Here is a 57,671-nt window from a genome sequence, read left to right as displayed (position 1 = left end):
CGTCGCGGGCGGTTTTGGCGCGCGCGACATCCCGATCGAAGAGTTCCTGCAAGCGCGCGAACGGCAAGCCGGAACATTGGTGCTATCGGTCTCCTGCACCCGGCCGGCGAGCAGCGACGCGTTCCGCTATCGCAAGATCGCCCGCATCAAGCCGAAAGGCGGCTCGGTCATCACGCTTGCCGCGCATCTGCCGATCAGCGGCGGACGGATCGCGGGCGCCCGGATCGCGCTCGGATCGATGGCGCCGACCCAGATCCGCGCCCGTGCCGCCGAGCGCGCGCTGGAGGGCCGCTCGCTGGACACTGCAACCATCGCGGCCGCCGCATCCGCGGCGACTGAGGGAACATCGCCATCCGACAACGCGCTCGGCAGCGCCTGGTACCGCCGCGAGATCGTCGGCGTCCATCTGCGCCGCCTGCTGTCAAGCCAGGATTAGACAGGGAATAGTTCGTCATGTCCAAGATACCCCTGCAATTTCGTCACAACGGCCGCGATGTCGCGATCTTCGTCGACGGCGGCACCAATCTTCTGGTCGCGCTGCGCGAGCTGATCGGCGACATGACGCCGAAATTCGGCTGCGGCCAGGGCGGCTGCGGCACGTGCAGTGTGCTGATCGATGGCGAGCTTCATCTCTCCTGCCTGACGCTGGCGGAGACGGTGGCCGGCCGTTCGATCGAGACGCTCGACGGCATGAAGCAGGGCCCGAACCTGCACCCGCTGCAGCGGGCCTTCGCCGACCATTTCGCGGCCCAGTGCGGCTATTGCACCCCGGGCATGCTGATGGCCGCCAAGGCGCTGCTCGACCGCAATCCCTCGCCGAGCCGCGACGAGGTCATTGAGGCCATCTCCGGCAACATCTGCCGCTGCACCGGCTATGAGCCGATCATCAATGCCATCCTTGCCGCCGCGAGCGGCCGGGTCAGCGCCTGAGGTAGATCATGCTGGAACTGCGCAAGGACATCTTCGCCGACGAGCGCGACGATAACCTCAAGGAAATCGGCAAGGGCACCCAGCGTCAGGATATGCTCGGTCATGTCACGGGCACGTCGAGCTACTTCAACGATCACAAGCTGCAAGGCATGCTGCACCTGAAGGTCGTACGCTCGACGCAGGCCCATGCAAGGATCCGTCGCATCGATACCACCGAGGCCGAACGTTCGGCCGGCGTACGCCGCATCATCCGCGGCACTGATGTGCCGGTTAATCTGAACACGCTTCTCAGCCTGATCAACTTCGGCAAGGATGACGAGCCGTCGCTGGCTGTCGACAAGGTCCGCTACAAGGGCGAGCCGATCCTCGCCATCGTCGCCGACAGCGAGCGTGAGGCGTTCGAGGCGATCGCGAAGGTCAAGGTCGATTACGAGCCACTCCCGGCTGTGTTCGATGTCGAGGACGCGCTGAAGCCCGGCGCGCCCGTGGTCAACGAGACCTATCCGAAGAACGCCTTCATCTATCACGACGTCTACGACCACCAGCGCCTGCGCTTCGGCGATGCCGACGCGGCGCTCGCGAGCGCCGACCACGTGCTGGAGCAGCGCTACCAGATGTCGCCGATCGAGCACGCCCCCACTGAGACCAACGGCGCGATTGCGGCGCCCGACACCAATGGCCGCTACGTCGTCTACACCTCGACCCAGGCGCTGTTCTTCTCGGTGGACACCTGCGCCAAGATTTTGGACGTGCCCTCCAACACGTTCCACTTCATCGGCGGCACCGTCGGCGGCGGCTTCGGCGGCAAGGTCGACACCTTGACTGAGCCGCTCGCGATCCTCGGCGCCATGCTGACGGGACGGCCCGTCCGCTACGTATTCGGGCGCGAGGAGGAGATGCAGTACGGTCCGCCGCGCGGCGCCGAACGCATCTACATCAAGGACGGCGTGATGCGCGACGGCCGCGTCGTCGCCCGCAAGATCCGCGCCTATTTCGACAGCGGCGCCTATACGCGGCTGTCGAGCTATGCCGCGGTGAAATGCGCCGCCCACCTGCCCGGCCCCTACACCATCCCGAACGTCTATGGCGACGTCTATTGCGTCTTCACCAATCGGACGCCCGCGACCGCCATGCGCGGCTTCGGCGTCACCGCGATGGACTTTGCGATCGAATGCCAGATGGACAAGCTCGCAAACCTCGTCGGCATGGACCCGATGGAGTTTCGCATTCTTAACGCCTATCGCGACGGCGACATGAAGGCGCACCGGCGCGAGGCCAAGAACACCGCGCTGATCGAATGCGTTCAGGTCGCGGCCGAGAAGGCCAAATGGCCGATCCGCGACGAGTTCAAGCGCGCCTCCTCGCGCAAGGACGGCGGCGGCAGCCGCGCCGCGATCCCGCCGACACCGACGGAGTCGCGCGTGCGTCCGGCTGCGCCTGCGCAGCAGCGCACGAGCTATGACCGCGCGCCGGTGACCGCGACGCGGGAGCCGCCGCGCGATCCGCCCCCGCCGGCACCGCCGCCTCCCCCACCGCGCCCGGCCGCGCCATCGCATGGCGCAACACGGTTCTCGTCGGTGTTCGGCACCAGGAGACGCTGACATGACCAGGCATCGCGGACGCGGCATGGCGTCGATCAATTATCCCATCGGCATGAACCTTGGCGGCGACCCGAGCCAGGCCCTGGTTCACTCCAATCCCAGCGGCAAATTCACAGTGGCGCTGTCGTCGATCGACCTCGGCCAGGGCATGAAGTCGGTGACGCGGCAGATCTGCGCCGAGACGCTGGGCGTGCCGGTCGAGGACGTCTATGTCGACACGGCGGATTCCGACACCGGCCCGCACTGCATGGGCTCGTTCGCCTCGCGCGGCACCCACCGGGTCGGCAACGCCGTAATGGCTGCGGCGCGAGAGGCCCGCGGCGTGATGATGGAGGCGGCGGCCGAGGAGCTTGAGGTCAATGCCGCCGATCTCGAAACTGACGGCCGCGGCAATATCCACGTCAAGGGCGCGCCGCATCGCTCGATCTCGACCAAGGATGTCGCGATTGCCGCGCAGTTCAAGCAGGGCAAGACGATTTCGGGCCGCGGCATTTTTCTCGTTCCCCTTTCCGAAGTTAATCCGGAGACCGGCGAGATGTCGCCGGCAACTTGTTACGCCCATGCCTGCCTCGTCGCCGAGGTCGAGGTCGACGACGAGACCGGCGATGTCGCGATGGTTCGGATGGATTCCGCCTATGAACTCGGTCGCGCGCTGAACCCGCGTCTGGTCGAGCAGCAGCTGGTCGGCGGCGCCTGGATGGGCGTCAGCCACGCGCTCTACGAGACCCCGGAGCCCTATTATCCCGATCCCGTTCACGGCCCCCGCGACTTCGTCGAATATCTGATGCCCGGCCCCGGCGACATCTGCCCGCACGATATCGCGGTGCTGGAACGCCCCGCTCCCGACGGTCCGTTCGGCGCCAAGGGCCCCGGCGAGATGTGCGCCAATCCGGTGCTGCCGGCCGTCGCGAATGCGATCTTCAACGCCGTCGGCGTGCGCATCGACGACCTGCCGATCACGCCCGAAAAGGTGCTGCGCGCGATCAAGGCCCAGGGCGGCGCGCGGCCGCAGGCGCGGCGTTAGAGGATCGGCCGTGGCGGTTCGCAGCAACATCGTCGGCATCGACAGCCCCGAGGCGCTGGAGAGAGCGCTTCGGGCAGCCTATTACCTCGCCGACGAAGGCCTTGCGACATCAGCCTATCTCGGCCTCGCGCTCGGCAAGCCCCTGCTGCTCGAAGGCGCGCCGGGCGTCGGCAAGACGGAGGCGGCAAAAGCGATCGCTGCCGTGCTCGGCCGCCGCCTGATCCGCCTGCAATGCTACGAGGGCATCGACGCCTCTGCCGCGCTCTATGAGTGGAATTATCCGCGCCAAATGCTCGCGATCCGCCAGGCCGGCGACGAGAGCATCGACATCTATGGCGAGACCTTCCTGATCGAGCGGCCGATGCTCGCCGCGCTCCGCGCGCCCGATTCCACCGTGCTCCTGATCGACGAAATCGACCGCGCCGACCAGGAGTTCGAGGCGTTCCTGCTCGAATTCCTCTCCGACTTCCAGATCTCGATTCCAGAGCGCGGCACGGTTCGCGCGGCCGAACGCCCCGTGGTCGTGCTGACGTCGAACCGGACGCGCGATTTGCATGAGGCTCTGCGCCGGCGCTGCGTCTATCACTGGATCGACTATCCGACCGCCGAGCGCGAGGCGCGGATCATCATGATGCGCGCGTCCAGCGTCGCCGAGGCCACCGCCCGCGCGGTCGTCGCAGCCGTGGAGAAGTTGCGGCGCGAACCCCTCAGCAAAGCCCCCGGCATTGCCGAGGCGGTCGACTGGGCCGAGGCCGCGACGCTGCTGCACAAGGGCGGCGCGCGTTGGCCGGATGCATTCAAGCGCTCGATCGGCGTGGCGCTGAAGGACGAAGAGGATCTGCATTTCATCTCGCCGCGGCTCGATGCCATGCTCGCGGAGGCAACCGCATGAGCGCCGAACCGCAGCTCCCGCGCGCCGCGCGCATCTTCGTCGCCTTCGTCCCGCTGCTGCGCGCGAACGGCTTTGCCGTCGCACCCGAGCAAACCACGACGTTCCTCGCCGCGATCGAACTGCTCGGCCCGCGCACCATCGAGCACATCAGGCAAGCCGCCCTGGCGACGCTGGCTCCGCCGCCCGAACGCCGGGCGACCTTCGACCGGCTGTTCGATCTCCACTTCCGCGGCAGCGAGGCCATCGCGCGAGACGACGAAGGCGAGGACGACGAGACAGTCCGCCTCCAGGAGGAGGGCCGCGGCGACGAGGAGCCCCTGCTCTCCGACGGGGCCAATGAGTCCGGTCTCACCACGACCCGAAGCGAGGCGCTGGTCGAACGTCGCTTTGGGGCGACATCGAGCACGGACGCATTGCGCCGCCTGACGCGGGAGGCACCGCGACGCCTGCCGCGTCGGCGCGGCCATCGCCGCATGCGCGCCCGCCGCGGGCCGTTCACCGATCTCCGCCGCACTTTACGCGACTCTGTCCGCAGCGACGGCGAGATCCTGCGGCTCGGCCATATGAAGCGGCGCCAGCGCCCGCGCAAGATGCTGTTGCTGATCGACGTCTCCGGCTCGATGAAGAGCCGCACCGAGGAGAACATGAAGCTCGCGCATGCGCTGGTGCAGGCGGCCCCCAGTGTCGAGGTCTTCACCTTCGGAACGCGGCTGACCCGCATCACCCGCCCGTTGCGGCTGAAGCGCCGCGAGCAGGCCATGAACGCCGCCGCGCATCTGGTCAGCGACTGGGACGGCGGCACCCGCATCGGCGACGCGCTGCAAGCGTTCCTCGCCGTGCCCCGCTTCGGCGGCTATGCGCGCGGTGCCGCGGTGGTGATCGTCTCCGATGGACTCGAGCGCGGCGAGACCGATGCACTTCGCGACGCCGTCGCGAAATTGTCGCGGCGGGCCTGGCGCTTGAGCTGGCTGACGCCGCTGGCGACAAGCCCCGGCTTCCGCCCGCAGACCGAGGCACTCGTCGCCATCGAGCGCTTCGTCGACGACCTCGTGGATGGCGGTTCGAGCGCGTCGATCGTCGCGCATATTCTGGCGTTGGGACGAAGGAGAGCGGCGTGACCGATATTGTCGACGGCCATCATCACATCTGGCGGCAGGCCGACCTGCCCTGGCTGATCGGCCCTATGCAGCCGCGCATCTTCGGACCTTACGAGCCGATCCGGCGCGACTACCCGATCCAGGAATATCTCGACGACCTCAAGGGTACCGGCGTCACGCGTTCGGTCTATGTGCAAACCAACTGGGCCAACGACCGCTTCGAGGACGAGGCCGCGTGGGTGCAGCAGACTGCGGACGAACACGGCTGGCCGCACGCGATCGTCGCCTATGCCAATTTCGCCGTGGACGACGTGCGTCCGCAGCTCGATCGCCTGAAGCGCTACAAGCTGGTGCGCGGCGTGCGCATGCAGCTGCACTGGCACGAGAACCCGCTCTACCGCTTTGCAGCCCACGCCGATCTCTGCGCCGATCCGATGATCAGCCGCAACGTCGCGCGCCTCGCCGACTATGGCTGGAGCTTCGACCTGCAGGTGTTCACCCCGCAGATGCCGAACGCCGCAGCGCTGGCCGAAGCCTGTCCCGACGTGACCTTCATCCTCCAGCATGCCGGCATGCTGGAGGATCTCTCGCCCGCCGGCCGCGCCGCCTGGCGCGGCGGCATGGCCCGGCTCGCGGCCTGTCCGAACGTGGTCTCAAAGCTCTCCGGGCTTGGCACCTTCATCCATCGCAACGATCCCGCGCACATCGCCGCCGTGCTCACCGACACCGTCGCGATCTTCGGCGCCGAGCGCTGCCTGTTCGGCTCCAATTTCCCCATCGAGAAATTGTGGACCAGCTATCGCGAGGTCGTCGGCGCCTTTCGCACGGCGGCGGCGCCGTTCAGCGCGGAGCAGCAGGACGCCATCTTCAGGACGACGGCGACACGCGTCTACCGGCTTTGACAGACAAGAAACAGATGAGGGAGGGCAACGAATGGCGCTGGAGATCAAGATCCTGGACTATGGCGATATCGAGCTAGAATCGAGCTTTCTGGTTCTCGGCCGCGACTGCGGTCGCACCCGCCGCGTCCTCACCCTCGGCTTCCTGATCCTCGGGGGGAAATATCCGGTCGTGGTCGACACCGGCTACCGCTCCAACCAGATCATGGAGACGCTGGGCATGCGCGGGCTGCAATACCACGAGAACATGATCGAGAACCAGCTCGCGCGCCACGGCGTACGCATGGGCGACGTCCGTTTCGTCTGCCACACCCATCTCCACATCGACCACGCCGGCAAGGACGATCTGTTCCCGATGAACACGACCGTCGTGCTCAACCGCAAGGAGCTCGAATATTCCGTCTCCGGCCTGATGCATCCGCAATATCCCGCGCCTGACATCAAGCACCTGATCGACCGCCTGCACACTAAGAGCGCGCTGCGCTTCCTCGACCTCGAGATCACCGGCCCGATCGAGCTGATGCCCGGCGTCTATTGCGACGCCGCCAATGCGCATACGGAGGGCTCGATGAACGTCATCGTCGAGACAGCCGATGGAATCGCCACCATCTGCGGCGACGTGATCTACGATTTCAACGACCAGATCGTGACGCCCTTCAACGAGATCCACGATTGGGAGCCGCGCACGACGGGCAACCACGGCACCAGTAAGCGCGCCGAGAAGGCCTCGATCAAGAAGCTCCTCAGCAATTCGCGCTATCTGCTGCCGGTGCACGACCGTCCCGCCAAGATCGAGGGCGGCAACGTCGTCGGGCGCCTGCACGATCAGGTCCCCGGACCGATCGTGCAGTCCTTGCCCGCACGCAACTGGTTCCCGGCTTGAGATGATCTTGGGGATCGACCGATGACGCACGTTACCTTGCGAAGCGAATTCGAAACCCTGATCGACCCCTATGCGCCGGTCGCGCAGGTCGGCACCGGCTTTGACTTCACGGAGGGGCCGATCTGGCACCCGGTCGATCACTATCTGCTGTTCTCGGACATGCCGGGTGACGTGCGCCGGCGCTGGGATGCGCGGCGCGGCGTGGCCGAGGTCAAGCGTCCGTCGAACAAGTGCAACGGCATGACCTATGATGCCGAGCTCAATCTGATCGTCTGCGAGCACGCGACCTCGTCGCTGATCCGCGAACGGCCGGACGGGCGGCGCGAGGTGCTGGCTTCGCACTTCCAGGGCCAGGAGCTGAACAGCCCGAACGACGTCTGCGTGCACTCTTCCGGCGCGATCTATTTCTCCGACCCCTGGTATGGCCGTATGCCGGTCTATGGCGTCGAGCGCCCGCATCAGCTCGGCTTCCAGGGCGTCTATCGCCTCGTGCCCGGCGGTGAGCCGAAGCTCGTGGTCGAGCGCAATTTGTTCGACCAGCCGAACGGGCTGTGCTTCTCGCCGGACGAGAAGCTGCTCTATGTCAACGACACCGTGCAGGCGCTGATCCGCGTCTTCGACGTCAATGCCGACGGCTCGCTGTCGAATGCGCGGGTGTTCGCAAGCGGCATCCGCTCCGAGCTCGAAGCCGGCCTGCCCGACGGCATGAAGTGCGATCAGCACGGCAATGTTTGGGTCACCGCGCCCGGCGGGGTCTGGGTCTATTCGCCGCGCGGCGAACTGCTCGGCAAGGTTCGGGTGCCCGAGATGGTCGCCAACCTCGCCTGGGGCGGGCCGGATTTCCGCACGCTTTATCTGACCTCGACACATTCGGTCTATGCCATTCCGACCAAGGTCGGCCCGCGGCACGAACCTTACATGAGCGGCCGGCGAAGCGGCGGCGGCGCGACGCCAAGCGCCTCGCCGGCGGCGCCTATCCTTGCTGATGGCGACATGCGGCTCGATCCGCAGCGCTGTGCCATGATCATCCAGGACCTCCAGAACGACGTCGTCATGGACGGCGGCGCGTTCGCCGACTCCGGTGCGCCGGGACATGCGAAGCAGCAGCATGTCGTCGAGAATGTCCGCCGTCTCGCGGAGACCGCGCGGGCCCGCGGCGTCGCCATCATCCACGTCTGGTTCGTCGTCGAGCCGGGCGCGCCCGGTGTCACGCTGAACGCTCCGCTGTTCGAAGGCCTGGTCGATAGCAAGGCGATGGTGCGCGGAAGCTGGGGCGCCGCGCCCGTCTCCGGCCTCGAGCCGCGGCCAGGCGATTTCGTCGTCGAGAAGATGCGGATGAGCGCTTGGGAGGGCACGCGGCTGGAGACAATCCTCAAGGCGACCGGGCGCGACATGATCATCAACACCGGCGCCTGGACCAACATGTCGGTCGAGCACACCGCCCGCACCGGGGCGGACAAGGGCTACTTCATGATTGTTCCCGAAGATTGCTGCTCGACCATGAACGCCGACTGGCACAACGCGTCGATCAATTTCGCCATGCAGAACGTCGCGATCGTCACGAGGGCAGACACCGTTATCAAAGCGCTGGGATGAGCGGTGGCGAAGATTTTGCACCTCTCCTGCTCACCGCGCCCTGACTCCGAGTCGACCGCCGGCGCGCGCGTCTTTCTTGACGGCTTTCGCCAGGCCCGGCCGGACTGGGACCTCGATGTCGTGGACCTCTGGCGGGAGCGGATGCCGGAATTCTCAGGCCCCATCGCCGAGGCCAAATATGCACGGATGAACGGGCAAGCCTTCAACGACACGCAACGCGACAGCTTTGCGGAGGCCGAGCGCATGGCGCTGCGGTTTTCGTTGGCCGATCGCGTGTTGATCTCGACGCCGATGTGGAACTTCAGCATTCCCTACAAGCTCAAGCAGTGGTTCGACATCATCGTCCAGCCCGGGCTGACGTTCCGGTTCGACCCGTCACAGGGCTATCTGCCACTGCTCAAGGACCGGCCGACGCTGGTGATTCTCGCCAGCGGCAGCGACTTTGCCACCGGCATGAACCGCGGCCGCATCGACATGGCAACGCCCTACCTGCGCGACATCCTGCGCTTCATCGGTATCGACAATGTCCGTTTCGTGCCGATCGGGCCAACCACTGGGCCGCGGCAGCCGATCGACGCTGCGCGGGACAGGGCCCATCGACGTCTCGCCGCAATGGCAGCGAATTTCTGAGCACCCGCAACGCCGAACTCGTCTAGAGACTCCCGATTTGCGCTGAGCCTTGCGCATCCCCTGATCGGGCCTGACGATAGACGTGCCCTGGCTCCGCCCACAGGAAGCCATTCGAGAAGGGCACACCAGGATAGGCCGCAGCAAGCCGGCGGTTGCCGCCATCGGCATCGTCACGACCGTCCAAGACGTCGCGAAAGATCCTAGCGATCTCGACCATGTCGCAATCCTGCGGCGACAGGCGCAACGCGCCGACGTTGCTCTCGTGCAAGAGGCCGGCTTCGCCCAGCAGATTGACGCAGGTATGCGACAGCGTCTGCACGCCGTTGATGGTCAGGAAGTCCTGCTGCTCCAGCGTGTTCAAGAGCAAACCGTCCGGGTCCTTTTCACAGACGAAGCGGCAATTGTCCTTGGTAAGCTTGTGAAGGCGCGCATGATAGCAACGCGCGGAGATGGCCAGCGGCACCCTGCCGAACGCAAACACCTCGGTCGTGATGTCGGGAACAGCCTTCGCGATCGTCGCCACCGAGGCCAGCGGCAATTCCGGCGGCAGGCAAATGCGCCTCGCACCGCGCGCGGCGTGAAAGGCCGCGCTCGCCTCGTTGTAGATGTTGACGAAGGGCCCGATGGCGTGCGGTCGGCCTGCGAGCGCCCTGAGACAGGTCAGATCATTGACCTCGACCAGCACGCCTTCGGCCACCGCGAGCTCTTCGGTCTGGCGGCGCTCGCGCCGCAGCGAGACCAGGATCAGCGAACCCAGCAGCACCTGCTTGCCTGCGCTCTGCAGCCGCTCGACCACGGCCGGGACGTGGTCTGCGAAGAACGGCGATCGCTTCGAGCAAACGATCTCGCCGACGGACACGGCGTCGACCGGCGCTTCGTCAGCGATCCGGAAATAGAAGTCGCGCCAGCGTTCCGGCGCCCAATTGTACAGAACTGGACCGAGGCTGAGTTGCATCTTCCGGACCTCACATAGTCGACAAGTTTAGCGCCAGGTCTTGCGATAGGCGCCGAGCGTGGAGGCCTGTCCTTCGGTGAACGGCTTCAGGCTCGCGACGTCCGCCTCACTGCCGCTCTCGAGCGCGGCGAGCGCATGACGGAAATGGCGCACCACGCTCTCGACGTAGGCACGGCCGCGTTGGCGGCCCTCGATCTTGAGCGCGGTCACGCCGGCATCGCGCATGCCCTTGAGCAGCGCCGTGGCATCCAGGCTGACGGGGTCCTCGAAAATATAGCCGGCGCCCTGCGCGGTCGAGAAGCGCCCCTTGCACAGGGTCGGATAGCCCGCGGGCTCGCTCACGGCGAACCGGTTGATGGTGAAACCGCCGAGACTGGACTTCGTCCCCTCCGTAGTCTGTTCGTAAGTCACATGGCTCGGCGGCGAGCAGACGCCCTGCATGTTCGGCGACTTGCCGGTCGCATAGGACGACAGCGAGCAGCGCCCTTCGGCCATGACGCAGAGGCCACCGAACACGAAGACCTCGGTCTCGCAGACCGACTCCCGGGTGATCTCGGCGATTTCAGGCACGCTCAGGACGCGCGGCAGCACGACGCGCCGCGCCCCGAAATTTTCGGCGTAGAAGGCGATGGCATCGGGATTGGCGGCCGCGGCCTGCACCGAAACGTGCAAGCGCTGGTTCGGATGGCGCCGCGCCGTGTAATCCATCAAGCCGATATCGGCGAGGATCAGCGCATCGGCCCCCGCGCTCGCCGCATCGTCCACCGCGCGATGCCAGATATCGACGGCTGAGGCACGCGGGAAAGTGTTGATGGCCACCAGGACCCTTGCGCCGCGGCCATGCGCCAGTGCGATGCTCTTGCGCATTTCGTCGCGGCTGAAATTCAACCCCGGAAAATTGCGCGCATTGGTCTCGTCGTTGAAGCCGCAATAGATTGCATCGGCGCCGGCATCGATGGCGCTCTTCAGCGCCGCCGGCGTGCCGGCAGGACAGATCAGCTCCATCATCTCGATTGCCCGCCATGGCCCGAGGAACCGATCACGCGGCCACGGGCGGCCTCGAAGGCGCGCCTCGCCGGCGCGCCCAGAGGGCCAAACAGAGAGGACGCCTCGGCGGCGAGATCGAGCTGGGCGTCGTCGATCGCATTGCGTAGCGCCAGCACCGCCTCGACATCGCCCTCGACCACGAGCTCACGCGAGAACATTAGGGCATCGCCATCGACCCTGCCTTCGAGCAGAGCCAGCAGATTGGCGAGCGAGGCCGAGATCCGCGCATCCAGGCTTCGCGGCAAGTCGCGCACCACCGACAGGCGCGGCGGCCTGGCTTCGACCACGAAGGCGAACGGCAGATCGATCGGCTTGATACCGAACCGCGCGCGCGCGTGATCACCGAGCCGGTCGAATATTGCGGGGTTGCGCCGATGGATCCGCTGCAGGACGCCGGCGAGAACGAGCTGCAGCGGCAGCAGAGGCAGGGGACGCATGGCCAATGCGACAAGGGGCGGAATCGTCGGCAACGGGCCGGGCGATGCGGCGGACGGATCATTCATGGCCACACATCTGGACGGATTGCACGCCGCTGTATTTGACCGGGAACAATGAAGACCGAAAACAACCCGGCTAGCTCTCATTTTTTGGGAGCTTGTCCAGTTGCAACGTGATGTGCCGCGCTTTCGCGACTTGTCCGACTTCCTGCGCTTCATCGAAAGCCGGGGGCAGTTGCGACGCATTCGCGAGAAGATCTCCGTCGTCCACGAGATCACCGAGATCCACCGGCGTGTGCTCGAGGCACACGGACCTGCATTATTGTTCGAGCAGCCCGTCAAGGCCGACGGCAGCGCGTCGGAGATGCCGCTCCTCACCAATTTGTTTGGAACGGTCGAGCGGATCGCATGGGGAATGGGCATCACGCCCGACCGTCTCGGAGAGCTCGGCGAGCTGATGGCCGAGCTCCGCGCGCCGCGGCCGCCGCACGGCATCAGGGATGCCCTCGACAAGCTCCCGCTCGCGCGCGCCGCGCTGGCGACGCGCCCGCGCACACGCGCGGCGGCGCCGGTGCAGGACTGCGTCACGATGGGGCCCGACGTCGATCTTGCAAAATTGCCGGTCCAGATCTGCTGGCCCGGCGAGCCGGCGCCGCTGATCACCTGGCCACTCGTGATCACCGTGCCGACGGAATCCGCGACGGCGGACCAGGAGGAGAATGTCGGCGTCTACCGCATGCAGGTGCTCGGCCGCGACCGCGCCATCGTCCGCTGGCTCGCGCATCGCGGCGGCGCCAGGCATCACCAGCAATGGAAGGCGATCGGGCGCGACATGCCGGTCGCGATCGTCATCGGCGCCGATCCCGCCACGATCCTTGCCGCAGTGCTGCCGCTGCCCGAGACGCTGTCCGAGCTGCGCTTCTCCGGCATCCTGCGCGGCGAACGGCCCGACCTCGCGCCATGCCTCACGGTCCCGCTCGCGATACCGGCCGAGGCCGAAATCGTCATCGAGGGTTTTGTTTCCGCGACCGAAACCGCGCCCGAGGGGCCCTATGGCGATCACACCGGGTACTATAATTCCGTCGAACAGTTCCCCGTGATGCGCGTGACGGCGGTCACCAGCCGACGTCAGCCTGTGTACCTCTCGACCTTCACGGGCCGGCCGCCGGACGAGCCGTCTCGGATCGGCGAGGCGCTCAACCAGCTCTTCGTGCCGCTGATCCGGCAGCAATTCCCCGAGGTGACCGACTGCTGGCTGCCGCCGGAGGCCTGCTCCTACCGCATCGCGATTGCGGCCATCAAAAAGCGCTATCCCGGGCAGGCACGGCGGCTGATGCTGGGCCTGTGGTCGATGCTGCCGCAGTTCAGCTACACGAAACTGCTGATCATCGTCGACGATGACATCGACATCCGCGACTGGCGCGCCGTGATGTGGGCGGTCTCGACGCGTAGCGACTCCTCGCGCGATCTCGTGACGCTCACCGACACGCCGATCGACTATCTCGATTTCGCCTCGCCGAAATCAGGGCTCGGCGGCAAGCTCGGCATCGACGCCACCACCAAAATTCCCCCGGAGACGGATCGGGAATGGGGCGTTCCGCTGGCCATGGATCCCGCCGTGGTCGCGCGTGTCGATGCGATGTGGTCGAGCCTCAGCCTGTCAGGCATGCCGGCGCGCGCTCCGGTCCTCACATGAGCAGGCGGCAAGGCATCATCGTCGGCATCAGCGGCGCCTCGGGTGCTTCGATCGGGATGCGCATCGTCGAGCTGCTGGCCGATGCTCCAAACTACGCAGTTCATCTCGTGGTTTCGCCCGCGGCTGAGCGTACGCTGAGCGAGGAAGTGGGGCGCGATGCGCTCGCGCGGCTGCGCGCCCTCGCCTTCCGCCATCATCTTCATTCCGATATCGGCGCCGCGATCGCCAGCGGCTCGTATCCGGTCGCGGGCATGATCGTGGCGCCGTGCTCGATCCGTACGCTCTCGGCCATCGCCTGGGGGCAGCTCGACAACCTTCTGACGCGCGCGGCCGACGTGCAGCTCAAGGAACGGCGCCGGCTGGTGTTGCTGGTCCGCGAGAGCCCGCTGCATCTCGGCCATCTCAGAGCGATGCTGCAAGCGACCGAGATCGGCGCGATCATCGCCCCGCCGATGCCGGCCTTCTATCTGAAACCACAATCGCTGGATGAGGTGATCGACCAGATCGCCGCCCGGGCGATCAACCTGCTCGACCTAGCAAAGCTTCGAATACCGGCAAGGATCTGGTCCGGCCCGGGCGCCGAAGGCGTCTAGCCGGCCGCCTCGCCGGATCAGTTCACCTCGGCAAAGCCGAGCGACGCCTTGACGTCCGGCGCGATCATCCAGGGCTGCCAGGGCGGCTCGAACGTCATGGTGACGTCGACCGATTCCACGCCAGGAACCAGGCACGCGCTGTTGGCGACGCCCTCCTTGAGAAATGATGCGGCGGGACAACCCGGTGTCGTCGCCGTCATGGTGATGTGCGCCGCGCCGTCGTCGATCGACACATCATAGACGAAGCCGAGATCGACGATGTTGTGCCCGAGCTCCGGATCGATCACGACCTTCAGCGCCTGCCTTATCTGAGCCACGAGATCGTCGTCGTTGATCGTCATGCGCAAACCCTCACTGTCAGTTGATATGTGTCCTTCTGCGGCGTGAAGCCGCCGCGCCACTGATGGCCGCGCTTGGTCAGCTCCCGAAACAGGAAGACCGGCTCACGACTGAGCAAGGCGCAGAGCGTCTGCCCGGGCGCGAGCCGCTCCATTGCAGCCAGAATCCGGACCATCGGCTCCGGCGGATCGAGGTCTCGGTTGTCGAGATGAACCACGGGCTCCGGCCAATCGCCACCACTCGCCGCCGCGAGCGCCGGTTCAGCCGCATCGGGCGAGCCGTCGTCCGGCAGAAACCGGATCTCCCATTCGCCGCCTTCGAGCTCGGCCTCCCGATGCGCAAAGCCCTTGCTCGCCATGACGTCGAACAGGGGAACCGGTTTGAAGGGGGCATAGAGCCGCAGCCCCTCCCCGGGCGCGAGCCGCTCGAGCGCGGCCATGATGATCGAGAACGGCTCGCCGCCTGCACGCAGGATCGGCCGGACATCGACGTCGATGAATTGGGTCATTGCAGTCTCCTTTCAGTTTCGCGAGACCAACAGATGGGGCACGGCTGCTCCCGTCGGCAGGCGCAGCGGCTCCGCCACGTCCGCAAGCCGCCTTGCCCTGATGAGCTCCTCGCCCAGGCCGAGCGTCGCAAGCGTCACGACCGCGACGGCGACGCGGAAGCCGAGTGCCACGTCGACCAGGAGCATCAAGGTTGCCGCCCAGCTTCCGGCAAAGAACAGCACGAACCATTTCAACGCGCGGCGCTCGTCAACGAGATCCTGCACGCGGGGCGTCGGCACTCTGCCCATCACCGGACCGTAGGTCTCGAGCCAGGTCAGGAACGGGACGATCTTGTAGAGATTGGCGAGCACGAGGCCGGTGAGCCAGCCGAACGCGACGAGAAAGGCGAGTGCTCCGACATGCGCCAGGAGAGAACCGGTCGCAACAAACGCGGCGCCGAGGATTGCGACCGCAACCAAGCTCGCCAGCGCAACGAGGCTCATGCGCGTATTGAGCTCGAGCGCGCGACGCTTGCGGGCTCTGTAGAGGCCGAGCACGTCGCGGCCGTAGGCGATTAGCGACAGCAGCGCCGCAGCTCCCGCCAGCAGAAGCGCCAAATTCACCCCGGTCGCGCGCCAGAGTGCAAGCACGCCGCCGACGGCTCCGACGGCCAGCGCCGCAATGCCGGCAAGCCAGGCAAGCCGCGCCAGCCTCGCATCGCCGTCGGGCGCGAGCATGAACATCGCCAGCAGGCGATAGCTGACGCCCATGGCCGTGAAGGTCAGCCATCCGCCAAGCCCCGCAATCGCATGGATCGGAACGCCCGACACCAGCAGGTCCGACCATTGCGCGCCGATAGCGGTTCCGGAAAGCACCAGAGAGAACATGCCGCCGAATGCCGCCGTGAAACAGATGCAGGCAAGCCCGGCTGCAACGAACCGCGCAGGCCCCGGCAGCGGACGGGCCGACCAGAGCGTCATGCCGAGATTGGCAACGACCAACGCGAAACCGGCAATCAGCAGGCTCGCGCCGACAGGCAGCAGCCGGGGCGACCCGTTGAAGTGCCCGCCAAGCGTCAAGAAGCCCGCGAGCAGGATAGTCAGCCCAAACGTCAGCAGCGCGAGAGCCGGCAGTGTCCATCGCTCCGCATAAAGCGGCCTTGCGACCAGCACCGGCACGAACTGGAACAGCGCACCACACAGGACCGTGCTCAACCAGCCGATGCTAACCATGTGCACGATGACGAGCGTGTCCGGGCCACCGATGTCGTGGTTCGGAAAGCCGAACCCGGCGACAACAAGCACTTCCGCAAGCAGCAGCCATACGATTGCGACCGCGAAGTAGCTGATGGCCCATTTACAGAGACTGGTTCCAATCACGGCTTGCTTCCCATCGCGTGCAACACGAAACCCCGTGTCAGCACCCGAAAAGGTAAGCGGTTGCAGTCACCACCACTTTGTCGAGGCGCAAACTCCGGCGCCTTTCGCGACTATCGACATCAGCATCTGTTCAGGGCAAGACCAACTTCTTGCGGATCGCATAGCGGACGAGCTCAGCGGTGGACGACATCCTGAGCTTGCGCATGGCCGAGGCGCGATGGGTCTCGACGGTCTTCACACTCAGTTTCAGGATGGAGCTGATCGACCTGTTGGTATGCCCCTCCGCGATCAGCTGGACCACGCTCTGCTCGCGTGACGTCAGCAGCATGTCGGCCCGATTCTCCTTGTTGCCCTGGTAGTCGTGCAGCAGCCTCTCCAGCAGGATGCTGGTGAAGTAGGGCCTGCCGTCGAGCAGGGCCTCGATGGCGGAAATGAGGTGCTTGCGTGCGTCCGACTTGAACAGAAAGCCGCGCACCCCGGCCAGAATGGCTTCGGTCAGAAGCTCTTCGCTCTCGTGCATCGTCAGGATCAGGACCTGCGCGCCAAGGTGGAGTGCCTTGAGGCGGCGACTGACCTCCAACCCGTTCATGACCGGCATGGAATAATCGACGATCACGATGTCCGGCCTGGTCTCGAGCGCCAGCGCGACCGCCTGCTCGCCATCAGTCGCCACGCCGCTCACGATCCAGCTGGAATGCGCTTCGATGATTGCACGCAGCCCGGAACGCACAACTTCATGATCATCCGCAATCAAGATGCGTTTCACCGTGTCGTTCCCGTTGGCCGACCCTTGCGCTTCCGGGCCGATACCGGCAGCAAACCGGCAGCACAGTCGAACGATCATAGGGAGCGTGGCTGGAATCGTTATCCCACAAAACCCTGATATCTCCCGGCGAAGGTACCGACGCCCGTATTGCTCGCCAATATAGCCGTTTCAAGCCTCGACCAGCCCGGTCCGAACGGCGTACCGGACCAGCCCCGCCGTCGAGTTCACCTCCAGCTTGCGCATCGCTGCTGCCCGATGGGCCTCGGTGGTCTTGACGCTGAGGTCGAGGATCGCACTGATGCCCTTGTTGCTGTATCCTTCCGCGACCAGCTTGACGACCAGTTGCTCGCGGGCCGTGAGTTCGTGATGCCGCTCGCCGTTGGTCCGCGGCGCATGGTCGAGTTCGGTCTTCCGGGGCCAGAATGGCCGGTGCAGCAACAAGGCTTCGACAGCTGCGACAAGCAGCTTGTTGGCGTCGGACTTCACCAGGAATGCACGCGCCCCCGCCTCGAATGCTTGCTGGGCAAGCAAGCCCGAATTGTGCACCGTGAAGATCAGCACTTCGGTCTGCAGCGGATACTCTCTGATCCGCCGCGCCACCTCGACGCCGGTCATGCGGGGCATCGAAAAGTCGACGATGGCGACATGGGGCCGGCTTTCGATCGCGGCTGCTACCGCCATGCCGCCGTCATTCACCTCGGCGACCACCTCCCAATCCACCCGTTGCTCGAGCACCGCCCGCAAGCCTGACCGTACCGCCTCATGATCGTCCGCGATGAGAATTCGCTTCATGGCAGAGCACTCCGAATCCGCATCGGCGATGGGCCGTGACCCCAGCCCGCCGCCCCGCGGTTAGTGTTTTTTCGCTGATTGTGCGCCTGCGCGGGCCCTTGCATTTGTCGTGGCCCCGCGGCGATTGGCCCTGTTCGCCGAGGGAGCATAGGGAAATACTGCACACAGCACCGTGCCGGCCTGCCGGGGCGCGCGACTGGATTGGATGTCGAGCGTACCTCCGATCTCGTGCAGCCGCGCTTGCATCGCCGGAATTCCGACACCAACAGAGGCCGCGCTCCTGCCGAAACCCGGCGGGAGCCCACGTCCATTGTCGCTGAGCGTCAGGTGAAACCGGCCGTCCGCGGTATCGATGACGATGGCCACCTCCGTCGCGTTCGCATGACGGAAGACGTTCGTCAGCGCTTCCTGGACGACCCGCAGCAACGTTCGTTTCGTCTCGTAAGGCAACCGATCCACATCCGGCACGATGTTGACACTCGCGCGCAACGACGTGCGCGCCGCAAATCCCTCCGCGTACCGCTCGATCGCAGCCTTCAGGCCCTCACCGGCGAGGTTCCGGGGATGCAGCAGATAGGCAAAGGCGCGGATTTCCCGGAGGGCTTCATCGATCGATGCATCGATTTCGTCGCAGAGCCGCTCGGCCAAGTCCGGTTCGCCGATGCTGCTTCGGATCCGCATGAGACCGAGACTCGCGGCAATCAGGTGCTGGCAGGTCGAATCGTGGAGATCGGACGCTATCCGCTGCTGGATGCCTTCCTGGATCGATACCAAAGCGAGATTCACGTCGAGCCCGTTGCCCTGTCCGACCCCGCTCTCGAACGCGCGGCTGCGCAGGGCGCGGTGGCTGCCGATCAAGCGAACCGCACCACCACACGAAGATTGAACGACCGGAGTTACTACCGTTTCGACGTTCCGGGGCGAGCCGCCGAACGCGAGACGCTGCCGGATCCTGATTTCCGCTCCTTCCGCAACGCACGCCCCCAGCGCCTGGCAGACGATTCTAGCGTCGTCCGCATTCATGCAATCGAACACATCCATGTCGTAAACGTCTTCCGGCGAGAGACCGAGCCGGGACCCGAACTCCGGATTGATCGCCTCATAGACGAAGCGCCCTTCAGGAGACGGACGCACGACGAAGAGGAGATCAGCCGAAAACGTCCAATAGAGCGCTTCGATCGATTGTTCCGAACCTGTCCGCAGCCAGTTCCCGAGGCCGGTTCGATGCGACTCGCTGGCGGGGGAGACATGTACCTTCACGATACGCACTCACTCTTCTCCGGCGACATCGCGACGCTGACAACAGCATCGCCTGTGTCCGCTCGCCTGTTCGGGGACTTCTCCCCTCGCCGGCTCGCGGACGCGCCTTGGAGCCGATCCGACTATATACCCTGGAACCGACCCACAACAAGAGGTAGCATTTCCATGGGATTTAAATCTTGAATCCGCGACACGCCGTCTGCCCTGCCCGACAAAGCGGTTCGTGCCCTGCGCAAGCGCTCGAATTTGGCGCAACAGAGATTAAAAATGCGGGATTCCGAGCAGCGGAGTTCCGAGACAGCGAACTCCCGCGCCGATAGGCGGCTATGCCTACCAACGTAGCGAGGCGCTAGCGGCTGCCGCCACCATTTGCGCCGGACTTCCTCCTGCGTTCCGTCCTTGCTTTCGGAGTCGTCGGAGGCGGTGCAATCTGCAGGGGATGCGATGGCAACGTCAGACGGTTTGTCGCAGCATCGTCCCGAAGCGCATCGGTATCAAGACGCTGGCTTCGATCCACAGCGTCACGCGGATCGGCGGCGGCAACGGATGCCGCCGCGATGCCCACAACAATACCGATCAACAGCGACAAGCTTCTTGCGTGCATCGATCGGATACCTCTCAGAATGCGAAATCCAGTCGAGGGCCAATGCGAACGTCCCTGTATCGTCGTAGCGGCACGTTCGACGTTCGCGCCTCGTACAGCACGGTCGTCGTGAGCGACAGATTGCTCGCAAAATTATACTTCAGACCGACGTCTGCCGAATAGAGCTGATCGCGCCGCCCGCTATTGAGCCCATCGGTGAACCAGTAAGCCTCGAACAGTGGCGTGCTGACAATCGACCATTTGGAATCGAGCTTGACCTCGATACCGAGCACAGCGTCGAAGCGCCAGCGGCGCGCCTCCGCCAGGTCGGAAAATCGATAGGTCAGGAGCAGCAATGGTGAAAACGTCGCGTTGTTGAAGCGGAAGTCGCGGGCAACCGAGCCCATCACATCGTTCGAGGTGAAGGCGAGGTCGCGGTAGATACCGTCAAAATCGTAGCGATGCTCGTAAATGGCGGAGAAACGCCAGCCGTCCCAATTTTGGGTCAGGCGCCCGCCCATCCGCGCGACGGCAAAGTTGCCGTCCTTCTCCCGCGAAAACGCTTCATATTGCCCCCGCGCATAGAGCCGGTACGACAGGTCATTGCTGAGGTTCCCGTCCAGCCGGACGCTCACGTCGGGCACGTAGTAAACATCCGACTTGCGGTTGTCCCGGGTAAACAGGGCGTTGTCGGTGAAGGTGGGCGCTATGGAACCCACGACACTCCAGGATGGTGCGGAGGTGTAAGGTACAGGGGCCGCGATCGTCTTGAACTCGGTGACATCAAGGTCGGCTGCGCCTGCCGTGCTTGCGCCGAGCAGACCAAAGATCGGCAGAAGAATCCTGGACCTTCGCATGGCGTCCCTCGATGGCTGTCGCGTGCATCGGGATTCGCGTCAGGCTGTGACACGATTGTGGCGTGTTAATGTTATTCGACTAAATCACGGGTTGATCAGATCGATCATCGTTTCGTAAGAGGCCGCAGTGACCGCTGATGCGGGCTTAATAGTCGACCGCGTCCCTGGTGATCGGACAGGTCATGCAATGACCGCCGCCGCGACCACGTCCGAGTTCCGCACCAACGATGGTAATGACCTCGATGCCCTCCTTGCGCAGCAGCGTGTTGGTGTAGGTGTTGCGGTCATAGGCAAACACGACGCCGGGAGATGCGCAGACGAGATTGGCACCGCTATCCCACTGGGTGCGCTCGCGCATATAGGCATTTCCGCCCGTCTCCACCACGCGCAGCTTCTTCAGCCCAAGCGCCTCTGCCACGACCTCGACGAAGGGCTTTTCATCCTTCCGCAGTTCGATGCCTGCGGAGCCGTCGGCCGGACGGTAGGAAAATGCCGCGATATTGTTGACGATGTCCGGATAAAGCAGCACGCAATCGCGATCGGCGAATGTGAAGACCGTATCCAGATGCATCGCCGCTCGAAGCTTGGGCATGGCAGCCACGATCACGCGCTCGGCCGCCTTCTTCTTGAACAAGGCGGCAGCGAGCTGGCTGATGGCCTGCCGCGAGGTGCGCTCGCTCAATCCGATCAGCACGTTGCCTTTTCCGATCGGCATCACGTCGCCGCCCTCGAGCGTCGCAAGGCCGTGATCCTGTGTCGGATCGCCCCACCAGACATTGACCTTGCCGGCGAAATCCGGATGGAACTTATAGATCGCTGCGGCGAGGATAGGCTCTTCGTGGCGCGCCGGCCAGAACAGCGAATTCAGCGTAACGCCCCCGTAGATCCAGCAGGTCGTATCGCGCGTGTACAGGGTGTTGGGAAGGGGCGGCAGAAGATACTCGGTCATGCCGGCCGCTTCCCGGATGAGCCTGAGCGTCTCGCCGCCGCGGGCTTCCGGAAAGTCCTGGGTCGACAATCCGCCGATCAGCGTCTCCGCCAGCTCGCGCGGCTTGAGGCTTTCCAAATAGCCGCGCAGCTCGTCGATCAGGCCGAGGCCAACCTGATTGGGGATCACCTGGTTGTCGAGAATCCACTTCCTCGCCTCCGGAATGGCGACCGTGTCCGCGAGGAGATTGTGCATCTCGACGACTTCGATACCGCGGTCGCGCATCTTCTGCACGAAATCGAAATGATCGCGCTTGGCATTGTCGACCCATAGGACGTCGTCGAACAGCAAGGTGTCGCAGTTCGTCGGCGTCAGACGTTGATGAGCCCGCCCCGGCGAACAGACCAGCACCTTGCGCAGCTGGCCGACTTCCGAATGAACACCGAAGGGAATCCCTGCATCCGATGTCTGCTTTGTCATGAGGCCTATCTCCGGAACTGCTCCGCTCAGATCGTGATGTAGCCGGTGGCCAGGCCATGAATGCCGATGACCGCGCCGATCGCAACGACAATGAAGATGATCCACTCGACGAAGGTGAAGACTCTCGCCTTCTGCTCGAGGCGTGCCCACAAATACAGTGCCGTGCCGGGCGCGTAGAGGATGGCCGACAGCAGCAGATATTTCATTCCGGCCGCATAGATCAGGAAGAGCGTGTAGATCAGCGCAATTCCGGTAAAGACCAGCCCGCTTCGACGCTGGTCCGGGCGCTTCTCATAGGTCTCGCCCCGCTTGACCAGCAGGAGCCCGTAGGCGGCGACCAGGAAAAACGGGATCAAATTCATGACGCTCGTCAGATTGAGCATCAGCGAGAAAGCGTCCCGCGACCAGTAGGTGCTGATGACGAAGAGCTGGACGACGATGTTGGTCAGCCACAGCGCCGCCGCCGGGACCTTGTTCTCGTTCTCGGTGCCGAACAGGGCCGGCATATCCCTGGTGCGGCCCGCGGCCGAAAGAACTTCGGTGCAGATCAAGCTCCAGGCGAGATAAGCCCCGAGCACCGAAACCAGAAGTCCGATGCTGACGAAGACCGCGCCCCAATGCCCCACGACGGCCTCCAGCACCGCCGCCATGGACGGCTGTCGCATCTCGGCGATGTCGGTGCGCGGCAGCACGGCGTAGGGCAGCATGGTGACGAGCACCATCAGGCTGGTCACCATCACAAAGCCGATGATCGTCGCCGCGCCGACATGGGATCGCTCCTTGGCATAGCGGGAATAGACGCTGGCGCCCTCGATCCCGAGGAACACGAACACCGTGACTAGCATGGTCGCGCGGATCTGCTCGAAGAGCCCCTTGTCCGGCATGCCCTCGCCGCCCCAGAAATTGTCGCTGAACTGGTCGGCCTTGAAGGCGAAGAGCAGGATGACGATAAAGACCAGGATCGGCACGATCTTGGCGATGGTCACGATGGTGTTGATCGCGGCGGCCTGCTGCACGCCACGCAGGATCATGAAGTGGAAAAGCCAGATCCCGATCGAGGCAACGATGATCGCGATGACGGTATTGCCGTCACCAAACACGGGAAAGAACGCGCCCAAGGTCGACTTGATCAGGACCCAATACGACACGTTGCCAATGCAGCTTCCCATCCAATAGCCAAGCGCCGACAGGAAGCCGGGATAATCGCCGAAACCTGCTTTCGCATAGGCGTAGACACCAGCATCGAGTTCAGGCTTTCGCTCCGCCAACGACTGAAACACGCGCGCCAGCGTGTACATGCCACCGCCGGCGATGCACCAGGCGAAGATGGCGCCGAATGGACCGGTTGCGATGCCGAATGTGCGCGGCAGCGAGAAGATGCCGGAACCGACCATGGAGCCGACCACCATGGCCGTCAGAGCAAACAGCGAAAGTTTCTGGATCGACGGCGTCGCACTCATGTGAAGGGCCTCGAACCGCGAACGATAGTCGGCGCTGCGGCCGCTTCGCTCGTTGGGACCCGGACGATGCGCCGTGGAGCGCGCATGGCCAATCAGGTGATCACCTAGTCGAGGTCCGGGATTACCCTCACTGCCCACGCTCTCAGGCCGCGAACGAAGAGCCGGAAGCTTCGGCCTGCTCCTTTCCGCCGAACCAGGCCACATACAGTGTCGGCAGGAAGACCAGGGTCAGACCGGTCGCAACCAGCAGTCCGCCCATGATCGCAAAGGCCATTGGCCCCCAGAACACCGTCGGAGCAATCGGGATCATGCCGAGAACGGTGGAGACGGCCGTCAGCATGATTGGACGAAAGCGGGAACTGCTGGCATCCACCGCGGCCTGCCAGGGTCCCTTCCCCAGTGAACGCTCCGCCTCGATCTGGCCGATCAGGATGACTGCGTTCTTGCTGATCATGCCGAGCAGAGCAAGCACACCGAGAATGGCGACGAAGCCCAACGGCCGGCCCGACAACAGCAGCGCTGCGACGACGCCGATCAGACCGAGCGGTGCAACGCTGACGACCATCAACAATCGCGGAAAGCTCTGCAGCTGGGCCATCAGGACCGTGAACATGACGAACAGCATCACGGGCACCACCGCCATGACGGAGGCCTGCGAATTCCGGCTTTCCTCCACCGTGCCACCGACCACGACGCGGTACGAAGCCGGCAGCGCCGTCTTCAGCTTTGCCATGGCCGCGGCCTGCCTGTTGACGACCGTCTCCGGCAGCACACGGTCGGCAATGGCGGCCCGAACCGTGAGCGTGGGCACGCGATCTCGTCGCCAGATCAGCGGAAACTCCTGATCATACTCGAACGATGCAAACTGGCTCAATGGAACGGTCCGCCCGCCCGCGATCGGCATTTGCAACGTACGCAAGCTCGCCAGCGAGACGCGCTGTTCATCGGTTGCGCGGACCACCACATCGACCAGGTAGATATCGTCCCGCACCTGCGTGACCGGCGTGCCGGATATCACGGTGTTCAGAACCGTGGAAATCGTCTGCGAACTGAGTCCGAGAAGGCGGGCCTCGTCCTGGTTGACGCGAATCCGCACCTGGCGATCGGGCTCCATCCAGTCGAAATTCACGCTCTTGGCGGCCGGATCGGCCCCGACGATCCGTGCGACCTCGAGCGCGATGTCGCGCACCCGCTCGACGTCGGGACCACTGACGCGATACTGCAGCGGCCATCCGACCGGGGGACCGAGGCCGAGCGGAGACACCGACGAGATCGCATTCGGAAACTCATCGGCAAGGAATCGTTCCAGCTTGCCATGCAGCCGCTCACGCGCCCCAATGTCTCTGGCGACGACGACCGCCTGCGTGAAGGAGTCGTTCGGCAATTCGACGCTGAGCGGCAGATAGAACCGGATCGCACCGCGCCCGACATTGGTGCTCCAATGCGCGACATCGGGATCGCCCGTCAGCATCTTGTCCAGACGCTTTGCCGCGGTTTCGCTGGCAAAAATCGATGCATTTTGCGGCAGGCTGAGATCGACCAGCAGTTCCGGCCGATCGGAGGACGGAAAGAACTGTTGCGGAATGAGCGGCATCGCGAGCACGGAGGCGACGAACAGCGCGGCCGTCCCACCGAGGGTCAGCCATTTGGCGCGGATCGCCGATATCAGTAAGCGTCGATACAGCCGGAACACCCGTCCGGGAGCCGCAGCACCCTTCTGCTTGGGCGGGACAAGGATCGCAACGCCGAGCAGCGGCGCGAAAATCACCGCGACGAACCAGGACGCCAACAGCGCGATCGCGACCACTGCGAACAGCGAGAACGTGTATTCGCTCGCGGCACTTGCAGCAAAGCCGACCGGAATGAAGCCCGCGATCGTCACGAGCGTCCCCGCAAGCATGGCAAGCGCGTGGGTCCTGAAGGCGTAACTCGCGGCCTCGACCTTGCTGTCGCCCAATGCCAGGCGAATGAGCGTGGCATCCGTCGTCGTCATGGCATCATCGACCAGCAGGGCAAGCGCAATGATCAGGGCGCCGAGCGATATGCGCTGCATGTCGATCTGAAGGACCGCCATGACCGGAAACACGATCGCAAGCGTGAGCGGGATCGCCAGCGCAATGATCAGGCCCGGACGAACGCCGAGGCTGATGAAGCTCACAACCAGAATGATGGCGATCGCCTGCAACAACGAGGTCATGAACTCGCCGACCGCCTTGCCCACGACGACGGCTTGGTCGGCCACCAGGCTCGGCTCGATCCCGATCGGCAAATCGGCGGTGATCCGCGCCATCGCCTCCTTGACGTTCCTGCCGAGCGCGAGGATGTCGCCGCCGTCGCGCATGGCAATGGCAAGCCCGATCGCCGGGCGGCCATTGATCCGGAACAGCGGCTGGGGTGGATCGGCATAGCCCCGCCGCACTCTCGCAAGGTCGCTCAGGCGCAGCATGCGACCGCCGGCTGCGAAGTTGATATCGGCAATGTCCTGCTCGGACAGGAAGCTGCCCGACACCCGCAGCGATATCCGCTCGGTGCCGGTCTGAAGCGTTCCCGCCGGCATCACGATGTTCTGCGCCCGCAACGCCGCGATCAGAGCCGTCCGATCAACGCCGAGATTTGCAAGTTCCTGCTTGGAGAACTCGACGAAGATCACTTCCTCCTGTGCGCCCAGCAGCTCGATCTTCGCGACATCCGGTACAGCCAGGAGCTGCGAACGGATCGCCTCGACCCGGTCACGCAGCTCGCGTTGCGCGAAGCCATCGCTGGTAAAGCCGTAGACGATGCCAAAGGTGTCGCCGAAATCGTCGTCGAAGAACGGCCCGACGACACCAGCAGGCAGCGTATGGCGAATGTCGCCGATCGACTTCCGTACGTGGTACCAAGTATCGGAGACATCCCGCGCATTGGTGCTTCCCCTGAGGTTCACGAAGATGGTCGTGAGGCCTGGCCGGGTGAAGCTGCGCAGGAAATCCAAATGCGGGGTCTCCTGCAATTGGCGCTCGAGGCGCTCCGTCAGCTGCTTCATCGTCTCGTCGGCCGTCGCACCTGGCCAGACGGCATGAACGACCATGGTCCGGATCGTGAAAGCCGGATCCTCGTTCCGGCCCAGCCGGAAATATGACAGGACGCCGGCGGCTACCGCTATCAGCATGAGGTAGACGACCAGCGAGCGTCGCCCCAATGCCCATTCCGAAAGGTTGAATCCGCTCATCGCCCCGACCCGAGCACGCGCACCTTCTGGCCTGGATGAAGTGCCTGAACGCCTGCAGTGACGACGATCTCGCCGGCATCAAGCCCTTGTGCGACGATCACCTGCGCCTGGTCGAACCGCAGCACGTCGACGTTCCGCGCTGAGACCGTATTAGCTGAGGGATCGAGGACCCAGACGGCCGGCTGTTGATTCATCCTGGTCAGCGCGGTTGCGGGAATGCCGATCATTGGGCCGGAGCTCGCCTCGGCGCGCCCGACCACGGTCGCCCCGAGCCGCATCGCAGCCGGCGGATCGGTAAGGCCCACCTTGACCTCGAAGGTCCGCGTGACCGGGTTGGCCTGGGCGGCGACCTGCCGGACGCGCCCTTGCGCCGTCACTGCCGGATCGTCCGTGAGCGCGACCGTTACCTGCAGATCGGCAGGCGCCGCTCTCACCAGTTGGGCGGGCACATCGAAGACCGCATCGCGACCGTCCTGGCGAGCGATCTTCGCGATCGTCTGCCCGGCCTGAACGACCTCGCCGGCGGCGGGGCCGGTTTCGGTGACCTTGCCCGGCGCATCGGCCCGCAGCTCGGTAAAGCCGACTTGATCGTGGGCGGCGCTCAACTGGGCTTCGGCCATATCGAGCTGCGATTGGGCGGTCTGCTGCGCCTGCGTCGCGGCTTCGAAGTTGGCGCGGGTGGTCCAGCCCTGCGCCAGCAGCGTCTGCTGACGCTCGAAATGATTGCGGGCCTGAGTGAGCTGGCCTTGCGCAGCAGCAAGTGCCGCCTGCGCCTGGCGTAGCGCGTTCGCTTCATTCTGCGATTCCAGTTGCGCCAGAAGTTGGCCGGCCTGGACGCGATCACCAAGCCGGGTGTTGTTCGAAAGCAGTCGCCCCCCGATTCGAAATGCAATGCTTACCTCGTCCTCCGCCTCGATACGCCCCGCAAACGTGAACGGCGTCAGCAGCTCGCGCTTCTCGACCGTGGTCGTGCGAACCGGACGTGGCGCCGGGGGCGTACCCTCCACCGGGTCCCTTTCACAGGCGGCAACCAGCAGCGTGGTGACCGCTGCGACAAGCGCGATGTTCAGCGGCCGCATCGGCATGACATGATCATCGGTCAACTGCTCCGCTGACGATCTTGTCGATAGATCATCTCCCTTCCATCGGTAAATCTACTGAGCGATCACCGATGCAATCGTGGTCCGGAGAACCTTCCAGCAGCAGTCAGAAGATTCCCAGGGCAACGTCAGGCAATCACCCGATACCGGGGACGCCGCAAGCGGTGCATTAAGGCTGCACCTGCTCCCGCCGCGGCGCGTTCGCCAAAGCAGCAGGTGGCAAGGGAACCGGCCGCTCAGGCTCCGAATGATTCACACGACGACAGGAGATCGACATGAGAAAGCTGGCTTTGCTGTCCGCGGCCATCTTCATTGCGCTCAGCGCGATGGGTTCGACGACGCCCGTACAAGCGCAGGATCTGGCATGGTGCTCGAAGATCAAGGGAATGCTCAACTGCATGTATGAGACCCGCTCCCAATGCCGCGCATCGGTGAGCGGACGGCAGGGCACCTGCGTGCAAAATCGCCGCCGCTGACGGCATCGTTCAGTCCGATATCGGCCCGGGCGGCGTAAGATGATGCGCTGTTGGTTGTCGTACGCCACCCGGATTTCGGCATGAATGGCGCAACTGTGCCCGCCCCATCGGGACATTCCTCCGCCAACGTCCGGGGTTTCCTCCAATCGCGGCGGGCATTCTTGCGCGGTAGCATCGACTGCTCCGGTTCGCATTTGGATCAACGGGAGGTGTCAATGTCCGATCTTGTCGCGATCGTGTATCCGTCGGAAGCAAAGGCAGAAGAAGTCCGCCAGCAGCTATTCAAGCTGCAGAAGGAGTATCTGATCACAATCAGCGACGCCGTGATTGCCGTGAAGACGGACGCGGGCGGCATCAAGCTCAATCAACTCGTCAATACCACTGCCATGGGCGCAATGACGGGAAGCTTCTGGGGCCTTCTCATCGGTGTCCTGTTCCTGAACCCAATCCTCGGAGTCGCGGTTGGCGCCGCGTCCGGCGCGCTCGGCGGCGCGCTCTCGGACTTCGGCATCGACGACGCCTTCATGAAGAGCCTGTCGACCAGCCTCCAGCCCGGCAACGCGGCCTTGTTCGTCCTGATCAAGCACATGACGGCGGACAAGGTGATCAACGAGATCAAGAGCGCCGGCGGCGTTGTGCTCAAGACGTCACTCGACGAGACCAAGGAAAAGCTCCTCCGCGATGCGCTGACGAGTGCGGTGGAGCGGCCGGCGGCCTGATGCCGCCGTTCCTCCCTGTCTCAGCGCCGGCCGCCCGCAAGCCGCAGCAGCATCATGAAGAGGTTGATGAAATTCAGATAGAGCGACAGCGCCGCGATGACCGACTTGCGACCCGCAGAGGTATGGTCATCCGCGCTGTCGTACATCGCCTTGATCCGCTGCGTGTCGTAGGCCGTAAGCCCGGCAAATACGCCGACGCCAACGATCGAGATCAGCCAATCGAGCGCGCTCGAGGACAGAAAGATGTTGATCAGGCTTGCGATGATGACGCCGATCAACCCCATGAACAGGAACGTGCCCAGCCCGGAGAGATCGCGTCGCGTCGTATACCCGAAGGCGCTGAGCGCTCCGAAACTCGCGGCCGCAATGAAGAAGACCCGGGCAATCGACGAGTTCGTGTAGATGTGGAACAGCGTCGAGAGCGATACGCCGACCAAGGCGGCATAGAGGAAGAACAGCAGCCGTGCCGTTGACACGGACAGCGTATTGATGCGCGAGCCGATGAAGAAAACCAGCCCCAGTGGCGCCAGAATGAAGACCCACATCAATGGGCTCTGCAGCAGCGCCGGGCCTGTGAGCTGATAAGTCAGCCAGGCCACGACGGCGGTCAAGCCGACGCCCGCGGCCATGTGAGCGTAGATGCGCAGCATGTATTGATGCAGGCCAGCGTCCACCGCAAATGCGCCGCCAGCCGTCTCCGCCGCAGTCAGATTTTGATCGAAATTTGACACATCCGCCTCCTCTGGACTTCGCCGAGGGAGGCGACATTAATCCTCGGGCATCCGGAACGGCATCGGACAATCACCCGAATGCCGCCCGTGGAAATTACCCTTCTCTGTCGCAACTGCGGGCATCGCTGGGATGCTGCACATGACCGATGCGAGAGCTTGGAACTACGTCTAAGCCCTTTGGCGTACGCTCCTTACAGCTTTGTCACTTGGAAGCCGGGTGGGTCGCGATCTAACCCAATGCCATGCGCTTCTTCTTTCACATCGCCGACAGATACGGCCTCTTTCCCGACGGGATCGGACAGGACTGCCGAGATCAGGATGCAGCCATCCTGCACGCCAGACGCCTCGCCGCCGAGCTCGCCAAGGCCGGTGAATTCTGCCGCGGCAGCGTCGTGCTTGTGGCCAGCCCGCTGCAGACGGCTTGCGGCGCCCCGGGCGGCGGCTGATTTTTCTGCCCTCACCACCTACAGAGAATCCCTGATGTGCGCATGCGGCAGACACTTCTAAGGTCGTCCGCAGGGGGCGGTCGGCAGATGCGACCACCGCCGCGCTGCGGATTGGGAGACCATTCTCCGTCATGGCGTCTTCGTCGAACGAGGCCAATCAAGAGCTTTCGCGCAACGCGTTGATCGCGCTTGTGATTGGATCGATGGTGGGATCCGGCATCTTCGCCCTGCCGGCGGCGTTCGGGCGTGCCACCGGCGCCTTCGGTGCGATCATCGCATGGATCATCGCAGGAACGGGCATGCTCATGCTCGCGCTCGTATTCCAGTCGCTGTCGCAGCGCAAACCGGAGCTGGATGCCGGCATTTACGCCTACGCCAAAGCCGGATTTGGCGACTACATCGGATTCGCGTCGGCGGCGGGCTACTGGATCGGCTGCTGTCTTGCCGACGTCGCCTGTCTCATTCTGATCAAGGCCACACTCGGGCAGTTTTTTCCGATCTTTGGCGACGGCACGACGCCGACGGCCATTGCATCGGCGACACTGCTTTTGTGGAGTGTGCACTTTCTCGTGCTGCGGGGCATCAGGGGCGCGGCCAGGCTCAACACGATTGCAACCTTCGCAAAGATCGTTCCGATACTCCTGTTCATCGTCGTGGCGGCGTTCGCGCTCGATCGCGAGCTGTTGGTGCAGAATTTCTGGGGAACGGAGCCGCCGAATCTCGGACAGGTGCTGAGCCAGGTGCGCTCTACGATGCTGCTCACCGTATTCGTGTTCGTCGGCGTCGAAGGCGCGAGCGTCTATTCGCGCTACGCCAGGAATCGCGCCGACATCGGCATTGCGACGGTGGTGGGCTTTCTGAGCGTTCTCTGCCTGCTCGTCCTGGTGACGCTGCTGTCCTACGGCGTGTTGCCGCGGAACGAGCTGGCGGGTCTTTCGACGCCGTCGATGGCAGGCGTGATGGAATCAATGGTCGGGCGCTGGGGCAGCGTGTTCATCAGCCTGGCCCTGTTGATCTCGATCCTCGGCAACTATCTGTCCTGGTCGCTGCTCGCCGCGGAGATCCTGCATTCGGCGGCGATGCACCACACGATGCCGTCCTTTCTCGCGCGTGAGAATGCGAACAAGGTGCCTGTCGGTGCGCTCTGGCTGACCAACTGCGTGATCCAGGCGTTTCTGCTCGTCAGCTGGTTCGCCGAATATGCCTTCACGCTCGCATTGAAGATGACGAGTGCGATGACGCTGATTCCCTACGTTCTCGTCGCGGCCTATGGCCTCAAGCTCGCATCGACCGGCGAGACCTATTACGCCGGCGAGCGCGCCCGCACGACCGATTGGATTCGCGCTGCCGTTGCGACATTCTACGCCGCCGCGATGATCTACGCCGGCGGACCGAAGTTTCTTCTGTTGTCCTCGATCCTCTACGCGCCCGGAACCTTGCTGTTCCTGATGGCCAAACGCGAGCGCAAGGAAAGCACATTCACGAGAACCGAAGCCATCCTGTTTGCGGCGGTCGCGATCGCGGCGGGCGGCGGAGTCTATGGGCTCGCCGTCGGTGCCCTTTCGATCTGACCCGGCGTCTTTGATTGTAGGGAGGCGAACATGAACATGACGATCACGCGTTGCACCTTGCTCCTTGCCGGGTTGCTGGCCGTCGCGGCGCCGCCCACCGTCACGCTCGCGCAATCGAAGGACGACAGCGCGGCGATGACAAAGGAGACCGGCACCGCCACATCCAAAAAGGAGGCGCCCCCGAACACCAACACCAATCCGACAAAGCACCGGTACTGGCGTCATCGCGGCGGCAGACACCCGCACTATGGCAGCCGCCGCCTTCGCACCTGAGACATCGTAGTGGCCCCTTCAATGGATCAACCTGACAGCGATTCCGGCATGCGTTGCGAAAAATACCGAGAGCTCCCTCGGCACGAGACCGCTGCCGACGAGCCCGGGGAGGCCGGACGGCCAAGTCTGCTGGCCGTCGGTCTCACCCTGCTCGCCGCCGGCGTCGCTTTATTCCTGATCTGGCAAATGGTCTCCAGCCTTCTGATTGTCTTTGCCGGGGTGTTGTTCGCCGCCTTTCTGGACGCCTTGGCGCGAGCGCTGGCGCCGGTCCTTCCACTCAAACGAGCCTGGCGGTTGACGCTCGTTGTCCTGCTTCTGTCCGCGCTCTCTTGTTTCGGCCTCGCCTGGGGCGCGCGCAAGCTGCCGGAACAGACGCGCCTGCTTCTGAAAGTGATGGATGCGCAGGTTGATCTGCTCCAAGAGCACCTGCTGTCGTATGGCGTGGACCTGCTCGGCCCGGAATGGGGCCGCGACTTTGCACAATGGCTGTTCGCCGATCAGGGCCGGTTCTTCAGCCACGCTCAGTTTCTGCTCGGCGGAGCATCGAGCCTTTTGACCGCCGTGCTGGTGATCCTGTTCCTCGGCATTCTGTTCGCTTTCGATCCCACCGGCCACCGCGAAAGCGTGATCGCGCTGGTCAGGCATTCCCATCGCGCCCGTGCGCGCGCCGTGATGGACGAGATGGGCAACGTCATGCGGCTGTGGTTCGTCGGACAATTGATCCGCATCATGCTGATGACGTTGTGCGTGTGGCTCGCGCTCTATCTCATCGGGCTGCCCGGTCCCTTCGTGCTTGGACTTCAGGCCGGTCTATCGAACTTCATTCCCTATCTCGGGCCGATCGTTGCCGCGATCCCGATCGCGCTCGTCGCGATGCCGCTCGGCGCATCGCTCCTGATCTGGGCGGTCGCCGTGTACACCATCATCCAGTCGATCGAAGGCTACGTGATCGGCCCACTGATCCAGCGCCAGGCGGTCGAGACCCCGCCGGCGTGGACACTGGTTGCGATCGTCCTTCTCGGCGCTCAGTTCGGCGTCATGGGCGTCGCGGTCGCGATGCCGCTGGTTGCGATCGGTCGGGTTGCGATCGTCAGGTTCTATGTCGAGGACTATCTGGGTGGCGATCCCAAGCCACGATCGATTGCGAGTGAGCAGCCATGAGCGAGTTCGAAGCGCATTCGAATGATGCCCCGGCGCGTTCGACAACGGCCCGTTTCCTGTGGCAGCAACTTCCCTATGTCGTCGCGCTGCTGCTCGCCATCGTCGGCGTTGCCTACACAAACGTCTCGCACCAGCCGTTGACCGGCTATTGGGAGTTCCTGGCGCTCGCCATCGGCGTGGTCTGCGTTGTCACCAAGTGGCCGGAGATCGAGGGCAAGGAGGGCCAGATCCGGCTGATCTGGACGCAGGCCCTGCACTGGATCGCGGTCCTGATCACGATGAACATCATGCTGGTCTCCGGCGTGCAGCAATTGCTTCCGACCCCTGCAACGGGGCTCGTCCTGCTGACGTTGCTCGCGCTCGGCACGTTCCTTGCGGGCCTGAGCCTGCTGTCGTTACAGATCGCCTTCCTTGGCCTTGCGATGGGCGCCGCCGTTCCGGCGATATCCTGGCTGAAGCAATCCATCTTCTTCTTCCTGCTCGGGACGGTGCTGCTGATTGGCCTCGCCATCTCGTTCTGGTGGCGCCAGGACGGCAGCCCTTCGCAGAGCGCCAGGGACATCACGAGCCAACGGGAGGATTGAATGCAAGGGTTGCGATATCTTGCCGCCATCGGCGCGTCCGTCGTTCTTTGCGCCGTCACCTCGCCCGCGCAAGCCGAGAGATTCAGGGTCGGCAGGCTCCTGTGCTTCTCGGAGCCACGCGTCGGACTGGTGCTTGGATCGACGCAGGCGCTGCGTTGCGTGTTCAACGCGCTGCGCCCGCCCCGGCAGTACGTCTACGAGGGACGGATACGGCGCGTCGGCGTTGATATCGGCGTGACCAGCGCCGGCGCGCTATCCTGGGCCGTCTTCGCCAGGAACTCCCGGATAGGCCCCGGCACGTTGCGCGGCAGTTACGTCGGCGCGAGCGGCAATCTTGCATTCGGTCCCGGCCTCGGCGCCAACGTCCTGGTCGGCGGCTCGCGGAGGAGCGTGATGCTGCAGCCGATCTCGGTCGAACGCTCGATCGGGCTCAATCTCGCGGCTGGCGTGACTCATCTGACATTGGGACCGCGAGGCGGGCTCTGATCCCGCCGCCTCGGTCCCGCGGTTCGGTCTGCTCTTGATGCCGGTTCGTGCAGGGAGAGGGTGAGAACATTCCCGCCCCGCTGCTCAGGGTTTCGTCCGATGTCCGCGCCGGGTGTTCGAAGCTAGGATCCGATGCATGCTCGATCGGGCCGTGACCGCCCAGGAGGAACGCATGACAGTCTATGACAGTCGCAGGGGTCTCGATGCCGTGGTTGCTCCGCCGCTGTGGGTTTGTGCGCTCCTCGGCGTCGTCCTGATCGCCGCCGGCCTGTTCGCGCTGGGCGACCTTGCCTTCGCCACCGTCGTCAGTGTCAAGCTCATCGGGCTCACCGCGATCGCCGCCGGCGCATTCGAGATTGCCCACGCCTTCTGGACCAAGGGCTGGGGCGGGTTCCTTTGGCAAGTCGTGCTCGGCGCGCTCTACCTCGCCTTCGGTGTCGTGCTGCTCACCCAGCCGGTCTCGGGCGCGCTGATCCTGACCTATTTCCTCGGCGCGGTGCTGTTCGCTTCGGGTGTCATTCGATGCGTGCTGAGCTTTGCCTATTGGCGGCAGAACGGATGGATGATGCTGATCTCGGGCGTCTTCGCGGTGATCGCCGGCGTGCTGGTCCTGTTCGGCTTTCCCACCATCAGCGCTTGGGCTCTCGGCTTCCTGTTGGGCGTCGACCTGATTGCCCATGGCCTGGCATGGCTGCTCTACGCACTGCAATCGGTGCGAACGACCGCATAACAGAGGAGAGAACAACCATGGATGCTCCCAGTCGCCGCGTCTTCCTCAGCCTTGCGACGAACGCCATTGCCGCCGCCGCGATCGGAGCGTCCGGCGCGCACCTCATCGGTGTTGCGAACGCGATGCCGGTCGATCCCGATCTCTCTCGGGCCGGCCGGGCACCGGAGGATCGCGCCATACCGGTTCAATGGGGACCTCCGCCGCGGCCGGGCTGGGGCCCGTCTCATCCTGGCTGGGGCCCGCGACCGCGCCGCCGCCGCCGCTGGGTTTGCTGGTGGCATCGTGGGCGCCGTCATTGCGGATGGCGCTGGTAGTCCGAAGGGGGATGAGGACATGGTACGCAACAAGAACCAATGGCTCCTCCTCGCCGTGCTGGCAGTGCTTTTCCTCGGCGCGAGCTGGTTCTGCGTGTCAGTCTGGAGGGCGACGCCCTCGATGCCGCCTTACGGGAACATCGTGCTGGCGGCGGCTGCGATCCTCGTTCTGGTGCTCGGCTGCGGCCTGATCGCGCTGATGTTCTACAGCCATCGCAAGGGCTACGACGAGCCGGCGCGCAGCAACCGAACCGCGCGGGACTAGCACCGCCCGTCGAACGGCGGAGGTCTGACGCCGGCAGTTCCGAGCCTGGAGCAAGGAGCGGACGATGAACCTTGCTGACGTCCGGCTCGGACTGCTGGCGGCGAGCCTTGCGACATTGTTGGCCGGCGAACCCGCGCGGCCGCAGCCAGCCCCACCCGCGCCCGCCGTCGGCGTCGTCGAAGCGGCGCGGCGGCCGATCACCGAGAGCAGTGAGTTTCTTGGCCGGATCGAGGCCATCAACCAGGTCAACATTGCCGCTCGCGTCACCGCTTTTCTGGAGCAGCGGCTGTTCACCGAGGGCGCCGAAATCAGGAAAGGCGAGCAGCTTTACCGGCTCGAGCGCGGCCCGTTCGAGGCCGATGTCGCCGCCAAGCAGGCCCAGGTGGCACAGCTCGAAGCGACGCTCGAGAATGCCAAATTGACCACCGAGCGCGCCCGCACTCTGCTTGGCGGACCGGCCGGGCAGCAATCGACCTACGATGCCGCGCTTGCGAGCCAGCGCAGCCTCGAGGCGCAGGTCAAAGCTGCACAGGCGCAGGTCCAGGCCTCGCAGATCAACCTCGACTACACCATCATCAGCGCGCCGATCGACGGCAAGATCGGACGCACGGCCGTGACGGAAGGCAACATCGTCGGTCCGAGTTCAGGCGTGCTGACCACGATCGTCAGCCAGGATCCAATGTATGTCACGTTCCCGGTGCCGCTGCGCCAGGGGCTCGAGCTGCGCGAACGCTACGGCCCCCAAGGCGGCCTCGAAGCGGTGACGATCCGATTGCGGCTGCCCGACGGGCGCATGTATGGGCAATCCGGCAAGCTGAATTTCGTCGACAACACCATCGCTCAGAACACCGACACGATCACGGTGCGCGGAGAGATCGCCAACCCGATCCTGCGCGCTCCCTCGGCGGCAGGCGTTACCGTCCACGAGCTCACCAACGGCGAATTCGTCACCGTCGTCCTCGAAGGAGTCCAGCCTATCGAGGTGCTGGCGATCCCGCGCTCAGCAGTGCTGTCCGACCAGCGCGGCGACTACGTTCTCGTCGTCGGCGCAAACGACAAGGCGGAGCAGCGGCGCATTCAGCTTGGGCAATCGACTCCGACGATCGCTGCCGTCATCAGCGGATTGACGGCCGGTGACAAGGTGATCGCGGAAGGTTTGCAGCGCGTTCGCGCCGGACAAACCATCTCTCCAGAGCCGGCAAGTCCGCTGATCTTGTCGAGCATGAAGGATTCAACCGGCGAGGCGGCCCCGCAAGGGGGGCGCGCTCCCCTGCCCCGAACCCCCAAGGGCGGCAGCCAATGATATCGAGCGTCTTCGTCGACCGGCCGCGTCTTTCGATGGTGATCGCCTTTGTCATCACCATCGCCGGCGCGCTGGCGCTCACGCAGATCCCGGTGGCGCAGTTTCCCGATATCGTGCCGCCGCAGGTCACCGTAGCGGCGAACTTTCCCGGCGCCTCCGCCGAGGTCGTGGAGAGCAGCGTCGCACAGCCGTTGGAGGCGCAGGTGGTCGGCGTCGACCGCGCGCTCTATATGAAATCGACCAGCGGCAACGACGGCAGCTATACGCTGACGGTTTCGTTTGCGCTCGGCACCAATCCCGACATCAACACGGTCAACGTCAATAATCGCGTTCAGAGCGCATTGTCGCAATTGCCCACGGAAGTGCAACAGCAGGGCGTGACCGTCCAGAAGCGATCCTCTTCGATCCTGCAGTTCCTGGTGCTCTACAGTGCAGATGGTCGGCAGGACCCGCTCTTCATCACCAATTACGCCATCATCAACGTGCTGGACGCGATTGCGAGCACGCCGGGTGTCGGCCAGGCCAATCTGTTCGCCAGGATGAATTATTCGATGCGGATCTGGTTCGATACGCAGCGCCTCACCAGCCTCAACCTGACCCCCTCGGACGTGGTCGCCGCCATTCGCGCACAGAGCGTCCAGGCTCCCGTCGGCCGCATTGGCGCGCGGCCGATCAGCGATGATCAGCAGTTCCAGTTCAACGTGCAGACGATGGGCCGCCTCGCCACCGTCGATCAATTCGCCAACATCGTGCTGCGCGCCGAGCCGAACGGATCCTCGCTGCTGGTCAGGGACGTCGCCCGCGTCGAGCTGGGCGCGCAAAATCTCGACAGCGAAGCCCGGATCGACGGGCGGGCTGCCGTTCCGATTGCGATCTACCTCGCCCCCGGCGCCAACGCGGTGACCACCGCGCGCGTGGTCGCGGACACGATGCAGCGGCTGTCCGGCCGGTTTCCGGCAGGGCTCGGTTATCTCGTGCAGTACGACTCCACGACCTTCGTCCGGGACACGATCACAGAGGTGCTGTGGACATTGGGCGAGGCCTTCGTCCTGGTTGTGATCGTGGTCTATCTGTTTCTCGGAAACATGCGGGCCACCGCGATTCCGGCCGTCGCAGTCCCGGTAAGCCTCGTAGGCACCTTCGCCGTTCTGCTCGCGCTCGGCTATTCCGCCAACACCGTATCCCTGCTCGCAATGGTGCTCGCGATCGGCATCGTGGTCGACGACGCCATTGTCGTGGTCGAGAATGTCGAGCGTGTCATGGCGGAGGAGCCTGATCTTTCTCCGGCCGCGGCCAGCAAGAAAGCCATGAGCCAGATCACCGCGCCGATCGTCGCGATCACGCTGGTGCTGCTCTCGGTGTTCGTGCCGATCGCTTTCATTCCCGGCATCTCGGGCACGCTGTTCCGCCAATTCGCGGTGACGATCAGCGCCGCCATGATGATCTCGGCATTGAATGCCCTGACGCTGTCGCCGGCCCTCTGCGCGCTGCTGCTGCGTCACACGGGACAGCGCCGCGGCATCATCGGCCGCATGCTCGCCGGCATCGACTGGGTGCGCGATCGCTACAGCGGCGCGGTCCGCTGGCTGGTGCGCATGGCAGCCTTATCGCTGCTGCTGGTGATCGCCTTTGCCGCAGGAATCTTCGGCCTGTCGCTGGTGACCCCGACGGGCTTCCTGCCCGAGGAGGACCAGGGCGCCTTCTTCACCTCGGTTCAGCTGCCGGACGGCGCATCGGTAGCGCGGACCAGCGAGACCACCCGGCAGATCGAGGACATCCTGAAGCAGATGCCGGCCGTCGACCACGTCCTCGCGGTGATCGGCTTTTCCCTGCTCGACGGAGCCTCCGAGCCGAACAGTGCACTCGTGGTGGCGCGACTGAAGCCGTTCGCCGACCGCAAGGCGGCAACGGATTCCGCACAGGCGCTGATCGCCAAGACCTTCGCCGCCGGCGCGCAGATCCGGCAAGCCAACGTGCTGCCGTTCAACCTGCCGCCGATCATCGGGCTCTCCACCGGCGGTGGCTTCGAATATCAATTGCAGGCCCTGGAAGGTCAGGCTCCGGCCGCGATCTCCAGCGTCACGAACGCGTTGATCGGCGCGGCCAATGCCGATCCTCGGCTCGCGCGCGTGTTCTCGACATTCACGGCGACCAATCCATCGCTCTATCTCGATATTGACCGCCGCAAGGCCCAGGCGCTGGGCGTCACCGTCAACGACATCTTTACGGCGCTCCAGGCCACGCTCGGCGGCATCTACGTCAACAACTTCAACCTGTTCGGTCGCACCTGGCAGGTCAATCTGCAAGGTGAAGGATTCGATCGCGCCGATACGTCCGATGTCTGGCGCATCCATGTGCGCAACAGCTCGGGTGAGATGGTGCCGTTACGGTCCCTCGCCGGCCTCAAGATCGTGACCGGGCCGCAGGTCATCACCCGCTACAACAACTATCGTTCGGTGACCGTCAACGGCAGCCCGGCATCGGGCACCTCCTCCGGGGCCGCGATCGCCGCCATGACGCAGATCTCGGAGGATGTTCTGCCGTCGGGTTACGGTTTCGCGTGGACCGGCACCGCCTACCAGGAACAGCAGGCGGCCGGCCAGACCGGCATCGTGCTTATGCTCGCCGTCCTCTTCGCGTATCTGTTCCTGGTCGCGCTCTATGAAAGCACCGTGATCCCGATCCCCGTGCTGCTCTCGGTTGTCGTCGGCGTGCTCGGATCCTATCTCGGTATCAAGATCGCTGGCCTCAATCTCGACCTCTACGGTCAGATCGGCCTCGTCGTCCTGATCGCGCTTGCCGCCAAAAACGGCATCCTGATCGTCGAGTTCGCCAAGGAGCAACGCGAGGCCGGCGTGCCGCTCGACGAGGCCGCGATCCAGGGCGCACATATGCGCTTTCGGGCCGTCATGATGACCTCGGCGGCCTTCATCCTGGGCCTCTTGCCGCTCGTGATCGCGACCGGCGCCGCCGCGCTCAGCCGGCGCGCCGTCGGCACGGCGGTCTTCGCCGGCATGCTGGCCGCAAGCTCGATCGGAATATTCATCGTGCCGATGCTCTACGTGGTTTTCCAGCGCCTGCGTGAACGGGCGAAGGCCACCTTCAAGTCAAGCGGTCAGCCGAAATCGCCCGACCGTAATGCAGTCTAGGCAGGCTTCGGCGGTGCTGTTCGTAAGTAGGACCGTTTGAAAGATCCGCGGCTCAGACGGTTCTGCCGGCCAAGCCATTGACCCCGGCATCTAGCTGGCACCCTATCTCTTGAAGCTACTCTTAGAGCGGCTCACGCCGCGGCTTAGAGCATTTTCCGTTCCGATTGATCGGATCCTCGGGTACCCTATTCTAGCCCTGTCGGCGGAACTGCTGAAGCCGACAGATGGCTGCATGGAGAACGGAGATGGGCCGGCTCGATAAGCGGATGGATCCCCTCCACCCTGCCTCTCATCTGACGATGGGGGACCGCGTCCCCGAGAATCTAGAGCTTGAGCAAGTCGACACGGCGTCGTTCGTGGATCCGGCCCGAGAGGAATCCGCCTCGTCGCCCGCGCATTTTGGGTCGGGCCAGGCAGCGACCGGCGTAACGGGCTCTACCAATTGGATCGACCGAGGACGTCGCATCTGGCGGCGCCATCTCCAGCGCGATCAACTCCCCCGGACGACCGGAGGGTCGATGGGAAACTTCGAGCGGTGGTTGATCGCACTGCTGAGCGTCGGCTTCGTCGTGAGCTGCGTTTGCGCGGTCATTGTCTTCATGCAGCTCAACGCGCGCAAATTGGAGATCGCAACACTGCAACGTGACATCATCGCGCTCAAGCTACGCGTAGCCAGGCTCGATCAGATCACAAGCACCAATGAGATACGTGAAAAGGCAAGCAGTGGAACACCCAAGCCGCCGTCGGAGACCCATCCTGACCAGGCTCCGCTCATCCTGTCACGTGAAGAGATTCAGCTTATCCGGGACTATATCAAGCCTGCACCAGTTGCAGGCCCCGCGACTGAGACGATAAAGGTCGGCGATCCCGTCGTGGGAGAAACCGTTCCCTTTCCTTCTCCGATCACGGAGAAGGTGCGGAAACTGCTCGGCGCGCGATTTACCATTCGCAATGGCGTTGTTGTCGTCATCCGCGGCGGCAGCCGTCACGCTGATGCTGTGATTGGGCCAAATTGACGAGAACTGGCCGTGACGGCAGTAGTCGGTCGATGCTTATGGCTGGTTGTTTGGTGGTCTTTCAATGAACCGCCGGCTGCCATTGAGAAGCTCGAGGTTATTGGCGATGACCGGATTACCCGGATCGAGTGAATAAGCCTTCTCGAACTTCCGTCGCGCCGCACTCAGATTGCCGCGCAGCATGTACGAATACCCCTGGTCATTCAGGATCTGAACGGTTTCGCCTCCCAGCCGGATCGCTTGGGCATAGGCCTGATCGGCGAGATCAAAGCGACGTATCCGATCATAGCTCGCGGCGAGTCCAATCCAAGCCGTCACGTCCTTCGGCGATTTCTCGACAGCATCCCTGAAATAGCGATTAGCGATTCCGTAACTGCCCCGGTTGAAATGCTCCAGCCCCAAGCGAACGGGCTCGTCCGATGGATAATATTTGACGTCCGTTGGCTCCTGCACGGGGTCCCCGCCAGGCGGCTCGACGGGAGCCACGACGGCAGCCTCCCTCAGCGTCTGATCGCACCCCGCAAGGCCGATCCCCAACCAGCAGCAGGTCAGCATGAAGATGATACGCCGCATAAACCCTAGTCCCCCGCGCGGCCCAGCAGACTCACTGCACCGTTCGTAAAAGAATCACCGCAAATTTTACTTGCCAAAACCAGCTACCTATTCGCCGCGCCACCAACCGGCACTGATACTCCAGCAGTCGATCCTGCCCCCAATCCTTCTATGTTGACGTTCTGGGTTGGGGCAGTCCGTACGCCCATCTGTTTCGTCGCATCGCCAATGTCGGGAAGCTGATCCACTGGCTGTTTCGTGTTGCCATAGCGCGTTACGGCAGCACCCACGCGGCGAGCGTCGTATGCGATCCTGCGATCGCCGACGTTGCGCGGCCACGGATGGATGGTGTGGGTTACGGCGTTGACCTCCTTGGCATTGCCGGCACTCATCGTGATGGTGTCGGAACGCTGGAAATAGCGATCCACCTCGTCATGACCGGCCACGCCGTAGCATCCCCCGAGGAGCAGCGGTGCACATAGAGCCAGATACCTGATGGTCATCTCCCGCTTCCTTCTCAGTTGAGCGTTTTCACGACCGGCTGGTTCGCAGCGGCGGGCGCCGGAATGGTCGCAGTGACCTCAGGAGCGATGATGTGACCATAGGGGCCTTTGACGTCGCCTCCGGAATTGACGTAGTCATTGTAACGCTTGCGGACTTCCATTTGGCCATTGAGGAAGAAATCAACGTCATTGGCCGGAAGGCGGGAGTCGAGTGGCGATGCCAGTTGCTGACCGGGTGCCGCCGGCGCGACTAGGCGCGGGGTCACGATGATCACTAGGTCGGTTTCCTGCTGCTGGTAGGACTTGCTGCTGAACAGCGTCCCGAGGACGGGCACTGAGCCGATCCAGGGCAATTGCGAAACGTCCTGGCGATTGCGGGTCTGGAGCAAGCCAGCGATGGCAAAGCTCTGGCCGTCGCGCAACTCGACCGTAGTCCTCGCGTCGCGACGGCTCAGCGCCGGAATAGTCGTGCCAGCAATGGTTACCGCGTTAGCGAAATCAAGTTCGCTGACCGAAGGCTCGACGCGAAGGTTGATCACGCCTCGCGAAAGAACCGTCGGCACAAAAGCGAGCTCAACACCGAACTTCTTGAATTCGATCGTAACCGTGGGAAGCGCGCCCACAGTCGCCGTGGAAGCTACCGGCACTGGAAATTCACCGCCGGCCAGGAAGCGCGCCGCATCGCCTGACAACGCCATCAGGTTTGGCTCCGCTAACCTGCGAAGGACGCCTTTGGTCTCAAGTGCAGTTATCAGGACGTCCAACGTGCTGCCATTGTTGAACTTCAAAACGCTTGTCAACAGGCTGCCAAAAGGCAAGGCGCCTCCAGCCAGAGTACCCGCAGTTCCTATTAGCGGAAGGCCACCCGGAGTGGACACGTGGCCGCCGGTCACAGGATCTTTCAAAGGGGTTCCGGTGCTGTCCGCTGCGATACGCCCGGCTGAGGTTACCGCACCAGCCGAACCGCCGGCGCCAAGGCCCGTATTGAATCCTCGTGATCCGCTAGCGTTGGCACCAAAAAGATTAACTCCTAAATCGCGGCCGGCGTCGCGACCGACCTCCAGGAACCGCACCTCGAGCATCACCTGTTGCGGCGCCGCGACGCTCATCGCGTTGACGACGACGCCCCCTTTCGCGACCGTGCTGGTGGCGATCGCCATGGCCCGCTCGGCCGTAACTGCGTCGGCGGCGGTTCCGCTGAGCACCACCTGGCCCTCGGAAGCCGACACGCGGATACCTTGCCCGCCGGTGCTGGTCCGGATGTTCTGCTGCAGATTGCCGGTATCGATCACGACCTCGACGTCGAGGATCCCGATCTGCTTCATCGAGCTGTCGAACAGGATGACGTTGGTGGTGCCGGTCTGCTTGCCCTGCACGTAGATGAGATGATCGCTCAGCGACTTCACGTCGACGATGTCAGACGAGCCTGCCACGATCGTCGCAAAGGCCGTGTCGACCTTGAAAGTACGTGACTTGTTGACGACCAGCTTGACCCGCTGGACGTCATTCATCTCGCTGACGATCACGCCGCCGGAGGAGCCCCGCCGGTCTGCAGCCGCCGCGCGGTCGGTGAACCCAGAGGAGGCGAGCGCCGCGCCCAGACCCATCACGCCGAAGGCGAGAAGCCTCCCGACCTTGTTACGCGAAACGCGATCGCCACTCATCCCAGTCCCCCCACTGCGATCCGCGGAGATCCCCGCAAATCTACGTGCTCGACGTCCTCAACATGTCCCCTCTGCGCACCACGTCGCAGAGCTTACAATCTGTCCCACTACAATTCGTTACTTCGTGTTTCCAAGATCATCCTCCCTCATGCAGGCAGCTTGCAAGACGAGATACTTGCCGCAACGCCGCAAGCAGAAAGAAAACCTTTCAATGTTGCCAGCGCGCATCATTCTCGCTGGTTGTGGGGAACTATTCCGCAGCACAACCGCTCTTGGCGCGCGCTCCAGTCGTGGCTTTGCGCTCGAACGACAGTCGGTGGCAGGGTTGGCGATTCGTCTGGCCGAGTAATTCCGCACCCGCGCGTTTGGCCCGCACTTCGGGGCCACGACGAACTGTCGAGCGAAAAATGTCAGGCGTGCTGCCATATCTGTGCTAGAAGGGAATCTGGTTGGAGGCGCTCGGCGCATTGAGCGCTGTGCCCCATATGGGCATCAGCATCGCAAAGTTTGCCTGGGAAGCTGTAACACTCAAGCTGTTGCTGTTGGCCCCCACGGTCAGCGTTGGCGTGAGACCTCCAAAAAACAGGAAGGGGGCCGCGTTCTGCTTGGCGGCGGTGGACAGGGGATCCCCGGTGCAGCCGGCCGGCGACTGCGGCGGGCTTTGGAGCAAGGCAGGCGTATAGCAGGTAATCATGACCGCTCGGGCGCCAGCACTCGCGAGCGTCCGCAAGGATTGCATCGTGATGGCATAGCGCCCAAGATCGAAGATGGCGAATATCAATGTGAAAAACGCCACGGACACCATGATGAATTCAAACGGCGCCATACCGCGATTGTCGAGCTTTCTCATCATTGCACCAAAGCGACAACTTGGGTGTAAACGATGGTGGCCGGCGCACAGCCTTGCGTGCTGAGATAGCCGCCACCGCTCATGTCGATCGTTTTGGCGATCACTTGCGAACAGGTCGTATTCGCACTTGAAGTCGTACCGGCCCAGCTAACGTCGACCTTGGGAAAGTAGATAGCCCCGCCCAGGCTAACCTGGCCGCCACCGTTTATGGTGACCTTGTTGCTGGTCTTGCTCGGGGCCTGATCATCAATCAGGACGCCATTTAGATCAGAGGAGAAGGTGTTGGTGGTGGGTGCGGAGAGATCAGCCGTACCCCCGTTGATGGTGAGCTGCGAGTCTCCGAGCAAGACGAGGGTTACGCCTGCGCCTTTCAGTTGTCCGCCGGTCATTTTTATGTTTGCTTTGTAGAAGACATATGTTCCCGGGTCCAAAACGTACTTGTCGCCGTTCTGCACCGTGAAACTGCCGTAAGCTCCAGTCCCGGCGCTATTTGGCACGCAATGCTTCCACCCATCCGCCTGAAGGGTGCAGGGCATATTTGTGTTGCCCGTCCTGCTGTTGAACGATGCGGTGTCCAGTTTGCTGAGCGGATTGCTAGCGTACGTCATGAAATAGTTGTGCGGCACGCTAACACTGCTGCAGCTGCCCGAGGGGGTGCAGCCACTTACACCATAAACTGCCCAGCCCGAGCCGGCGAACGTTGGAGTGCTGGCAAGTTGAACACTGGTATCCGACATCAGAGCGCAGCCAGTTCCGTTGTTGCTGAGGTTACCAGCAAGCTTGAGTGCGCCTGAGTCAGGTCCAAGCGCCAGGACGCAGGCCTTGGTCGGCTGCTGGACCACTGCAATGGCCTGGGCGGGGATGTTGACGGTGGTCAAACCCAGCACTGCCGCCAAGTACGCCGGTTGTTGCTGGCTGACCCTGGCGCGAACGGCATTGCCGGTGCCTGCAGGTGGCGTTGTGAACGTGCCCGCACTGTAGTTGCCGATATCGATCTGCACGGCCCGCGAGATTCTGCTCGGTAGGCTTGTCGGACAGTTTCTGCCCGGATAGCCGGTAGCGTCGTTGGGACTTGAGTTGCAAAACCCGTTCTGTGCCGCGAATTCCTTGCCGCGATAATCCACTGACTGGGTGTCGCAGGCCGCACCCGCCATCGTACAGGAAAGCCGCAATGCGCCCGAATAGGCCGCCGAGTCGGCGGCGTTTTGCGCATGCTGGCGGGTGACGTACCACGATCCCGCCTCCGCCCCGAGCGCGACTACCCCGATGAGCGGCACGAGAGCGATGACTGTTGCGAATGCGATGGAGCCTCGTTGGGAACGGAGCAGACTACGCATGGCAGCCCCCTACTGAAAGCGTTCTGAGTAAGGCAGCGTGTAGGTACACGTGGTGGGACACAGCACCCCTCTCCACACAATTGGAGCCAAAGTGATGGTTGTCGAGAATGTAATGTACTTGGGAGAAGCTAGATTGCCTGGCGAACAGGTGGCCCCTGAGTCGCCGCACAAAACCTGAATGTTGCTGATCGCATGACCAGCGACTGTCGTCTGGAGCCCTGTCTTCCAGCTCACCGTGCCGTCAGGGGCGAGCGGATTAGCGTACTGCACATACTGCCCGAAGGAGCGCAATGCGCTCCATGCGGAGATATACTGGAAGCCCGCAGCAGCCAGGTCGGCGAGCGGCATGAGCAAGAACGCCACCAAGACTGGATAGACGATCAATGTCTCAAACGCGACGGCGCCGCGCTGATCCACGATGAACGACTTCTTGTGGCTCATGGGTTGACCTCGACCGATACTCACTCTTCCGGTCGTCGACCGGAACACCACTCACCAAACGTAAGGGATCACTCTCCAGCGCGATGCTTCGTAATCGGAATATTCCGGGCAGTTGCGACGGAGCAGGTCCTCCTCGTAATAAATCCGGCAAACCTGAACGCCGATATGCAAGACCAGCAGGGCCGCTGTCAGCGGCGTCGGGCTTCTCAGCACCACACCCAACACGGCGATTTCTTCCGCAAGGTAGAGCGGGTGCTTGATCCACCGATACGGACCCGTCTGCACCACGTTGCGCGCCTGTGGCACCAGACTGAACGACCTGCCAAGATGTCGGATGGTGACCAGCATCATGATCATGCCGATCAACACGCACGCGGTGGACGCCAGGTTTGGTAGTGCCTTGTCGGTTTCGCCGAAGAAGGCGATCGTCCACGGCATATAGGTGCCGACGAACGCCGCTATCCTTGGTAGACGGCCGTTCGCCTGCGCCTTCGCTGGCGGCCGCGTGATGACCAACAGCGCCAGGAGCACGTAGAAGACAGCGAGGCAAACACTCGACAGGAGCGACGGCCAGGGATCATGAGTCGATGATCCGATCTTGATGGCCACGCCAAGCGCCAGCAACATGAACCACATGCCGCCGAACAGCTGCATTGTCCGGTCGTAAGAGGACGTTTTCGAAAGGGCAATCGTGCTCATGGCTACTTACCGAAGCTGGCGAACGAACGCACGAGGTGCAGAATGGGACTTCCTCCCAAAATGACGAACATGGCTGGAAGCAGGAACAACACCATCGGAATGGTCAGCTTGGCGCCCAGCTTGTGTGCTCTTTCTTCAAGCTTGGTAATACGTTCGCGCCGGAGGTCGACGGCGATACTCCGCAGAGCCTGACCCACCGGCGTTCCGTACTGCAGGCTTTGGCCGACCATGATTCCGAATCGGCGAAGCCCATCCGATGTAGATCCCAGTTTCTCGAATGCGTCGCTGCGGCTCGGCAGGATCCGGAGATCATCAAGAAGGCCGCTCATGACCCTGGCTATAGCGGGATTGGTCTCCTGCATTTCTTGCGCGACGCGTGCCAGCCCGCTTTCCAGTCCCATTCCCGATTCGCTGCACACAACCAGCAAATCGATCATGTCCGGCGTGCCCAGTCGAATGGCGGCATCAAACCGCCGCTTCAGCACCGCCAGTATCAATCGCGGCGCTAGAATCCCGATCGCCACGCCAATAAGTGTGAAGACCAGCACATCAAGCAGCGGCTTCCCGAAAAGCTGAGCGGCACCTCCGGCGATGATCGGGCATAGCGCCATGCTGACGGCTTTGACACCGATCCAGGTCGGCAAGGCTCGATGATGGTTGAAACCTGACGATTGAAGGATCGTTCGAAGCTGATCCAGATTTTCCTCGGCATAGAAGCGACGATACCGCATGCCGAGTGACGAAAACCAACCGGTCACATCCTGGAAGGGCGCAGACCGGCCAGCAACGCCCATCACGGCGTTTGATACCCGGGCGTCCAATGTACGAATGTGTATTTCGCGGATAATCAACATGCAGGACGCAGTCGCAGCCACGACTGCCAGGGCCACCAGACTGAGTCCAGAAGTCATAATTCTGTTTCCCTTCTGACCATCCAACTTATCACCAGGGCTCCGACAAGCACCGAAATGACTGCGTAAGCCAGCAGCTTGTTTCCAACCGGATCGGTGAACAACAGATCAACCGTTTGCGGATTGGCTGCGTATAGGACCCCACCTGCAATCAAGGGCGAGACTGTCAGCGCCCGTGAGGAAAAGATCACCTCTCCTGCCAGCGCCTTGGCGCGAGCGGCCAGCGCAACACGTTGCCTGACAGTGTCTCCCAGGTTCTGCAAGGTCTCGGCCAGGCTGCCACCGGACTTCAACTGGACGGCAAGTGTCACCGCAAAGATCGCATACTCTGCCACCTGCGTTCGCCGATAGACAGCTTGGACAGCTTCCTCTGCAGGTCTTCCCAGATTCACTTCGCTGCATACGATGGCAAACTGCCCGGCCGTTGGCTGCGGCATATCGCGCGCGAGGGCACGAAATGCCTCGTGCACAGGCAGACCCGATCGCACGGTACTTGTCACCAGCTGGATCGCATCAGGTAGCTGTCGAAAAAGCTGAAGAGCGAAGCGACGTTGCTGCCATCCGAACAGGCCTCGTATCACAATGAGGGCCGCGATTGCCGCGACAATGGACGCGTAGACAATGGAATATCCGAGCTGGCTGTTCGCATAAAGGATCGCCGCTGCTCCGAATGCACCGGCAAGCAGCACGTAGGCGGGATGCAACACGTAAGGTATATCGGGATTGTAGTTTGACAGCCGATTGAGAAACTGATCCTGAGACCCGCTCTCCAAGCGGCGAATGGATGGCAGGTTGGCCGGATGCGACGTTGGCAAAGCAACCGCCAATCGACGATTGATGCGTCTTTCCCGAGCGTCGAGCCACAACGAAATGGCTGCTGCGCATATCGCGAGCGCCAGAACAGTGACGATCACGGACTCCAGCGTCATACTTGCCTCATGGCCTCGGCCCACGCACCATCTAGCCCGAAATAGACAAGCCGGCTCTTGAACTTCGGGGTTGCAAGGTTGGACTTATAGCTGCCCGATATCCGCCCGTGCACATCCTCCTCCTGATACTCGAAGGCTGCGATGTCATTGGTGGTGATCACCTCCCCTTCAAGGCCGATCACCTCGCTGATCTGAACGATACGGCGCTGTCCGTCCCGCATGCGTTCGACCTGCACAATGAGATCCAGCGCAGCCACGATCTGACTTCGAATGGCGCGCGACGGTAGATTGACCTGTCCCATCTGCACCATGTTTTCGATGCGGGTCAGGGCATCCCGGGTACTATTCGCGTGTACCGTGGAGATCGAACCATCATGGCCGGTGTTCATCGCCTGCAGCATGTCGAATGCTTCGGAACTGCGCACCTCGCCAACGACGATCCGGTCGGGACGCATGCGCAGGGCATTCACCAGCAGATCGCGTTGTGTCACCTGCCCTGTGCCCTCGAGGCTGGGAGGCCGGGTCTCCAGGCTGATGACGTGGGGCTGCTGAAGCTGGAGCTCCGCCGCGTCCTCGATCGTGACGATACGTTCGGTGTGATCGATGAACTGACTCATCGCGTTCAGGAGCGTCGTCTTGCCGGATCCGGTGCCGCCGGAGACCAGAACATTGAGCCGCGAGCGGGCGGCGATCTCCAGCAATTGTCCGATGGCCGGGGTCATCGAGCCGTTTTCAATCAATCCGGCGATGTCCAAACGACGGCTTGGAAATTTGCGGATGGAAATGCACGGACTATGGATCGCCAGCGGCGGGAGGATGATGTTGACCCGGCTGCCATCCAGCAGGCGACAATCCACCATCGGACTGGATTCGTCGACGCGCCGACCAACCTGCGCGGCAATCTTCTGAGCGACCGAGGCGATGTGGTCATTGTCGCGGAATCGCACCGCGACTCGTTCCAGCCTGCCGCTTCGCTCCACGTAGATATTACTTGGTCCGTTCACCATGATATCGTTGATCGATTGGTCCAGCAGTAGCGGACGGAGCGGCCCGTAACCCGTCATGTCGTCGGCAATTTCGTCCGCGAGCTGCAGCTGCTCGCGGCCCGACAGCTCGAGCCGTTCCTGGTTGGCAATGTGATGGATGATCTCTTCAATCTGCCGCCGGAGAACCTCCCGCGAGACGGTCGCGGCCACCGCGGGTTCGATCTGCTCAATCACCCGTTCACGCAGCGAAGGCGGAATGATGGGTTGGTGGATCGCTGGTTCGTCGCGCCTTGACGCAGGTGACGGCACGCTCGGTGTAGCCGCGCTGGGCGAGGGCAATGGCAAGCCTATCGCAGATGCAGGGAGGCCTGCCGCCAATGCGGATACGTGAGCTGGTGCGTCGTCTTCGCGCCTACCAAACTTCTTCATCGCAGATGTGCTGTGAGCACCCTCCTCCACCAGCTACCCCGCTCGGCAGCGACACCGCTGATCTCCCGTACGATCGGTGCCAGGTGACGCCGCAATTTCCTGACGTGCTTCAGAGCTGGAATTCCGAGATTGAGCGCCTCGGTCATGCCCTTTCCGAGATCGGGAACGACGATGTCGGGCTCTGCACCCAACGCCTTGACGACCGCCGCCCTCGGAAGGCCCCCGGGACGACCGGCCCGGTTGAGCAAGGTAAAGACCCGGTCCTTGCCCGCGATGTTGATCACGGCGGTGCGTAGCGCATGGGCATTGCGAAGTCCGGTCACCTCGGATTCGAGCAGCACCATCACATGACGGGAAAGCGCAATCACGGGATAGATCGACGGCGGAAACGGGACAGGTACATCGACGACGATGTAGTTGAACCGTTGACGCAGCAGACCCAGCACGTGTCGTACGCCAGCCTCCGTAATTTCAAGCTGCGCATCGAGGTCCTCGTCGGCCGAGACCAGGCAAACCCTCTCGTTGACTTCGATTGCCGCGCGCTCGAGGAAGAGTGTGTCCGCCCGTGCCGGATTCTCCAGAGCGATACGCAGCCCCGGTCCGGGACGGACACCCAGCATCACGGCGGCTTCGCCGCCCTGCAGATGAAGATCAAGCAGCGCCACCTTCGCCTTGGTTGTCTCGGCAAGTTGCAGCGCCAGATTGATCGCAATGCTCGTGGCGCCGGCGCCGCCCTGCGCCCCGCAGATCGAGACCACGTGCCCGCCACGATCGATCTGGTTGGCTGCGACGTCGCCGAGAAGCTTGGGGCGCAGCTTGTCCAGCACCAGATCGCGCGTGAGCGGCCGCGGCAGATACTCGGTCAAGCCGAGCTCCAGGAGCTCCCGGTAGAAGGTGATCTCCCTGTTGTCGCCGATCACGGCTACGCGGACATCGGGTGGACAGACGCCGGCCAGCCTTTCCAGCTCAGTAAAGGGATCATCGATGCCACTGATGTCTACCACCAGCGCAAACAGATCCGTGTCGGTTTCGAGCATCCGTATGGCATTGCGGATCGTGCCGCGCCTGATCGAGAGGTTGGCGCCCTCGAGCCCCTTGCGCAACGCCGCGGCGCTGAGCTCATCATTTACGAAGCCGAGGATGCGGTTACGCGTGACGATCGACGGCGATTCTTCAGCCGGGGTGGCTATGGCAATGTTCATCACCGTTTCTCCGACAACCTGTTATCGTAACCCGCCGCCGTCGCAGTCGGGCGTACAGCTTCCGATGCACCGTCGCAGCTGACGAGAGCGTCTTCCTCTTGCTTCCTGACCGTGTATTGCTTGACCTCACCGCCTGAATGAACGACCACTGCCGTTCTTTGTGCGGAAATTGCATATTGGCGGGCCAGTTCAGGCGACACATCACAGCTCGACATCGCGCCGGTGTCTGCCTTGTCCCACTGATCGACTGCTGCGCGTACGGCCATGGATAGCGTCCCGAGCTGCTTTGCGACCGTGACTTTCTTGACCTGCACCGGCGTAAGCTCCAGTGACACGGTCTGCGTTTGCTTACCCGCCATCCCGCTGACGGGTCGCGCACCCTGCACGATCTCCTGATCAATCGCGATGACTCGAACATTACGCAGAACGGTCTCGCTGAGGGCGCGGCGCGCGGTATCGACTTTCTCGAAGACCTGGGTCAACACGACGTCGACGTGATCGCCTGGCCTGATGAGGCCCGAGACACCGGCCTCCTCGTCAACCTTGATGCTGATGGCCCGGCTGTCTGGCGCCAGGACACTGGCGAGGAAACCCCGATCCCGCGGACGCAGGATATCCTGCAAGGTAACGGGACTGCCCGCTTCGACGAAGTTGCGGATGAGTGAACCGGGAAGTCCGGCCTTGGACTCGGGGTTTTCAAGGATAGCTCCTTGGGGAACGCGCTCCGGTGGCACCGAACGGACAGCGAAATCCTCTTCGCGGGCCAACGTCCCCCTCGGCAATGGCCGTGCCGCGACAAAGTAACCGGCGGTCGCCGGCGCCGCCGGCGGGAGTGGCGCCTCCGTCACCTGTACCGGGACCGGAGGCTGCACCTTCGGCAGGTTCATGCTATAGGCGATCAGTCCGAACGCTGTGGTTGCAAGCAAAAGCACCACGATGATCGACAGACGCAGTGCGGATGACATTTCATGATCCTTTGCTCAAAATGGTCCAGATACCGCCGCAGGCGATAGCGGCTCCGTAAGGCAGCGGGGCGTGTCGCAAATGGCGCCACCGCTCGATCGCGTAGATCCGGCGCGCGAGCGACGATCCGGCGGGTGCCAACCTGGGATATGGCAGGTGACGCATCATCAGATGCACCAAGGCAAGAACGCCGCCGGCCAGCACGGTGACGGTCAGCAACTGCATCACGCCGCTCGGCGGGAGACCAACCGCCAGGGCAACCAGCAGCTTGACATCGCCGCCACCAATTCCTCCGCGCGCGTACAGGAAAAAAAGTAGCAGAAAGAGGATCGCGGCTGCGATCAGCGACACAGCGACTTGAATCGGGCTGGGCAATTGACCGGCGATCCCGAGGAGCGCCAGCGCAAGACAAAATTCGTTTCGGATCAAGCGCGTCGCAACGTCCATCGTTGCGACATAGAGCAACAACAGGATTTCCAGGATCGAGGCTGTGGGAGCAATCCAACTCATGAAATGCACGTTTCAAAAAAGGTGGAAGGCAAACTAGCGGGAGCACTCCCGCAGGAGGGGGGGCAGCTTGGATTGCCCCCTCTCGGCGCCAGAATGGCCGTATCAACCAGCGATCGCGGTAGTGAAAGCGGTGGTGATTGCGGTGATCCCGGTCGTCAGCGCCGCCCCGATCTGCCCGCCGGCTCCGCCACCGAACACAGCACCCACCGCGCCAACGATGCAAACCGCGACGATGATGTACTCGAATGACACCACGCCGTCCTGGTCCGTCCGCAGACGCTTCAACGCTTCCTTGGTCTCGATGAAATGATGCAACATAGGAAGAATCCCTTCTTTAAGATGAATTTGCAGACACCTCGGCAACTTCCAGCGGCCGCGGATTTATGTCCGACCCCGCCAGCGATAAAACTATCCATTAAATGTTTATTATCGTCAACATTTAATATATAATGCATTGAATACTGATTTGGAGCCGGAGGCGAGCCGCTCGAGAAGATCGAAGACGAACTAGAGCGGATAATCCCAAATAAATTCAAAGCAATAGCCAACGGCCGCAATCGGGTTCTGGGCAGAGCGCCGGCTGAGTGTCGGAGGGATTCACCGGAATAGTACGGGTCGCCATCGAGATAATTGGATTATTTGGTAAATCGGGAACATTATGTGTTTGGTAATGAACCGTGGTGCTGTGCCAACCCGTTAAATCCACTCACAATCGAGCGAATGCTGCGATCAGGCCGGTGCGCATGTAGCAGATTTCGCGAGGTGCGGAGGCGCGAAGCGATACACCTGTCACGACGATTCAGTTGCTCCTCCGAGGATGCTGATCGCTGGCTTTCAGCCGGATGATTCCGCCAGTTGCACTGGCGTGACCCAGTCATCAATTCGGGTTCGCGCATCGATATCCGCGCCGTTTTCAAGCGGAGGCTCGATCAACTGGAACAGTCTCAAGTAAACTGCAACTCGAGCGGGATTCGGTCAATCCCAACGAGATGCCAGCTACTCAGAAGCGGCGGGATGCATCAGCGCAGTCAGCAAGGCGTTGAGGTCAACGCGGGTCATTCCACGATCGGTCCGGTGGAGAGCGCCCGAATCTCCATGCGAACCAAGTACCGACTTTGCAGTCGGCACCTTTAGCCATCTCCTCGCAGCGCGTCAGACGAGATACTCGTGGTAGCTGATAAGCGTTCCCGTGTTCTTGTCTGCCTCAGTCTGGAAGCTCGCGGGATCGTACTGGCCCAATAGGCTGATATTGGCGGTATGAACTCCGTCAGTCACCGAAAGGATTCCTCCAGTGCCGGCCTGATTTGCGACATAACTAGCGGTCGTGCCGTCCCCGAATGCGACGTCGAGGAGATCCAGGTGGTCATTTCCGTCAAACCCGGACACGACGCCGCTGAAGTCGAAGGAATCATGGAGCACGATTGTCCCGGTGGCTGCGGCATCAAGCGCAACATGCGCAGATGAAGCCGTTCCGAACTCGATCGTAGCCACGCCATCCATCAGTGCGGTGCCGCTGCCGTTCACACTGCCATTGAGAGTGATATTGGCTCCATGCGCCCACAGCAGCCCTGAATTGTCCACGTTGCTGTCGATGACCAGGCCGCCGCTGCCGCTGGCCGCAATCGTTCCGGAATTGACGACGGTGTTGCTGCCGGTGTCAATCTCGAGCGCGTTGGTGCCCGTCGCGTTGATTGTACCTTGGTTGACAAGGATCAGTGTCCCCTCGCCAAGCTGTCCGGCTCCCGAAATGGTGTTGTCGACGTTGATCAGCGTGACGTCGGAAACACCTCCACTGACAATGTTCTCGCTATTGTCGGACAACAGCACCTGACCGCCACCATCAAGCAGAATGCCGTGCCCGACAAGTTGAAGGTCAGTCTCGCCGCCCGTCGAGTTCAACGAGATCGTGCCCGTATTGTGGATGTTACCGGACAGCGGCAGCAATGCGCCGTTGCCGATCGTCATTGCGCCGGCATTGTCGACCATGGGATTAAAGTCGAACACGAAGTCGTCCGCTGCGAGCGAGCCGGCATCGACGCCATCCAAAGTGATCGTTTGACCGTCGGCTAGCGTAATGACGGCATTACCGTCATTGTCGGCAGAGAGATGCGTCTGGACGTCGGCGAACGTCTTGAAGCTGGCGTAGCCGATCAGGTCGATCTGATCATGCGCGGTCTCGAAATTATAGATGACGTCGTGGCCGATCGGCTGGGAGAATACGAGCAGATCGCTGCCACTTGACGCTGTGAGATAGTCGTCGCCGGAAATGGCGATGATGGCGGAGCCCGGTGCAAAAGCTTCAACGTTGTCGGCGAATGTCTCGATTACGGCCGAGCCATCCGGCTGCATCCAGGTCACGGTCACGTCGAGGTGCAAAGCACCGGCGAAACTGACTGGCGATGTCACCATTAGCGAGCTGACGTCAGTCGTTTCGATCGTCCAGTTGCCATCGGGAAGCAGCGTCCCACCATTTAGTGTCCAGCCGGCGGGCATGCTGGCAACAGTGACCGTGGCGATTTGCCCCTGATTGGCGGACGAGTCCGTCAGACCGAGATTGATGGGCTGCCCCGACACGCCCGCAGGAGCAAGCGCCGTTCCAAACGCAAAGTCCGCCGCGCTGAAACTACCAGTTATGCTCGCCAGAGTGGTCAGGTTGTCCAGATCGGCGACGAGTGTTGCGCCGCCTGCGATGCTTGCATTGGGATCGTAGTAAACCTGCGCGTGGCCGACTGTCGAATTGTGGAATACGAACAGGGCTCCTGTGGTGATGTTGGAGTAACTATTGATCGTTGATTGAACTGTCGCTGTCGTCACCGATGCGTCTGTTTTGATGCCGACCTCCGTGTTAGCGAGATTTAACGCAGCGTTGTTGCCCGTTCTGACGTTTTCAACGGTCGTATCGACATCACCAATGACGAACCGCCCGGCGGTTACCGTAAATTCCAGCTTATCCCCTGAGGTGTTGAAGTCGGTGATGTGGTCACCCGCGTCGGTGACAGCGAGATAGGCGAACGTATCGTTCCCACCACCACCAGTCAGCGTATCTGCGCCACCACCACCCACGATCCTGTCCGCGCCAGTGCCTGCGCCGCCGTTGATCGTGTCGTTACCAGAACCGCCCTTGAGGGTATCATCACCGCCGTTTCCTGAGCTGCCCATGATGACAAACGATCCAGACGTGACTGCGCTGGCGTCTACGACCAGGTCGCCGTTACCCGTGATGCCGGATCCGTCAATTGTGAGCGTTCCTCCATTTTGGAATGTCGAAAGGAATGTCAGGGTGTCAGTGTGATTTCCGCTGTTGCCGTCACTTAAACTGATTGTTTCGAAGTTTGTCAGGCCAATGCTTCCTGCACCATCGCCGAAGGTGAATGGCCCCAGACCACCACCACTGACGACGAGAGTGTCCGTACCGCTTCCCCCAGTGAGCATGTCACCGTTGTTTAGCGTTAGGGGAGATTGCGTGCCGGTCACAGTATTGGTGCCCGACACATAGATGACTGTATCGGTGCCGGTCGTGAGAGCGAAGGGACTGGGGCTCGTGACTGAAATGGTCACCGTATCGACATCGGTCAATGCCCCACCCGCTCCAGTGTGGCCATTGTCGCTTGTCGTCATGGTCAGAGTGCTAGTTCCGGCAAAATTCGATGTTGGAACGTAGCTGACCGTCGAGGCCAGGGTAGAATTGATGGCGCTGACTGTTCCGGTCAGCGTCACCGTCGACGTTCCGCTGCCGCTGATCCCTGCGGTACCTCCTGAAACGCTCAAGGTGCCGTTGGTTACCGACAACGTGACCGTTTCGCTGGCGCCGTCCGAGTCGGCATCGGAGATGCTGAGTCCCGTGATCGCCTTTGTCGTGTTGACGTTCGTCGTCTGTGCTCCCGGAACCGTATTCACGGGCGCGTCGTTGACCGGAGTGACCGCGACTGTCGAATTCACGATATTGCTGGCGTGGCTGGCCGTCTGGCCGTCGTCAACCTGGTAGCTGATGGTGCGGGTCGCGCCCGACGGATTGTCACCCGAGTTCAAATACGTCACCGAGCGCAGGGCTGCCTGGTAGTTCGCCACACTCGACGTACCCGTTAGGGTCAGTACCCCAGTGCTGGCGTTATAGCTGCCGGTGATGCCGTTCTGATTGGTAAAACCGAGCACATCCTGGCCGAAGGCGAAGTTGCCTGTGATCGACACCGTCGCGCCGGTCAGATTCGTGCTGTCAAGGTCCGACACGATCAGCGCCGTGTCGATCGCGGTCGCCGCCTGACCCTCGGTATAGGACATTGAACCGCCATTGGCGTTCAGCACCGGCGCATCATTGGTGCCGGTGATGGTCACCGTCACGGTGCCGGTGGCGGTGCCGTCCTGGCTGGTCACCGTGAACTGGTCCTGAACCTGCTGGCCGGCGGTGAGCTCGTTGTGGGCGCCGTTGCCGGTGTAGCTCCAGGCGCCGTTGGCGTCGATGCTGAAGTCGCCGTAGATCCCGTGGGCGGTCGATTGCGCCACGACATGGGCTTCGCCGCTGTCGGGATCCACAATCGTCAGCTGGCCGCTGGT

At 63.0% G+C, this 57,671-nt stretch carries 55 protein-coding genes (1 of these 55 running past the window's edge); 25 read left to right on the top strand and 30 right to left on the bottom strand.

The window, feature by feature from the left end:
- The 10 genes in view from RAD10_RS36585 to RAD10_RS36540 are tightly spaced (at most 31 nt apart) and all read left to right on the top strand, a layout consistent with a single transcriptional unit that may run on beyond the window.
- Window positions 1–436, top strand: partial view of an FAD binding domain-containing protein gene (locus RAD10_RS36585; RefSeq protein WP_461621244.1) — the 3' portion only. The gene continues 383 nt to the left of window position 1, outside the view; the window shows 436 of its 819 coding nt (coding positions 384–819); its start codon lies beyond the left edge, outside the window; its stop codon occupies window positions 434–436.
- Window positions 437–453: 17 nt separating this feature from the next.
- Window positions 454–930 carry a (2Fe-2S)-binding protein gene (locus tag RAD10_RS36580; RefSeq protein ID WP_028143768.1) on the top strand — a complete coding sequence of 159 codons (477 nt, stop codon included), beginning with the start codon at window positions 454–456 and terminating at the stop codon, window positions 928–930.
- Window positions 931–938: 8 nt separating this feature from the next.
- The gene (locus RAD10_RS36575) at window positions 939–2,531 is read left to right on the top strand and encodes a xanthine dehydrogenase family protein molybdopterin-binding subunit (RefSeq protein ID WP_461621243.1); all 1,593 of its coding nucleotides are present in this window, start codon (window positions 939–941) and stop codon (window positions 2,529–2,531) included.
- A gap of 1 nt (window position 2,532) precedes the next feature.
- Window positions 2,533–3,555: a xanthine dehydrogenase family protein molybdopterin-binding subunit gene (locus tag RAD10_RS36570; protein ID WP_246800384.1), complete on the top strand. Its 1,023-nt coding sequence runs from the start codon at window positions 2,533–2,535 to the stop codon at window positions 3,553–3,555.
- Between the two features lie 10 nt (window positions 3,556–3,565).
- On the top strand, window positions 3,566–4,447 hold the full coding sequence (locus tag RAD10_RS36565; protein ID WP_018318073.1) for an AAA family ATPase: 882 nt from the start codon (window positions 3,566–3,568) through the stop codon (window positions 4,445–4,447).
- A complete protein-coding gene (locus RAD10_RS36560) occupies window positions 4,444–5,565 on the top strand; it encodes a vWA domain-containing protein (protein WP_461621242.1) in 1,122 nt (373 codons plus the stop codon). The genes RAD10_RS36565 and RAD10_RS36560 overlap by 4 nt, the downstream gene beginning before the upstream one ends.
- A complete protein-coding gene (locus RAD10_RS36555) occupies window positions 5,562–6,446 on the top strand; it encodes an amidohydrolase family protein (RefSeq protein ID WP_461621241.1) in 885 nt (294 codons plus the stop codon). The genes RAD10_RS36560 and RAD10_RS36555 overlap by 4 nt, the downstream gene beginning before the upstream one ends.
- Before the next feature lie 31 nt (window positions 6,447–6,477).
- Window positions 6,478–7,326, top strand: coding sequence for an N-acyl homoserine lactonase family protein (locus RAD10_RS36550; protein WP_018318076.1), 849 nt, complete (start codon window positions 6,478–6,480; stop codon window positions 7,324–7,326).
- Window positions 7,327–7,347: 21 nt separating this feature from the next.
- Entirely contained in the window at window positions 7,348–8,922 is a 1,575-nt protein-coding gene (locus RAD10_RS36545; protein WP_461621240.1) for an isochorismatase family protein, read from the top strand.
- A 3-nt stretch (window positions 8,923–8,925) separates the two neighbouring features.
- Window positions 8,926–9,552, top strand: coding sequence for an FMN-dependent NADH-azoreductase (locus RAD10_RS36540; protein WP_461621239.1), 627 nt, complete (start codon window positions 8,926–8,928; stop codon window positions 9,550–9,552).
- 22 nt (window positions 9,553–9,574) lie between these two features.
- Here the strand turns inward: RAD10_RS36540 and ubiV are convergent, their stop codons facing one another.
- Genes ubiV through ubiT form a run of 3 tightly spaced genes read right to left on the bottom strand, consistent with a single transcriptional unit; the run spans window position 9,575 to window position 12,057 of the window.
- Window positions 9,575–10,507 carry a ubiquinone anaerobic biosynthesis protein UbiV gene (gene ubiV / locus RAD10_RS36535; RefSeq protein WP_461621238.1) on the bottom strand — a complete coding sequence of 311 codons (933 nt, stop codon included), beginning with the start codon at window positions 10,505–10,507 and terminating at the stop codon, window positions 9,575–9,577.
- 27 nt (window positions 10,508–10,534) lie between these two features.
- Window positions 10,535–11,512: a ubiquinone anaerobic biosynthesis protein UbiU gene (gene ubiU, locus RAD10_RS36530; RefSeq protein WP_461621280.1), complete on the bottom strand. Its 978-nt coding sequence runs from the start codon at window positions 11,510–11,512 to the stop codon at window positions 10,535–10,537.
- Complete coding sequence (gene ubiT, locus RAD10_RS36525) at window positions 11,512–12,057, bottom strand: ubiquinone anaerobic biosynthesis accessory factor UbiT (RefSeq protein ID WP_461621237.1); 546 nt, start codon at window positions 12,055–12,057, stop codon at window positions 11,512–11,514. The genes ubiU and ubiT overlap by 1 nt, the downstream gene beginning before the upstream one ends.
- 100 nt (window positions 12,058–12,157) lie before the next feature.
- On the opposite strand from ubiT, the gene RAD10_RS36520 reads away from it, so the two are divergent.
- Together RAD10_RS36520 and RAD10_RS36515 are read left to right on the top strand one after the other, a co-directional pair.
- Window positions 12,158–13,687: a UbiD family decarboxylase gene (locus RAD10_RS36520; RefSeq protein WP_461621236.1), complete on the top strand. Its 1,530-nt coding sequence runs from the start codon at window positions 12,158–12,160 to the stop codon at window positions 13,685–13,687.
- The gene (locus RAD10_RS36515; RefSeq protein WP_461621235.1) at window positions 13,684–14,280 is read left to right on the top strand and encodes a UbiX family flavin prenyltransferase; all 597 of its coding nucleotides are present in this window, start codon (window positions 13,684–13,686) and stop codon (window positions 14,278–14,280) included. The genes RAD10_RS36520 and RAD10_RS36515 overlap by 4 nt, the downstream gene beginning before the upstream one ends.
- A gap of 17 nt (window positions 14,281–14,297) precedes the next feature.
- On the opposite strand, the gene RAD10_RS36510 is transcribed toward RAD10_RS36515, so the two are convergent.
- From RAD10_RS36510 to RAD10_RS36460, 11 genes are all read right to left on the bottom strand, one after another.
- Window positions 14,298–14,621 (bottom strand): metal-sulfur cluster assembly factor, encoded by a 324-nt coding sequence (locus RAD10_RS36510; protein WP_461621234.1) that lies wholly within the window; start codon window positions 14,619–14,621, stop codon window positions 14,298–14,300.
- Window positions 14,618–15,127 (bottom strand): DUF2249 domain-containing protein, encoded by a 510-nt coding sequence (locus tag RAD10_RS36505; RefSeq protein ID WP_461621233.1) that lies wholly within the window; start codon window positions 15,125–15,127, stop codon window positions 14,618–14,620. Before RAD10_RS36505 ends, RAD10_RS36510 begins: the two co-directional genes overlap by 4 nt.
- Window positions 15,128–15,139: 12 nt before the next feature.
- Window positions 15,140–16,486 (bottom strand): hypothetical protein, encoded by a 1,347-nt coding sequence (locus tag RAD10_RS36500; RefSeq protein WP_461621232.1) that lies wholly within the window; start codon window positions 16,484–16,486, stop codon window positions 15,140–15,142.
- Window positions 16,487–16,616: 130 nt separating this feature from the next.
- Entirely contained in the window at window positions 16,617–17,252 is a 636-nt protein-coding gene (locus RAD10_RS36495; protein ID WP_028143785.1) for a response regulator, read from the bottom strand.
- 168 nt (window positions 17,253–17,420) lie between these two features.
- Window positions 17,421–18,044 (bottom strand): response regulator, encoded by a 624-nt coding sequence (locus RAD10_RS36490; RefSeq protein ID WP_018318087.1) that lies wholly within the window; start codon window positions 18,042–18,044, stop codon window positions 17,421–17,423.
- A 60-nt stretch (window positions 18,045–18,104) separates the two neighbouring features.
- Complete coding sequence (locus RAD10_RS36485; RefSeq protein ID WP_461621231.1) at window positions 18,105–19,313, bottom strand: sensor histidine kinase; 1,209 nt, start codon at window positions 19,311–19,313, stop codon at window positions 18,105–18,107.
- Between the two features lie 609 nt (window positions 19,314–19,922).
- Window positions 19,923–20,744, bottom strand: a complete 822-nt coding sequence (locus RAD10_RS36480; protein ID WP_461621230.1) for an outer membrane beta-barrel protein — start codon at window positions 20,742–20,744, stop codon at window positions 19,923–19,925.
- A 145-nt stretch (window positions 20,745–20,889) separates the two neighbouring features.
- Window positions 20,890–22,152 carry an arginine deiminase gene (gene arcA, locus RAD10_RS36475; RefSeq protein ID WP_461621229.1) on the bottom strand — a complete coding sequence of 421 codons (1,263 nt, stop codon included), beginning with the start codon at window positions 22,150–22,152 and terminating at the stop codon, window positions 20,890–20,892.
- 26 nt (window positions 22,153–22,178) lie between these two features.
- Window positions 22,179–23,612 carry a basic amino acid/polyamine antiporter gene (locus tag RAD10_RS36470; protein ID WP_461621228.1) on the bottom strand — a complete coding sequence of 478 codons (1,434 nt, stop codon included), beginning with the start codon at window positions 23,610–23,612 and terminating at the stop codon, window positions 22,179–22,181.
- Between the two features lie 142 nt (window positions 23,613–23,754).
- Window positions 23,755–26,820 (bottom strand): efflux RND transporter permease subunit, encoded by a 3,066-nt coding sequence (locus RAD10_RS36465; RefSeq protein WP_461621227.1) that lies wholly within the window; start codon window positions 26,818–26,820, stop codon window positions 23,755–23,757.
- The gene (locus RAD10_RS36460) at window positions 26,817–27,923 is read right to left on the bottom strand and encodes an efflux RND transporter periplasmic adaptor subunit (RefSeq protein ID WP_461621226.1); all 1,107 of its coding nucleotides are present in this window, start codon (window positions 27,921–27,923) and stop codon (window positions 26,817–26,819) included. The genes RAD10_RS36465 and RAD10_RS36460 overlap by 4 nt, the downstream gene beginning before the upstream one ends.
- A gap of 272 nt (window positions 27,924–28,195) precedes the next feature.
- On the opposite strand from RAD10_RS36460, the gene RAD10_RS36455 reads away from it, so the two are divergent.
- Entirely contained in the window at window positions 28,196–28,396 is a 201-nt protein-coding gene (locus RAD10_RS36455) for a DUF3551 domain-containing protein (RefSeq protein WP_018318095.1), read from the top strand.
- A 215-nt stretch (window positions 28,397–28,611) separates the two neighbouring features.
- Window positions 28,612–29,115: a DUF1269 domain-containing protein gene (locus RAD10_RS36450; protein ID WP_028143792.1), complete on the top strand. Its 504-nt coding sequence runs from the start codon at window positions 28,612–28,614 to the stop codon at window positions 29,113–29,115.
- 20 nt (window positions 29,116–29,135) lie between these two features.
- On the opposite strand, the gene RAD10_RS36445 is transcribed toward RAD10_RS36450, so the two are convergent.
- Window positions 29,136–29,846 (bottom strand): Bax inhibitor-1/YccA family protein, encoded by a 711-nt coding sequence (locus tag RAD10_RS36445; RefSeq protein ID WP_461621225.1) that lies wholly within the window; start codon window positions 29,844–29,846, stop codon window positions 29,136–29,138.
- A gap of 242 nt (window positions 29,847–30,088) precedes the next feature.
- Here RAD10_RS36445 and RAD10_RS36440 point away from each other — a divergent pair, with 242 nt between their 5' ends.
- The 11 genes from RAD10_RS36440 to RAD10_RS36390 all read left to right on the top strand — a co-directional run bounded on the left by RAD10_RS36440 (window position 30,089) and on the right by RAD10_RS36390 (window position 41,144).
- A complete protein-coding gene (locus RAD10_RS36440; protein ID WP_461621224.1) occupies window positions 30,089–30,292 on the top strand; it encodes a DUF6894 family protein in 204 nt (67 codons plus the stop codon).
- Window positions 30,293–30,423: 131 nt separating this feature from the next.
- Window positions 30,424–31,863, top strand: coding sequence for a basic amino acid/polyamine antiporter (locus tag RAD10_RS36435; RefSeq protein ID WP_461621223.1), 1,440 nt, complete (start codon window positions 30,424–30,426; stop codon window positions 31,861–31,863).
- Window positions 31,864–31,893: 30 nt separating this feature from the next.
- Window positions 31,894–32,136 (top strand): hypothetical protein, encoded by a 243-nt coding sequence (locus RAD10_RS36430; RefSeq protein WP_461621222.1) that lies wholly within the window; start codon window positions 31,894–31,896, stop codon window positions 32,134–32,136.
- A gap of 48 nt (window positions 32,137–32,184) precedes the next feature.
- Window positions 32,185–33,297 (top strand): AI-2E family transporter, encoded by a 1,113-nt coding sequence (locus RAD10_RS36425; RefSeq protein ID WP_461621279.1) that lies wholly within the window; start codon window positions 32,185–32,187, stop codon window positions 33,295–33,297.
- Window positions 33,294–33,881, top strand: a complete 588-nt coding sequence (locus RAD10_RS36420; RefSeq protein WP_461621221.1) for a hypothetical protein — start codon at window positions 33,294–33,296, stop codon at window positions 33,879–33,881. The genes RAD10_RS36425 and RAD10_RS36420 overlap by 4 nt, the downstream gene beginning before the upstream one ends.
- Window positions 33,882–34,367, top strand: coding sequence for a DUF992 domain-containing protein (locus tag RAD10_RS36415; protein WP_461621220.1), 486 nt, complete (start codon window positions 33,882–33,884; stop codon window positions 34,365–34,367).
- Between the two features lie 172 nt (window positions 34,368–34,539).
- Window positions 34,540–35,097, top strand: a complete 558-nt coding sequence (locus RAD10_RS36410) for an HdeD family acid-resistance protein (RefSeq protein ID WP_461621219.1) — start codon at window positions 34,540–34,542, stop codon at window positions 35,095–35,097.
- Window positions 35,098–35,430: 333 nt separating this feature from the next.
- Complete coding sequence (locus tag RAD10_RS36405; protein ID WP_461621218.1) at window positions 35,431–35,676, top strand: hypothetical protein; 246 nt, start codon at window positions 35,431–35,433, stop codon at window positions 35,674–35,676.
- A 64-nt stretch (window positions 35,677–35,740) separates the two neighbouring features.
- On the top strand, window positions 35,741–36,979 hold the full coding sequence (locus RAD10_RS36400) for an efflux RND transporter periplasmic adaptor subunit (protein ID WP_461621217.1): 1,239 nt from the start codon (window positions 35,741–35,743) through the stop codon (window positions 36,977–36,979).
- A complete protein-coding gene (locus RAD10_RS36395; RefSeq protein WP_461621216.1) occupies window positions 36,976–40,128 on the top strand; it encodes an efflux RND transporter permease subunit in 3,153 nt (1,050 codons plus the stop codon). Before RAD10_RS36400 ends, RAD10_RS36395 begins: the two co-directional genes overlap by 4 nt.
- 245 nt (window positions 40,129–40,373) lie before the next feature.
- Window positions 40,374–41,144: a hypothetical protein gene (locus RAD10_RS36390; RefSeq protein ID WP_461621215.1), complete on the top strand. Its 771-nt coding sequence runs from the start codon at window positions 40,374–40,376 to the stop codon at window positions 41,142–41,144.
- A 36-nt stretch (window positions 41,145–41,180) separates the two neighbouring features.
- On the opposite strand, the gene RAD10_RS36385 is transcribed toward RAD10_RS36390, so the two are convergent.
- The 15 genes from RAD10_RS36385 to RAD10_RS36315 all read right to left on the bottom strand — a co-directional run bounded on the left by RAD10_RS36385 (window position 41,181) and on the right by RAD10_RS36315 (window position 57,659).
- Window positions 41,181–41,717 (bottom strand): tetratricopeptide repeat protein, encoded by a 537-nt coding sequence (locus RAD10_RS36385; protein WP_104464007.1) that lies wholly within the window; start codon window positions 41,715–41,717, stop codon window positions 41,181–41,183.
- Window positions 41,718–41,800: 83 nt separating this feature from the next.
- Window positions 41,801–42,199: a hypothetical protein gene (locus tag RAD10_RS36380; protein WP_104464006.1), complete on the bottom strand. Its 399-nt coding sequence runs from the start codon at window positions 42,197–42,199 to the stop codon at window positions 41,801–41,803.
- Between the two features lie 14 nt (window positions 42,200–42,213).
- Entirely contained in the window at window positions 42,214–43,863 is a 1,650-nt protein-coding gene (locus RAD10_RS36375) for a type II and III secretion system protein family protein (protein ID WP_461621214.1), read from the bottom strand.
- 433 nt (window positions 43,864–44,296) lie between these two features.
- A complete protein-coding gene (locus tag RAD10_RS36370; RefSeq protein ID WP_104464004.1) occupies window positions 44,297–44,716 on the bottom strand; it encodes a TadE family protein in 420 nt (139 codons plus the stop codon).
- Window positions 44,713–46,050 carry a TadG family pilus assembly protein gene (locus tag RAD10_RS36365; protein WP_461621213.1) on the bottom strand — a complete coding sequence of 446 codons (1,338 nt, stop codon included), beginning with the start codon at window positions 46,048–46,050 and terminating at the stop codon, window positions 44,713–44,715. Before RAD10_RS36365 ends, RAD10_RS36370 begins: the two co-directional genes overlap by 4 nt.
- A gap of 9 nt (window positions 46,051–46,059) precedes the next feature.
- On the bottom strand, window positions 46,060–46,491 hold the full coding sequence (locus RAD10_RS36360) for a hypothetical protein (RefSeq protein ID WP_461621212.1): 432 nt from the start codon (window positions 46,489–46,491) through the stop codon (window positions 46,060–46,062).
- A 51-nt stretch (window positions 46,492–46,542) separates the two neighbouring features.
- A complete protein-coding gene (locus tag RAD10_RS36355; protein ID WP_461621211.1) occupies window positions 46,543–47,190 on the bottom strand; it encodes a methyltransferase family protein in 648 nt (215 codons plus the stop codon).
- Between the two features lie 2 nt (window positions 47,191–47,192).
- A complete protein-coding gene (locus RAD10_RS36350) occupies window positions 47,193–48,101 on the bottom strand; it encodes a type II secretion system F family protein (RefSeq protein ID WP_461621210.1) in 909 nt (302 codons plus the stop codon).
- Window positions 48,098–49,030, bottom strand: a complete 933-nt coding sequence (locus RAD10_RS36345; RefSeq protein WP_461621209.1) for a type II secretion system F family protein — start codon at window positions 49,028–49,030, stop codon at window positions 48,098–48,100. Before RAD10_RS36345 ends, RAD10_RS36350 begins: the two co-directional genes overlap by 4 nt.
- Window positions 49,027–50,445: a CpaF family protein gene (locus tag RAD10_RS36340; protein WP_461621208.1), complete on the bottom strand. Its 1,419-nt coding sequence runs from the start codon at window positions 50,443–50,445 to the stop codon at window positions 49,027–49,029. Before RAD10_RS36340 ends, RAD10_RS36345 begins: the two co-directional genes overlap by 4 nt.
- Window positions 50,442–51,647, bottom strand: a complete 1,206-nt coding sequence (locus RAD10_RS36335; protein ID WP_461621207.1) for an AAA family ATPase — start codon at window positions 51,645–51,647, stop codon at window positions 50,442–50,444. Before RAD10_RS36335 ends, RAD10_RS36340 begins: the two co-directional genes overlap by 4 nt.
- Window positions 51,647–52,612, bottom strand: a complete 966-nt coding sequence (gene cpaB, locus RAD10_RS36330; protein WP_461621206.1) for a Flp pilus assembly protein CpaB — start codon at window positions 52,610–52,612, stop codon at window positions 51,647–51,649. The genes RAD10_RS36335 and cpaB overlap by 1 nt, the downstream gene beginning before the upstream one ends.
- Before the next feature lies 1 nt (window position 52,613).
- Window positions 52,614–53,120, bottom strand: a complete 507-nt coding sequence (locus RAD10_RS36325; protein ID WP_461621205.1) for an A24 family peptidase — start codon at window positions 53,118–53,120, stop codon at window positions 52,614–52,616.
- 102 nt (window positions 53,121–53,222) lie between these two features.
- Window positions 53,223–53,438 (bottom strand): hypothetical protein, encoded by a 216-nt coding sequence (locus RAD10_RS36320; protein WP_038949704.1) that lies wholly within the window; start codon window positions 53,436–53,438, stop codon window positions 53,223–53,225.
- An 834-nt stretch (window positions 53,439–54,272) separates the two neighbouring features.
- Window positions 54,273–57,659 (bottom strand): VCBS domain-containing protein, encoded by a 3,387-nt coding sequence (locus tag RAD10_RS36315; protein ID WP_461621278.1) that lies wholly within the window; start codon window positions 57,657–57,659, stop codon window positions 54,273–54,275.
- Window positions 57,660–57,671: the final 12 nt, after the last annotated feature.

The organism is Bradyrhizobium sp. 23AC (assembly GCF_054863025.1).
The sequence above is the reverse complement of the archived record's forward strand: the minus strand, read 5'-3'. Positions and strand labels throughout refer to the sequence as shown.

Coding starts and splice junctions, on each gene's coding strand:
- RAD10_RS36580 (WP_028143768.1), top strand. CDS start 454: ATGTCCAAGATACCCCTGCAATTTCGTCACAACGGCCGCGATGTCGCG.
- RAD10_RS36575 (WP_461621243.1), top strand. CDS start 939: ATGCTGGAACTGCGCAAGGACATCTTCGCCGACGAGCGCGACGATAAC.
- RAD10_RS36570 (WP_246800384.1), top strand. CDS start 2,533: ATGACCAGGCATCGCGGACGCGGCATGGCGTCGATCAATTATCCCATC.
- RAD10_RS36560 (WP_461621242.1), top strand. CDS start 4,444: ATGAGCGCCGAACCGCAGCTCCCGCGCGCCGCGCGCATCTTCGTCGCC.
- RAD10_RS36550 (WP_018318076.1), top strand. CDS start 6,478: ATGGCGCTGGAGATCAAGATCCTGGACTATGGCGATATCGAGCTAGAA.
- RAD10_RS36545 (WP_461621240.1), top strand. CDS start 7,348: ATGACGCACGTTACCTTGCGAAGCGAATTCGAAACCCTGATCGACCCC.
- ubiV (WP_461621238.1), bottom strand. CDS start 10,507: ATGCAACTCAGCCTCGGTCCAGTTCTGTACAATTGGGCGCCGGAACGC.
- ubiU (WP_461621280.1), bottom strand. CDS start 11,512: ATGGAGCTGATCTGTCCTGCCGGCACGCCGGCGGCGCTGAAGAGCGCC.
- ubiT (WP_461621237.1), bottom strand. CDS start 12,057: ATGAATGATCCGTCCGCCGCATCGCCCGGCCCGTTGCCGACGATTCCG.
- RAD10_RS36515 (WP_461621235.1), top strand. CDS start 13,684: ATGAGCAGGCGGCAAGGCATCATCGTCGGCATCAGCGGCGCCTCGGGT.
- RAD10_RS36510 (WP_461621234.1), bottom strand. CDS start 14,621: ATGACGATCAACGACGACGATCTCGTGGCTCAGATAAGGCAGGCGCTG.
- RAD10_RS36505 (WP_461621233.1), bottom strand. CDS start 15,127: ATGACCCAATTCATCGACGTCGATGTCCGGCCGATCCTGCGTGCAGGC.
- RAD10_RS36490 (WP_018318087.1), bottom strand. CDS start 18,044: ATGAAGCGAATTCTCATCGCGGACGATCATGAGGCGGTACGGTCAGGC.
- RAD10_RS36480 (WP_461621230.1), bottom strand. CDS start 20,744: ATGCGAAGGTCCAGGATTCTTCTGCCGATCTTTGGTCTGCTCGGCGCA.
- arcA (WP_461621229.1), bottom strand. CDS start 22,152: ATGACAAAGCAGACATCGGATGCAGGGATTCCCTTCGGTGTTCATTCG.
- RAD10_RS36470 (WP_461621228.1), bottom strand. CDS start 23,612: ATGAGTGCGACGCCGTCGATCCAGAAACTTTCGCTGTTTGCTCTGACG.
- RAD10_RS36465 (WP_461621227.1), bottom strand. CDS start 26,820: ATGAGCGGATTCAACCTTTCGGAATGGGCATTGGGGCGACGCTCGCTG.
- RAD10_RS36455 (WP_018318095.1), top strand. CDS start 28,196: ATGAGAAAGCTGGCTTTGCTGTCCGCGGCCATCTTCATTGCGCTCAGC.
- RAD10_RS36450 (WP_028143792.1), top strand. CDS start 28,612: ATGTCCGATCTTGTCGCGATCGTGTATCCGTCGGAAGCAAAGGCAGAA.
- RAD10_RS36440 (WP_461621224.1), top strand. CDS start 30,089: ATGCGCTTCTTCTTTCACATCGCCGACAGATACGGCCTCTTTCCCGAC.
- RAD10_RS36435 (WP_461621223.1), top strand. CDS start 30,424: ATGGCGTCTTCGTCGAACGAGGCCAATCAAGAGCTTTCGCGCAACGCG.
- RAD10_RS36430 (WP_461621222.1), top strand. CDS start 31,894: ATGAACATGACGATCACGCGTTGCACCTTGCTCCTTGCCGGGTTGCTG.
- RAD10_RS36425 (WP_461621279.1), top strand. CDS start 32,185: ATGCGTTGCGAAAAATACCGAGAGCTCCCTCGGCACGAGACCGCTGCC.
- RAD10_RS36420 (WP_461621221.1), top strand. CDS start 33,294: ATGAGCGAGTTCGAAGCGCATTCGAATGATGCCCCGGCGCGTTCGACA.
- RAD10_RS36415 (WP_461621220.1), top strand. CDS start 33,882: ATGCAAGGGTTGCGATATCTTGCCGCCATCGGCGCGTCCGTCGTTCTT.
- RAD10_RS36410 (WP_461621219.1), top strand. CDS start 34,540: ATGACAGTCTATGACAGTCGCAGGGGTCTCGATGCCGTGGTTGCTCCG.
- RAD10_RS36405 (WP_461621218.1), top strand. CDS start 35,431: ATGGTACGCAACAAGAACCAATGGCTCCTCCTCGCCGTGCTGGCAGTG.
- RAD10_RS36400 (WP_461621217.1), top strand. CDS start 35,741: ATGAACCTTGCTGACGTCCGGCTCGGACTGCTGGCGGCGAGCCTTGCG.
- RAD10_RS36395 (WP_461621216.1), top strand. CDS start 36,976: ATGATATCGAGCGTCTTCGTCGACCGGCCGCGTCTTTCGATGGTGATC.
- RAD10_RS36390 (WP_461621215.1), top strand. CDS start 40,374: ATGGGCCGGCTCGATAAGCGGATGGATCCCCTCCACCCTGCCTCTCAT.
- RAD10_RS36385 (WP_104464007.1), bottom strand. CDS start 41,717: ATGCGGCGTATCATCTTCATGCTGACCTGCTGCTGGTTGGGGATCGGC.
- RAD10_RS36380 (WP_104464006.1), bottom strand. CDS start 42,199: ATGACCATCAGGTATCTGGCTCTATGTGCACCGCTGCTCCTCGGGGGA.
- RAD10_RS36375 (WP_461621214.1), bottom strand. CDS start 43,863: ATGAGTGGCGATCGCGTTTCGCGTAACAAGGTCGGGAGGCTTCTCGCC.
- RAD10_RS36370 (WP_104464004.1), bottom strand. CDS start 44,716: ATGATGAGAAAGCTCGACAATCGCGGTATGGCGCCGTTTGAATTCATC.
- RAD10_RS36365 (WP_461621213.1), bottom strand. CDS start 46,050: ATGCGTAGTCTGCTCCGTTCCCAACGAGGCTCCATCGCATTCGCAACA.
- RAD10_RS36360 (WP_461621212.1), bottom strand. CDS start 46,491: ATGAGCCACAAGAAGTCGTTCATCGTGGATCAGCGCGGCGCCGTCGCG.
- RAD10_RS36355 (WP_461621211.1), bottom strand. CDS start 47,190: ATGAGCACGATTGCCCTTTCGAAAACGTCCTCTTACGACCGGACAATG.
- RAD10_RS36350 (WP_461621210.1), bottom strand. CDS start 48,101: ATGACTTCTGGACTCAGTCTGGTGGCCCTGGCAGTCGTGGCTGCGACT.
- RAD10_RS36345 (WP_461621209.1), bottom strand. CDS start 49,030: ATGACGCTGGAGTCCGTGATCGTCACTGTTCTGGCGCTCGCGATATGC.
- RAD10_RS36340 (WP_461621208.1), bottom strand. CDS start 50,445: ATGAAGAAGTTTGGTAGGCGCGAAGACGACGCACCAGCTCACGTATCC.
- RAD10_RS36335 (WP_461621207.1), bottom strand. CDS start 51,647: ATGAACATTGCCATAGCCACCCCGGCTGAAGAATCGCCGTCGATCGTC.
- cpaB (WP_461621206.1), bottom strand. CDS start 52,612: ATGTCATCCGCACTGCGTCTGTCGATCATCGTGGTGCTTTTGCTTGCA.
- RAD10_RS36325 (WP_461621205.1), bottom strand. CDS start 53,120: ATGAGTTGGATTGCTCCCACAGCCTCGATCCTGGAAATCCTGTTGTTG.
- RAD10_RS36320 (WP_038949704.1), bottom strand. CDS start 53,438: ATGTTGCATCATTTCATCGAGACCAAGGAAGCGTTGAAGCGTCTGCGG.